The organism is Amycolatopsis sp. NPDC045836 (genome assembly GCF_056431745.1).
The window spans coordinates 1-46093 of record NZ_JBWKKF010000037.1 but is presented as its reverse complement, the minus strand read 5'-3'; the positions used below and the strand labels follow the sequence as shown (position 1 = coordinate 46093).

Annotated in this window: 49 protein-coding genes and 1 pseudogene; 27 read left to right on the top strand and 23 right to left on the bottom strand. The window is 71.9% G+C overall.

What is annotated here, in order from left to right; translation table 11 throughout:
* A pseudogene (locus tag AC07EG_RS38660) lies at positions 1-100 on the top strand (IS481 family transposase); the annotation flags it as partial.
* Here AC07EG_RS38660 and AC07EG_RS38655 read toward each other — a convergent pair.
* Entirely contained in the window at positions 97-459 is a 363-nt protein-coding gene (locus AC07EG_RS38655) for a hypothetical protein (RefSeq protein WP_478258252.1), read from the bottom strand. The pseudogene AC07EG_RS38660 and the gene AC07EG_RS38655 sit on opposite strands and share 4 nt — an antisense overlap.
* A gap of 103 nt (positions 460-562) precedes the next feature.
* Positions 563-1786 (bottom strand): MFS transporter, encoded by a 1224-nt coding sequence (locus tag AC07EG_RS38650; RefSeq protein WP_478258249.1) that lies wholly within the window; start codon positions 1784-1786, stop codon positions 563-565.
* 94 nt (positions 1787-1880) lie between these two features.
* Here AC07EG_RS38650 and AC07EG_RS38645 point away from each other — a divergent pair, with 94 nt between their 5' ends.
* Both AC07EG_RS38645 and AC07EG_RS38640 read left to right on the top strand, forming a co-directional pair.
* Positions 1881-2426 (top strand): TetR/AcrR family transcriptional regulator, encoded by a 546-nt coding sequence (locus tag AC07EG_RS38645; RefSeq protein ID WP_478258248.1) that lies wholly within the window; start codon positions 1881-1883, stop codon positions 2424-2426.
* Positions 2427-3185: 759 nt separating this feature from the next.
* Positions 3186-3368 (top strand): hypothetical protein, encoded by a 183-nt coding sequence (locus AC07EG_RS38640; RefSeq protein WP_478258247.1) that lies wholly within the window; start codon positions 3186-3188, stop codon positions 3366-3368.
* Between the two features lie 306 nt (positions 3369-3674).
* Here the strand turns inward: AC07EG_RS38640 and AC07EG_RS38635 are convergent, their stop codons facing one another.
* From AC07EG_RS38635 to AC07EG_RS38615, 5 genes are all read right to left on the bottom strand, one after another.
* Entirely contained in the window at positions 3675-4433 is a 759-nt protein-coding gene (locus AC07EG_RS38635; protein WP_478258246.1) for a hypothetical protein, read from the bottom strand.
* Complete coding sequence (locus AC07EG_RS38630) at positions 4364-5488, bottom strand: hypothetical protein (RefSeq protein ID WP_478258245.1); 1125 nt, start codon at positions 5486-5488, stop codon at positions 4364-4366. The genes AC07EG_RS38635 and AC07EG_RS38630 overlap by 70 nt, the downstream gene beginning before the upstream one ends.
* Positions 5488-5823, bottom strand: coding sequence for a hypothetical protein (locus AC07EG_RS38625; protein ID WP_478258244.1), 336 nt, complete (start codon positions 5821-5823; stop codon positions 5488-5490). Before AC07EG_RS38625 ends, AC07EG_RS38630 begins: the two co-directional genes overlap by 1 nt.
* Before the next feature lie 23 nt (positions 5824-5846).
* A complete protein-coding gene (locus tag AC07EG_RS38620; protein ID WP_478258243.1) occupies positions 5847-6320 on the bottom strand; it encodes a YbaB/EbfC family nucleoid-associated protein in 474 nt (157 codons plus the stop codon).
* An 882-nt stretch (positions 6321-7202) separates the two neighbouring features.
* On the bottom strand, positions 7203-7751 hold the full coding sequence (locus AC07EG_RS38615; RefSeq protein WP_478258242.1) for a TetR/AcrR family transcriptional regulator: 549 nt from the start codon (positions 7749-7751) through the stop codon (positions 7203-7205).
* Positions 7752-7830: 79 nt separating this feature from the next.
* Here AC07EG_RS38615 and AC07EG_RS38610 point away from each other — a divergent pair, with 79 nt between their 5' ends.
* Entirely contained in the window at positions 7831-8571 is a 741-nt protein-coding gene (locus tag AC07EG_RS38610; protein WP_478258241.1) for an SDR family oxidoreductase, read from the top strand.
* On the opposite strand, the gene AC07EG_RS38605 is transcribed toward AC07EG_RS38610, so the two are convergent.
* A complete protein-coding gene (locus AC07EG_RS38605) occupies positions 8543-8932 on the bottom strand; it encodes a TetR family transcriptional regulator C-terminal domain-containing protein (RefSeq protein WP_478258240.1) in 390 nt (129 codons plus the stop codon). The two genes, AC07EG_RS38610 and AC07EG_RS38605, sit on opposite strands and share 29 nt — an antisense overlap.
* 174 nt (positions 8933-9106) lie before the next feature.
* On the opposite strand from AC07EG_RS38605, the gene AC07EG_RS38600 reads away from it, so the two are divergent.
* The gene (locus AC07EG_RS38600) at positions 9107-9328 is read left to right on the top strand and encodes a hypothetical protein (RefSeq protein WP_478258239.1); all 222 of its coding nucleotides are present in this window, start codon (positions 9107-9109) and stop codon (positions 9326-9328) included.
* Between the two features lie 114 nt (positions 9329-9442).
* Here AC07EG_RS38600 and AC07EG_RS38595 read toward each other — a convergent pair whose 3' ends face one another.
* Together AC07EG_RS38595 and AC07EG_RS38590 are read right to left on the bottom strand one after the other, a co-directional pair.
* Complete coding sequence (locus AC07EG_RS38595) at positions 9443-10342, bottom strand: pyridoxamine 5'-phosphate oxidase family protein (protein WP_478258238.1); 900 nt, start codon at positions 10340-10342, stop codon at positions 9443-9445.
* A 4-nt stretch (positions 10343-10346) separates the two neighbouring features.
* Positions 10347-10799: a VOC family protein gene (locus tag AC07EG_RS38590; protein ID WP_478258237.1), complete on the bottom strand. Its 453-nt coding sequence runs from the start codon at positions 10797-10799 to the stop codon at positions 10347-10349.
* A 105-nt stretch (positions 10800-10904) separates the two neighbouring features.
* On the opposite strand from AC07EG_RS38590, the gene AC07EG_RS38585 reads away from it, so the two are divergent.
* Together AC07EG_RS38585 and AC07EG_RS38580 are read left to right on the top strand one after the other, a co-directional pair.
* The gene (locus tag AC07EG_RS38585; RefSeq protein ID WP_478258236.1) at positions 10905-11423 is read left to right on the top strand and encodes a CGNR zinc finger domain-containing protein; all 519 of its coding nucleotides are present in this window, start codon (positions 10905-10907) and stop codon (positions 11421-11423) included.
* A gap of 128 nt (positions 11424-11551) precedes the next feature.
* The gene (locus tag AC07EG_RS38580) at positions 11552-11905 is read left to right on the top strand and encodes a hypothetical protein (RefSeq protein WP_478258235.1); all 354 of its coding nucleotides are present in this window, start codon (positions 11552-11554) and stop codon (positions 11903-11905) included.
* A gap of 267 nt (positions 11906-12172) precedes the next feature.
* Here the strand turns inward: AC07EG_RS38580 and AC07EG_RS38575 are convergent, their stop codons facing one another.
* Together AC07EG_RS38575 and AC07EG_RS38570 are read right to left on the bottom strand one after the other, a co-directional pair.
* The gene (locus AC07EG_RS38575; RefSeq protein ID WP_478258234.1) at positions 12173-13030 is read right to left on the bottom strand and encodes a haloalkane dehalogenase; all 858 of its coding nucleotides are present in this window, start codon (positions 13028-13030) and stop codon (positions 12173-12175) included.
* Between the two features lie 11 nt (positions 13031-13041).
* A complete protein-coding gene (locus tag AC07EG_RS38570; RefSeq protein WP_478258233.1) occupies positions 13042-13485 on the bottom strand; it encodes a MarR family winged helix-turn-helix transcriptional regulator in 444 nt (147 codons plus the stop codon).
* A 155-nt stretch (positions 13486-13640) separates the two neighbouring features.
* Between AC07EG_RS38570 and AC07EG_RS38565 the strand changes: the two genes are divergently transcribed.
* Entirely contained in the window at positions 13641-14579 is a 939-nt protein-coding gene (locus tag AC07EG_RS38565; RefSeq protein WP_478258232.1) for an NADP-dependent oxidoreductase, read from the top strand.
* A 10-nt stretch (positions 14580-14589) separates the two neighbouring features.
* On the opposite strand, the gene AC07EG_RS38560 is transcribed toward AC07EG_RS38565, so the two are convergent.
* Positions 14590-15426, bottom strand: a complete 837-nt coding sequence (locus AC07EG_RS38560; protein ID WP_478258231.1) for a helix-turn-helix domain-containing protein — start codon at positions 15424-15426, stop codon at positions 14590-14592.
* A gap of 167 nt (positions 15427-15593) precedes the next feature.
* On the opposite strand from AC07EG_RS38560, the gene AC07EG_RS38555 reads away from it, so the two are divergent.
* From AC07EG_RS38555 to lanKC, 4 genes are all read left to right on the top strand, one after another.
* A complete protein-coding gene (locus AC07EG_RS38555) occupies positions 15594-16280 on the top strand; it encodes an SDR family oxidoreductase (protein ID WP_478258230.1) in 687 nt (228 codons plus the stop codon).
* On the top strand, positions 16277-17716 hold the full coding sequence (locus AC07EG_RS38550) for an MFS transporter (RefSeq protein ID WP_478258229.1): 1440 nt from the start codon (positions 16277-16279) through the stop codon (positions 17714-17716). The genes AC07EG_RS38555 and AC07EG_RS38550 overlap by 4 nt, the downstream gene beginning before the upstream one ends.
* Positions 17713-18516, top strand: a complete 804-nt coding sequence (locus AC07EG_RS38545) for an alpha/beta hydrolase (protein ID WP_478258228.1) — start codon at positions 17713-17715, stop codon at positions 18514-18516. Before AC07EG_RS38550 ends, AC07EG_RS38545 begins: the two co-directional genes overlap by 4 nt.
* A gap of 179 nt (positions 18517-18695) precedes the next feature.
* Positions 18696-21251, top strand: coding sequence for a class III lanthionine synthetase LanKC (lanKC, locus tag AC07EG_RS38540; RefSeq protein WP_478258227.1), 2556 nt, complete (start codon positions 18696-18698; stop codon positions 21249-21251).
* Between the two features lie 219 nt (positions 21252-21470).
* On the opposite strand, the gene AC07EG_RS38535 is transcribed toward lanKC, so the two are convergent.
* Genes AC07EG_RS38535 through AC07EG_RS38525 form a run of 3 tightly spaced genes read right to left on the bottom strand, consistent with a single transcriptional unit; the run spans position 21471 to position 23223 of the window.
* Positions 21471-22088 (bottom strand): DUF3618 domain-containing protein, encoded by a 618-nt coding sequence (locus AC07EG_RS38535; RefSeq protein ID WP_478258226.1) that lies wholly within the window; start codon positions 22086-22088, stop codon positions 21471-21473.
* The gene (locus AC07EG_RS38530; protein WP_478258225.1) at positions 22085-22495 is read right to left on the bottom strand and encodes a phage holin family protein; all 411 of its coding nucleotides are present in this window, start codon (positions 22493-22495) and stop codon (positions 22085-22087) included. Before AC07EG_RS38530 ends, AC07EG_RS38535 begins: the two co-directional genes overlap by 4 nt.
* Positions 22492-23223 carry a hypothetical protein gene (locus AC07EG_RS38525; protein ID WP_478258224.1) on the bottom strand — a complete coding sequence of 244 codons (732 nt, stop codon included), beginning with the start codon at positions 23221-23223 and terminating at the stop codon, positions 22492-22494. The genes AC07EG_RS38530 and AC07EG_RS38525 overlap by 4 nt, the downstream gene beginning before the upstream one ends.
* Positions 23224-23404: 181 nt before the next feature.
* Between AC07EG_RS38525 and AC07EG_RS38520 the strand changes: the two genes are divergently transcribed.
* Positions 23405-24550 (top strand): carboxylate-amine ligase, encoded by a 1146-nt coding sequence (locus AC07EG_RS38520; protein WP_478258223.1) that lies wholly within the window; start codon positions 23405-23407, stop codon positions 24548-24550.
* On the opposite strand, the gene AC07EG_RS38515 is transcribed toward AC07EG_RS38520, so the two are convergent.
* The 3 genes from AC07EG_RS38515 to AC07EG_RS38505 all read right to left on the bottom strand — a co-directional run bounded on the left by AC07EG_RS38515 (position 24486) and on the right by AC07EG_RS38505 (position 27602).
* Entirely contained in the window at positions 24486-25733 is a 1248-nt protein-coding gene (locus tag AC07EG_RS38515) for an MFS transporter (RefSeq protein WP_478258222.1), read from the bottom strand. The two genes, AC07EG_RS38520 and AC07EG_RS38515, sit on opposite strands and share 65 nt — an antisense overlap.
* Positions 25734-25920: 187 nt before the next feature.
* The gene (locus AC07EG_RS38510; RefSeq protein WP_478258221.1) at positions 25921-26202 is read right to left on the bottom strand and encodes a pentapeptide repeat-containing protein; all 282 of its coding nucleotides are present in this window, start codon (positions 26200-26202) and stop codon (positions 25921-25923) included.
* A complete protein-coding gene (locus AC07EG_RS38505) occupies positions 26202-27602 on the bottom strand; it encodes an NAD(P)/FAD-dependent oxidoreductase (protein WP_478258220.1) in 1401 nt (466 codons plus the stop codon). Before AC07EG_RS38505 ends, AC07EG_RS38510 begins: the two co-directional genes overlap by 1 nt.
* Positions 27603-27800: 198 nt before the next feature.
* On the opposite strand from AC07EG_RS38505, the gene AC07EG_RS38500 reads away from it, so the two are divergent.
* From AC07EG_RS38500 to AC07EG_RS38445, 12 genes are all read left to right on the top strand, one after another.
* Complete coding sequence (locus AC07EG_RS38500) at positions 27801-28739, top strand: GntR family transcriptional regulator (RefSeq protein ID WP_478258219.1); 939 nt, start codon at positions 27801-27803, stop codon at positions 28737-28739.
* Positions 28740-28852: 113 nt separating this feature from the next.
* Positions 28853-29602, top strand: coding sequence for a GlxA family transcriptional regulator (locus AC07EG_RS38495; protein ID WP_478258218.1), 750 nt, complete (start codon positions 28853-28855; stop codon positions 29600-29602).
* The gene (locus AC07EG_RS38490) at positions 29580-29801 is read left to right on the top strand and encodes a helix-turn-helix domain-containing protein (RefSeq protein WP_478258251.1); all 222 of its coding nucleotides are present in this window, start codon (positions 29580-29582) and stop codon (positions 29799-29801) included. Before AC07EG_RS38495 ends, AC07EG_RS38490 begins: the two co-directional genes overlap by 23 nt.
* Positions 29802-29809: 8 nt before the next feature.
* Positions 29810-30562, top strand: coding sequence for an HD domain-containing protein (locus tag AC07EG_RS38485; RefSeq protein ID WP_478258217.1), 753 nt, complete (start codon positions 29810-29812; stop codon positions 30560-30562).
* Positions 30563-30605: 43 nt separating this feature from the next.
* Positions 30606-31394 (top strand): alpha/beta fold hydrolase, encoded by a 789-nt coding sequence (locus AC07EG_RS38480; protein WP_478258216.1) that lies wholly within the window; start codon positions 30606-30608, stop codon positions 31392-31394.
* A 23-nt stretch (positions 31395-31417) separates the two neighbouring features.
* The gene (locus AC07EG_RS38475) at positions 31418-32221 is read left to right on the top strand and encodes a MerR family transcriptional regulator (protein ID WP_478258215.1); all 804 of its coding nucleotides are present in this window, start codon (positions 31418-31420) and stop codon (positions 32219-32221) included.
* Positions 32222-32568: 347 nt separating this feature from the next.
* Positions 32569-35271: a class IV lanthionine synthetase LanL gene (gene lanL / locus AC07EG_RS38470; protein ID WP_478258214.1), complete on the top strand. Its 2703-nt coding sequence runs from the start codon at positions 32569-32571 to the stop codon at positions 35269-35271.
* Positions 35268-37052 (top strand): alpha/beta hydrolase family protein, encoded by a 1785-nt coding sequence (locus AC07EG_RS38465; RefSeq protein WP_478258213.1) that lies wholly within the window; start codon positions 35268-35270, stop codon positions 37050-37052. Before lanL ends, AC07EG_RS38465 begins: the two co-directional genes overlap by 4 nt.
* Before the next feature lie 5 nt (positions 37053-37057).
* Positions 37058-37219 (top strand): hypothetical protein, encoded by a 162-nt coding sequence (locus AC07EG_RS38460; RefSeq protein WP_478258212.1) that lies wholly within the window; start codon positions 37058-37060, stop codon positions 37217-37219.
* Positions 37220-37320: 101 nt separating this feature from the next.
* Positions 37321-37563, top strand: coding sequence for a hypothetical protein (locus tag AC07EG_RS38455; RefSeq protein ID WP_478258211.1), 243 nt, complete (start codon positions 37321-37323; stop codon positions 37561-37563).
* A gap of 211 nt (positions 37564-37774) precedes the next feature.
* Entirely contained in the window at positions 37775-39460 is a 1686-nt protein-coding gene (locus AC07EG_RS38450; protein WP_478258210.1) for an ABC transporter ATP-binding protein, read from the top strand.
* 89 nt (positions 39461-39549) lie between these two features.
* Positions 39550-41166: an ABC transporter ATP-binding protein gene (locus AC07EG_RS38445; RefSeq protein WP_478258209.1), complete on the top strand. Its 1617-nt coding sequence runs from the start codon at positions 39550-39552 to the stop codon at positions 41164-41166.
* On the opposite strand, the gene AC07EG_RS38440 is transcribed toward AC07EG_RS38445, so the two are convergent.
* The 4 genes from AC07EG_RS38440 to AC07EG_RS38425 form a co-directional block, all read right to left on the bottom strand.
* On the bottom strand, positions 41107-42888 hold the full coding sequence (locus AC07EG_RS38440; protein WP_478258208.1) for an AfsR/SARP family transcriptional regulator: 1782 nt from the start codon (positions 42886-42888) through the stop codon (positions 41107-41109). The two genes, AC07EG_RS38445 and AC07EG_RS38440, sit on opposite strands and share 60 nt — an antisense overlap.
* 97 nt (positions 42889-42985) lie before the next feature.
* Complete coding sequence (locus AC07EG_RS38435) at positions 42986-43207, bottom strand: hypothetical protein (RefSeq protein WP_478258207.1); 222 nt, start codon at positions 43205-43207, stop codon at positions 42986-42988.
* A gap of 119 nt (positions 43208-43326) precedes the next feature.
* The gene (locus AC07EG_RS38430) at positions 43327-43989 is read right to left on the bottom strand and encodes a DUF1579 family protein (RefSeq protein WP_478258206.1); all 663 of its coding nucleotides are present in this window, start codon (positions 43987-43989) and stop codon (positions 43327-43329) included.
* Between the two features lie 39 nt (positions 43990-44028).
* Positions 44029-44982 (bottom strand): LysR family transcriptional regulator, encoded by a 954-nt coding sequence (locus AC07EG_RS38425; RefSeq protein WP_478258205.1) that lies wholly within the window; start codon positions 44980-44982, stop codon positions 44029-44031.
* A gap of 101 nt (positions 44983-45083) precedes the next feature.
* Here AC07EG_RS38425 and AC07EG_RS38420 point away from each other — a divergent pair, with 101 nt between their 5' ends.
* Together AC07EG_RS38420 and AC07EG_RS38415 are read left to right on the top strand one after the other, a co-directional pair.
* Positions 45084-45815 (top strand): TetR/AcrR family transcriptional regulator C-terminal domain-containing protein, encoded by a 732-nt coding sequence (locus AC07EG_RS38420; protein ID WP_478258204.1) that lies wholly within the window; start codon positions 45084-45086, stop codon positions 45813-45815.
* Between the two features lie 108 nt (positions 45816-45923).
* On the top strand, positions 45924-46093 hold a 170-nt coding region (locus AC07EG_RS38415), incomplete at its 3' end, for an ATP-binding cassette domain-containing protein (RefSeq protein WP_478258250.1).

Below are 46093 nucleotides of genomic sequence, written 5' to 3'. Positions count from 1 at the left end.
GCACTACAACTATCATCGTCCCCACACTGCTGCTGGAAATCAGCCACCAGCATCCCGGCTCGACACCGGTGTCACCAATGTCATGGCCTCATACACCTAGCGGCGACGGAAGCCCGCGGGGTACCGAACCGAACGAGGAGCCGTAGACGCGCCCAGGGGCAGACCTCCACGGGTGAGGTCACCACCGAGCACGGCTGCCACGCCTGACCACCCGGTACCGCGCACCTGGCCAGGCGCGCGGTCTCGCATTGGCAGCGTGAACGACGGGGCGAGCTGATCCGCCTGCGACTCGGGGAACCAGCGGGCCGGCATCCACAACGTGACCGATGCGGTGGCCGTGTCCGGGTGCTCGGCCGGCACGGCTTCCGTCATCTCGGTGGGGAACGGTCCCGGGGCGATCGCGTGCACCAGGATGCCCGGAGCCAGGGTGGCGGCCGTGTGCTTGGTCAGGTGGCGCAGACCGGCCTTGCCGCGCTGTAGGAGTAGTAGTTCTTGAACGTGGGCCCGGCGATGGGCTGCCCCTGTGGCAGGGTCGACCGCCGGGCGAGCCGGGTCGGTCGGATCAGGCCGGGGTTCGCCCGGTGGGGGCGGGCGTGGCCGCCGCGGCGGAAGAGCGGCGCGCGGTGAACCGGTGGCCGAGTTCGGACAGGGCCAGGGCCGCGACGGCGATCACGGCGGCGACCGGGCCGAGGTTGGTCGCGCCGACCACGTCGATGCCGATCCCGCCGAGGACGCCCGACAGCGAGATGGCCAGGTAGAGGATCGCGGCGTTGAGGGAGACCAGCACGGAAGCCGCGGCGGGCTCCAGGGTGACCAGCCGATGCTGCTGGGGCGTGGTGATGGCGAAGGCGGCGAACCCGTAGAGCACGATCATGCCGACGGCCGGCCCGAAGGACCGGGTGGTCAGCGGCATGACCAGCAGGCTGGCCGCCAGCCACAGCAGGGCGAGGCCCACCACCGCGCGGCCGCCGATCCTGTCGGCGAGTCCGCCGGCGACGATGTTGCCGACGGTGCCGATCACGCCGAGGGTGCACATCAGCACCGCCAGCTTCACCCCGTCGCCGCCGGTGGCGCCCGCGAACACCGCCGAGATGTAGGTGTAGGGGAGGTAGACGGCGGTGAAGGACAACAGGGTCGTGCTCAGCACCAGGAGCACACGCCGGTCGCGCAGCGGCGCCAACCGCTCTCGCAGGCCCGCGGGCGCCGGGGTGGGCACGCTCGCGGGCACGAGCGCGCGGACGCCGATCATGCCCAGCACCGCGAGCACGACGACGAACCACATCGTCGCCCGCCAGCCCAGGAGGCCGCCGAGCGCGGTGCCGATCGGCGCGCCGAGGGCGGTGGCGGCGGTGAAGCCGGTGGTGACGGCCGCGATCGCCCTGCCCTGCCGGTCCGGCGGCACCACGGCCGACGCGGTGACGGCCGCGGTGGGCACGAACAGTCCCGCGCCCGCGGCGGCGAGGACCTGGGTGAGCAGCACCGGGGTGAACGAGGGCGACACCGCCGTGCCGGTGTTGCCGGCCAGGTAGGCCAGGGTGGCCAACAGCAGCACCCGGCGGCGCGGCCAGGTGGCGCTGGCCGTGGCCAGGACCGGGGCCAGCACGGCGGCGGTCAGCGCGAACACCGTGACCACCTGGCCCGCCTGCGCCACCGAGACGCCGAGCGAGGCGCTCAACTGGGGCAGTACGCCCGCGAGCACGAACTCGCACGTGCCGATCGCGAAAACACCGAAACCGAGCACGGGGACGCCCCAGCGGGAGGCCCGCGTCACGTCGTGGGATGTCATCGGCTGACCCTCGCAAGATGGTATCGACTGGTTCCGTTTTCGGACGGTACCGATCGGTTCCGAATCGTGTCAACATCCGGGGTATCCTCTGGTCGTGCCGACCCAAGCCCGCGAACGCCTGCTCCAGGCAGCCGAGGAACTCTTCTACGCCGAGGGCATCCGCGCGGTCGGCGTCGAGCGCTTGCTGGCCGTCTCGGGGGTGGGCAGGGCGTCGTTCTACCGGCACTTCGCCAGCAAGGACGACCTGGTGGTCACCACGGTCCGCAACTACAGCCGCACCTGGCTCGCCTGGCTGGCCGAGACCGTCGCCGCCCGCGGCGGCGACCCGCTGGCGGTGTTCGACGCGCTGGGTGAGCGCTTCGCCGCCGCGGACTACCGCGGCTGCGTCTCGATCAACACGATGGTCGAGGCCGCGGACCCCGGCAGCCCGGCGCACCGGGCCGCCGCCGACCACAAGACCGCGCTGACCGCCTACCTCCGGGGCCTGCTCGACGCCAGGGGGCACAGCGGCACCGCGGTCCTCGCCGAGCAGTTCGTCCTGCTCGTCGACGGCGCCATCGTGACCGCGCTGCGCGAACGCACGGCCCGGCCCGCCCAGCGGGCCAAGGCGATCGCCGCGGGCCTGCTGGAACGGAACTGAGCCGGCCCCCGCCATTCCATCGACGGCCCGCTCGAAAGCAATACCGATTGCGTGTGCTCGAACTTGCGGCAAGGTCCAGTGCGTGCTATAGAAATAACAGAGGCGGTACATAACCTGGTATCGGGACAGCGACGTTGCCGGGGAGTGATCGACGATGGCGGAGACAACGCGATATACGACAACGCCCAGCGGATTCACCGAGTTGGTCTGCGCCGACACGGCCTGGCTCAACACGGAGTTCGACGCGATCGTGGCCGCGAACTTCGAACTCGTCCCCCCGGCTGCCGTCCGGCCGGTCTCCGTTGCCTGCCTGCCTCAGCGAGCGGATTCCCGGGTCCTGGTCACGACTTCCGGTGGCTCGCGGCCCGGCGTGGTGCTGCCGGCGCGCTGCCAGCACCGGCAGCGTTCTCCTCCGCCGATCGGCGTGACCCCGAATTCAGCAAAGGGTGCCCTCGAAAGGAAGGTGGTGCCGCGCGTGGTCGCACGCCCGGTTTCTCGCCGTCCGGATGTCGAGCGGGCCGCTGTTTCCCGCCGGCCGATGAGACCGTGCCATCGGTCCCGGTTCCGCGTCTCGTGACGCACATTCTTCGGCGCCCCGTTCCGACCGCGAGTTCCCGCTGGGACGAGCGATATCCGGCGTCGGCCACGCCTGCGTGACAATTGCGAATCCCTCCCTTCCAGACAACTGTTCCGGCCCCGCCGCTCTTTTCGCGGCGGGGCCGCGCTTCCTGCACCTACGACGATCCAGGAGGAGCTGCCGTGCTCGAGCAGGACGCCGCTGTCCACGACGTCGTCGACCAGCAGACCCCGGCCCGCCCCGAGCCCGCCGAGGACGAACAGCCCCTGCCCCGGGCGGGGGAGGTACTGGAAGCCGACCCGGCCGATGTCGCCGACCAGCATCGCGACGCGCCCCTGCTGGACGAAAGCGAGCCCTGGCCGTGAACCGGCCACCGTGAGCCGGGGCCTCAGGCCCTCGCCGGTCCAATTCGCCCACCTCCAGGCGTGGCCTGCCCGGCGCGTCCGTGCCGCGTACCCGTGGACGGGGTGAGCACCACATCGCCTCCGGCCTGCGCAGCACCGCCGCGCCCGCGGTGCCCGATCACACCCCCAGGTGCCGAAGACCAGCTCAGGCCGGTGACCAAAGCGTCCACAAGCAGGTGACTCGGGTGACCCGGGGTTCCAGGGTTGTCTCTCGCGTGAATACGGGTGGGCAGGAAGGCGCCGGAGTCGGACGGGGCGGCACCCCGATCACCTGCGGGAGAAGCCCTGCCAGTGGATGGTGGCCGGTGGCTCGAAGAACGTCCGCAGGTGCTGCTCCTCGGTCCGGCCGTGCAGCACGAACTTGAAGCTCGACCCGTCCGGCCAGGTCAGCGTGCGCTTGCCGAAGTCGAGCGCCGGAGCCTGCGGGTTCCGCGCGTGCCAGGCGATCCGGGGCTCCGGGGCGTCGGCGGGGTCGGTGGTGGTCGGCCCGGTGTCCACCACGGCGAGGTACGACGGTGAGCAGACCAGCCAGGCGCCCTTCACCGAACGCAGGCCGTCGGCCAACTCCAGTGCCATCGCGCCGGCCGGGCCGGTGACGCGGATTTCCCGCTTGAACAGGCTGCCCGCGCCACGGGGATCGGCGCCGTTGGCCAGCGAGAAGACGGCGGCCACCCCGCCGCCGACGCCACGCAGGACGTTCCCGAAGAACCGCCGGACCAGTTCCTGGCCTTCGACCGTGCCGTCCAGGCGCCGGCCGGGGACGTCGAACCCCGGTGCGTCGTCGCTCAGGCGCAGCGCGATGACCGGCTCGCGCCACCGGGCTCGCGCCAGTTCTTCGACGCGCTCCCGGAACCCCGGTTGGACCAGGAGCTCGTCCCGCTTGGCCGCCAGTTTCGCTTCGTGCGCGAAAATGTCTCGCGTTGCCCGGCGCCGGGCCTCGGTCGGCGCCTGGTCCGCTAGATGTCCAGGTTCCGCCGGGTCTCCTCCGGGCTGCGGTCCCCGCCGATCTCGCTCTTGTCGAACCACGGTTCCTCTCCCTCCGTGGAGACGGCGTCCTTGCCCTCGCCGTAGACGGCCTTCCCGGCCCCGATCCCGGCCTTGACACCGGCACCGGCGGCCAGCGGGCCGACGCCCGCCGAGGTGCCGAGCATGGTGGTGAGCACCCGGTTGCTCGGCTGGAAGCCCTGGGCCGCCGCACCGAGGCCGAACTTCGTCTCCCCGGGCAGCACACCGACCCGCAGTTTCCTGGCGAACACCTCGAGCTTGCCGGAGAACTTCACCAGGAACTGCATGAAGGTGTCCAGCAGCTCGCCGAACTTGCCGAGGTAGCGGGTGACCTTCTGCAGCACGCTGGCGGCCTTGGCGATGGACGCCGTCATCGCGGCGGCGACCGAACCCCCGAAGCTGATCACCGACGCGGCCAGCGCGGGCAGCCAGAGGGTGATCAGCCAGGAGACCAGCTCGGTGATGATCGCCTTGAGCACTTCTTCGATGACCACCATGACCATCGACCACATCTGCAGCACCTCGGCCACCGAGCCGGCCGCCGAACCGACGCCCCGGATGCCCGAGGAGAAATCGCCGAGCGCTTCCTTCGCCGCGTTGCCCGCGTCGTCCACCCACTGGGCCAGCGAGGTGTCGCCGGTGCTCTCGAAGTCCTCGGCCAGCGCGACGAAGCCCTGCGCGATGGTGACGAAGTTCTCCGAGGCGTGCCCGATCGCCGGGCCGTCGCCGGTGACCTGGTGCAGCGCGTCCTGCAGCGGCTGGACCAGCTCGAGCAGCATGTTCAGCCCGTGGCTGACCAGCCAGCCGATGGGGTCCATCGCGAAGGTGACCACGTCACCCGCCGCGGCGCCGACGAAGGCCGCCCCGTCGCCGACCAGCGCGGCTCCAGCGGAGGCCAGTTCACCCGGGCCGTCCGCCTCCGCCGCCTGCCGGGCGTGCGCGGCGACCGACTTGCCGGAGTCGTAGACCGTGCCCGCCACCGGCACGTGGCTCATCGCGCGGTCGAGGTTCGCGCCGGTGCTCTCGTCGTACGCCTGCACCTCGAGCGAGTCGGCGATGCTCTGCTTCTCGGTCATCAGCCCTGCTTCCCGGCTCCGTCGATCTCCGCCTGGTACCGGCCGAAGGTGATCTTCACGTCGTCCTCGGTGCCCTGGTAGGCCGCCGCGGCCTGGTCCAGCTTGGTCACGAACGCGTCCACGCCGTCCTTGAGGTCGCCGAGCAGCGAGCGCAGTTCGGCGAGGCGCTCGGTGTAGCCCTCCTTGGCGAAGATCCCGATCACGCCCCACGCCTCGTTGGTCACGTCGGCCGCGTCGATCTTGGCGGCGAACTTGTCCGCTTCCTGCTCGTAGAACGGCAGCTGCCGGGCGTACCCGGAGATCGCCTCGACATTGGTCCTGATTCCGTCTGGCATCGCGGGTCCCCCGGTCGGTTTCGTCAGCGTCGGAAGATCGACTGGTCGTCGAAGTAGTCGTCGTCGTCATCCCCGGCACGGGGACGCCGCCGCGGTTGAGACGCAGGCGGCCGCGCTTCGGTTTCCCCTTCTTCGGCGAAGGCCTCGGCCTGCGCCTGGCGCACCTGCTCCCCGGTCCCGAGGCCGAATGCGTCGTCCACGATCTCCGCCTGCTGCCGCACCGCTCCGGCGACGGCCTGCCGCAGGGTGTCCATGATGATCGCAGACAGCCGCCCGGCGTCGAGGCGGAGCGCGCCGGGCGAAACCCGCACGTCGGTGACGGTGCCCCCGGCACCCGCGACCACGGTCACCTCGCCGGACGGGGAGGTCACCGCGTGCTCGACCTGCGCGATCCGCTCCTGCATGTCACCGACGTCGGCGAAGCGGGTTTCGGCCTGCCGCACCTTGGTCCGGAAGTTCTCGAACTGGGCGATCAGCTGGTCCATGTGCGCGGACATCGCGTAGTCCCCTCTCGTGCTGCGTACTTGAACGAGACGCCATCCCGGACGCGCACGTTACACGCCGGGCTCAGGCGTCACTGCCGTTTGGTGTGGAGCACCTGGCGGTTCACCCAGCGCGCTGACCGGCGAGGAACGACACGACCTCGCCCGCTTTCGCGCTGCGGTGGCGCCCGCGGCGGTCCCGGCCTCTGGCCACGACCCACGGAGGAGATCGCCTGCCCGGCGGCCGCGGTCCGCGCCAGGTCCCGAGGACCAGGGCGCCGGTGCGCTGTACCTCCCGGCCGTCGTTCTGGTCGAGGCGGGCGAAGCCGCGGTGCTCCCGGTGGTGGCTGCGGTGGCCGGCGCGCTGCTGATGGTCACCGCCGTCATCGGGCTCGTCCCGCCCGGGTCGCGAGGCCGGGAGTGACGCGCCGGGCCGTGGGCGCAAAGCGTCGTTGCCCGGTGGGGGAGGCGGTTGGGCTGCGGAGGTGAACCGATCTCGGCGGGCCGCCGAGGCGGAGTTCCCCGGGCAGCTGCGGGTGATCGGCTCGCGCACGTTCTTCCCGCAGAACACCGGACCGGAGAACACCTTCGCGCTCACCGGTGATCCGGAGGCGGGCTCGCGGAAGCGGTCGCGGCGGCCAGGACGCAGGCTGATGACCTGCGCCCGGCCGGGTCGACCACAGCGCCGGGCAACTCCTGTTCGCCGAGCGGCAGGCCCCGCGCGGCACCGTCACCCGGCTCGAGCACGCTCTCGCGGTGACGGAACTCCGGGGCTCGTCCGCGAAGAGCCAGTTCTTGAGGGTTTGACGCAAATCGTGGAAGTGCGTGCCGGGCTTTCTGGGCAGTTCGCCGAATTCGGTGGTGGTGGAGCGGTTGCGCAGGTGGGAGTCCTGGCGGCTAGGGGTTCCGCAAGCCGTCGACGATCACCGCGACGAGGCGGTGTGCCCGTGTGTCCCATTCGGCACCGGGGATTCGGGACAGCGCGCCGAGCAGCAGGATGACGTCGGCCGCGTCGAGGCCGGCGCGGATTTCGCCGGTGGCCTGCCCGCGTTCGAGCAGGGTGCCGAGTGCCTCGTCGAGCCGGTGGTGCTGGCTGGCGTAGATCTCCTGCCAGGCCGGCACTTCGATCGCGGCCATGACCCCGCGTTTGACGCGGGCGTATTCGATCAGGCGCGCCAGCCAGTGGCACAGTGCGCCGAGCGGTGAGTGCTCGGCCAGCAGCGGTGCCACGGTGGCGACGAGCTGGTCCAGTTCCGCCCGGTACACCTCGGCCAGCAGGTGCTCGCGGGTCGGGAAGTGCCGGTAGAGGGTGCCTTGGCCGACGCCCGCGGCCTTGGCGACCCGGTGCAGTTTCAGCTCGCCCGCCGCGCCGTTGGACTCGCTCAGCTGCGCCCGCGCGGCCTCGATGATCCGGTCGCGGTTGGCGGCGGCATCGGAACGGGTCACCACGGCAGCCTCCTCGAGCGGACAATTGTCCGGTACGGTGGGAGTCAACCGGACAGTTGTCAGCTTAGCGGGAGGCGTCATGGCGAACGGACTGGACAAGGTCGTCGCGATCACGGGTGCGAGCAGTGGGATCGGCGAGGCGACCGCCGTGGAACTGGCCGGTCGCGGCGCCGCGGTCGTGCTCGGTGCGCGGCGCACCGACCGGCTGGAGGTGCTCGCGCGGCGGATCCGCGACGACGGCGGCCGCGTGGAGGTGCTGGACGTCGACGTCACCAGGCGTGCCGATCTCGAGCGGCTGGTGGCCCTCGCGGTCGACCGCTTCGGGCGCCTCGACGTCCTGGTCGGCAACGCCGGTGTCGCCCGGATCGCGCCGGTGGGCGACCTCGACGTCGACGCCTGGGACGCGATGATCGACGTCAACGTCCGCGGTGTCCTGCACGGCATCGCCGCCGCGCTGCCGGTGTTCCGCGCGCAGGGCCGCGGGCACTTCGTCACGACGTTGTCGACGTCGGGCCTGAAGATCGTGCCCACGCAGGCGGTCTACGCGGGGACGAAGAACGCCGTGCGCACGCTCCTGGAGGCGCTGCGGCAGGAGTCCACCGACGGCGTCCTGCGCACGACGTCGATTTCGCCGGGCTTCGTGCGCACCGAGCTGGTCGACCACGTCGAAGACCCCGTCCAGCGCGAGGAGGTCCAGCGGATGATGGCAGCGCTCGGCATCGCGCCCGAAGCCGTGGCACGCGCGATCGCGTTCGCCGTCGAACAGCCCGACGACGTCGAGATCGGCGACCTCACGATCCGGCCCACCCGGCAGGGCTGAGCCCTGGACGACCGTTCCCCAGCCGCGCCGGCGCGAAACCGGCCGGCACGGTGCGGAAGAAGACGAGGGCGGGGCCCAGGTGCCAGAGGGTGTCCAGGTAGGCGTCGCCGGTGAGTTCACCGCGGTGGCGGGCTCGGGTGAAGACCGACATCACCACTTCGCGGCGGGCGGCGATGAACCCGCCGCGCACGGCGAGGAGGTCCTCGCGCAGCGAGCCGGTGTCCGGTGGCTCCGGGGTGTTCTGCACCGCGCGGGTGAACGCGGCCACCACCAGCGCCGCCTTGTTCGGCCAGCGCCGGTGGACGATGGCCTTGCCGGCTCGCGCGCGGGCGACCACGGCGTCGAGGGTCGCGGCCGGCAACTCGTCCCGCCGAGCTCGCCCGCCCCGCAGCCGAGCCGTGGACGTGGCCCGCCATGTCGGCCTTCTTCCTGCGCGACGTTGATTCCCGGTCTACCAGGGCAAACCCTTCGTCGAAGGTACGGAGATCGGTTCCGCGGTGAGGTCACCGGTGTCGACCAAGGCTTGCGGTTCCCGATGACGGTCAGCCAGGAGAACCTGCACACGAACCTCGGAATACATTGGGACATCGAAAAGAGCCGGCTCGCCTCCTACACCACTTCGCTGACCGCGGACGCGTTCGCCAGAGCCGGTGCCATGGAAAGCCTCGGCTTCAGCGTCGATCCGGCACGGGCCCGGCGGGACCAGCAAGGCCGCATTCTCGGCCCCGTCTGGCAAGTACGCGCGAAGCGGCGCTGAACACGGAAGCAGAACAGTTGCTGGGATCGTCCGTCCCGTAGACGGGGGCGATGCCCCCGCCTCGTTGTTGTCCTCACGTGCGATCCCTCCACCGATTGCGCCCGGCCGGGCCCGTCAAGTGATGGCGGGGTTGAAGCGGGAGTAGGCCGGGGCGGTCCAGCGCCAGGTGTTCGCGCCCCGGATCTCCACCACGTCGGTGACGGCGAAGTCGACGACGCGCTGGGCTCCGGGGTACCGGGCGGCGCGGTCCGGTGACCAGTCCACCCGGGCGGTTCCGCTCAGGTGCAGGGTGGAACCGCCGGCGTAGCCGGGGAAGAGCAGTCCGGTGGCGGGCTGCTGCGCCAGGTTGCCCAGGGTCAGGAACATCGCGTTGCCCGGGTAGTCCGGCCAGCTCAGCCGGGTGGGGCCGGACACATCGACGAACCCCGGGTTCCCGCCCCGGTGGGACATGTCCGCGGAGCCGTCGCTCCCGGCCGTGGCGACGAAGAACGTGTCCGCCGCGCGGATCCGGCCGATCTGCGCCGCCCCGAGTTCACGGCCGCGGATCGCCGACGGGCGCGTGGCCGGTTCCCCGGCCGGAAGCGGGGTGCGCTGCTGGATGTACTTGGGACAGTTGGAGATCACCTGCTCGACCTCGATCTCCAGGTGGTCGCCGACCGGGCGGCTGCGGCCGTTGACCCGCATCCGGCGGCGCCTGCCCGGTTCGACGGCGATCACCCCGACCTCGGTGACGCCGTCGAGCGCCGCCGCGAGCGGGTCCGCCGCGGTGGGCCGGGCGGCGATGCGCACGGTGCGGTCACCGGTGGCCCGCGTGAATCCGGGTGACCCGGTGAGCATCGTGCCCCAGAGCCGGTCGCCGTCGCTCGCGCCGAGGTAGATCACCGGTTGCGCGGCCAGGAAGCTCTTCGCGACTTCGGGGAGGGTGGCGCGGATGGCCGGGCGGGCGTGCTCGGCGGCGGCCGCCAGCCCGGCTCGGTCCTGCACCGCCAGTTCCCCGAGGTGGTAGTCGGCCATCGGCTCAGAAGAAGCCGCAGGTCGGCGCGCCGGTCGTGGGTGCTTCGGCGGCTCTGGCGCCGCTGGGCGCGTAGATCTCCAGCCGGATGCCGTCGGGATCGGTGAAGAAGATGCCGCCGGAGTCCGCGCCCTCGCCGTGCGGCACGACGCCGTCGTGGTGGAACGTCACCGCCAGCTCACGCAGCACCCGCTCGGCTTCACGCACCTCGTCGATCGATTCCACCTGGAAGGACAGGTGGTGCAGGCCGGGCTGCCCGGTGGCGAACCGGCCTTCGCTCTGCTGCCACAGCGTCACCAGCAGCTTGCCGTCGCGGCCGAGGAAGGCGAACTCGCGCCCGGGTTCCTTGCCTTCGCCGAGCACCTCGAAGCCGAAGACCTCTTGGTAGAAGCCACGTGAGCGGCCGAGGTCGGTCACGTTCAGGCCGATGTGGCCGGTCTGCAGGGCGGTGATCGTCACGGGGAACCTCCGAAGTCGTCTAACCGTTGATATCAACTTAGACGGTTAGAACTAGAATGGTCAACCATTGATCTTTGGTTAGCCGGTTAGGAGGGAGGTGGGACGATGACCGATCCGCGCCCGCTGGTCGGCGAGCCGCTGGCGCTCGACCTGCTCAACACCTGGTGGGACACCACCGGAAAACTGGAAGACCTGCTCACCGACGTGGCCGGGCTGAAGGTCTGGCTCGACAGCGCCGGACTGCGCGTCCCGGCCGACGACGCCACGCTCGAAGCCACCCGCGGCGCACGAGCCGCACTGGCCGCGGCCCGCGCCGCCGAGCCGGACTGGGGCTCGCTGAACGACGTCCTCGACCGCGGGCGGCTGAAGTTGTCGGTGACCGGGGCGCAGCCGCGGGAAGCAGCCGAGGTGCCCGACACCGCGTGGCTGCCGGGCTGGCTCGCGGCCCGCAACTACCTGGACCTGCTGAAGCAGGAGCCCACCCGGATCCGGCGCTGCGCCAATCCGCAGTGCGTGCTCCACTTCTTCGACACCTCGAAGAACGGCAAGCGCGCTTGGTGCTCGATGGCGCTGTGCGGGAACCGCGCGAAAGCGGCGCGGCACTATTCCCGCCACCGCGGATAGGCGCTCGACGGTGACCCGGTGGGGGCATCGGTTATCGTGCGGTCCGGCTTCAGCAAGGCTTGAAACCGCCACGGCAACGCCGTTCGCTGTCCTAAAGTCGCTGCGTCAGCAACGATCCTGGAGCTTTGATGCGCAAGATCCTTTCCCGTGGCGCGGTCGCGACCGCGGTGGTGGGCGCCGGCCTGGTGCTGGCCCCGCCGATGGCGATGGCCGGGCCGGAGAGCGTGACCTGCTGGGCGAGCGACTGCGATCTCTTCGACGTCCCCGGTTTCCCGGGTGGCACCATCTCGGTGGACGCCGACGTGCACGGCGTCGGGATCGGCCGCTGGTACGTGTGGGGGCCGAACGGTTACGGCTGCAGCAACACCTTCCACGCCTCGGCGGGTCCCGCCTCGTGGGTCTGCCACAACGCACCCGCGGGCACCTACAGCGCGCGAGTCGAAGGCCCGCAGGGGCCGTCGAACATCGGCCTGCGCTGGTAGCACGAGGAGAACGCCGAGCCGGGCCCGGACGGCCGTTCGAGGGCTGGCGAGAGAATGCCTCGGCGGGCAGAAGGTTCCGGCTGCCGTGCTCGGAACGGCCTGAAGGGCTGTCTCCGGTGTGGAGACGGCGGCTGTACCCGTGAGCGGACTCGAGGCAGTTCGCCGGTCATCGCTTCGGCCCGGCCGAGGCCCTCGCTGGCCCACGCCTCGCCGAACCGGGTGCCTGCCGGTGCGGGCCACGGCCTTCGCGAACCCGGGCGAGCCGGTTCACCTGCTCTGCCGGAGGCCGTGCCGGTCCACCCAGGCGCAGATGGCGGCGCCGATCTCCCCGGGCCGGTCTTCCTGCGCGTGGTGCCCGGCTCGGCCACCGTGGACGACCTCGAGCGCGGCGATGTTGTCCCGGCACCACTCGGTGATCGCCGGGGTGGTGAGCAGGGTTGGTGAGCCCTCGAAGGTGATCAGCAGCTTGGGGATCGCCGCGCTGCTCGAAAGCCACGCGTCGTACGCCTCGATGCGGGCGATCAGTTCCGCCGGCTCCCCGCCGACCGGCATCTGGCGTGCCCACGCCAGGACCGGCCGGCGGCTCTCGCGCGTCGGGAACGGCGCGAGGTAGGGCTCGAGGTCGGCCACCGGGGTCAGCACGCCGCCGGTGAACGCCTGGCGGACGAACAGGTCCTGGTCGAGCACCAGCTCCTCGCCGGCCGGTGTGCGGAAGGTTTCGACGCGCTTGCGCGCCGGTGGCGAAAGCTCGTCCCACGCCATGGGTTTGACGATGCTTTCGAAGAACGCGAGGCCACGCACGCGTTCGGGGTGCCGGGCCGCCCAGTCGAAGGCGAGCGCGCCGCCCCAGTCGTGCCCGACCAGGACCACCCGGTCCAGTTCGAGCGCGTCGAACCAGGCGTCGAGGTAACGGGCGTGGTCGGCGAAGGCGTACGGGATGCCGGGCTTGCCGGACCGGCCCATGCCGATGAGGTCGGGCGCCAGCAACCGGCCGGGGCCGACGTGCCGGGTGACGTTCCGCCAGCCGTGCGAGGAACCGGGATTGCCGTGCAGGAACACAAAAGTCGTGCCGCTGCCGGAGTCGGTGTAGTGGACGGCCGAGTCGGCCACGTTGATTTCGGGCACGCCGAGCCCCTTCAGTCGAGTGGGGTGCCGAGCAGGGCCGTCAGGTCGTGGACGAACGCCGCCGTGCGCTCGCCGTCCCGGCCACCCAGCGGTGCCAGGAGCCGGTCCAGCAACACCTGGACCTCGGCGAGGGCGGGCACGGCCACCTCGTGGCCCCGGCCGGTGAGGGTGAGCCGCACGGTGCGGGTGTCCACCGGGTCCCTGGTGCGCTCGACCAGGCCGTCGGCCTCCAGGGCGCGCGCCAGCTTGGACACGTACAGCGCTTCGAGACCGGTGTGGTCGGCCAGTTCACGCTGGCTCGGCCGCTGCCCGGCGCGGGCCATGCCGTACAGCGAGGACAGCAGCACGTACTGGGCGTGCGTCAGGCCGAGCGGCCCCAGGGCGCGGTCGACGGCCACGCGCCACTTCATCGACAGTCGCCAGACCAGTGCGCCCGGCGTGGATTCCCTGCTCACAGCGGATACCGTACATGGATACTAAATACATGGCTAGCATCTTCGGCTGAACCTTCAAGGTACTTCGAACTCGAAGCGCTTGCTTCCAGTTCGAAGCAGTGCTAACTTGCTCTCAGTTGCTTCGAACTCGAAGCAAACGGTGAAGGGAAGAAGTCATGAAGGCGGTACGGTTCCACGAAACGGGTGGCCCCGAGGTTCTGCGCTACGAGGAGGTCGACCGGCCGGTCCCCGGCGCGGGTGAGGTGCGCGTCCGGGTCGCCGGGTCGGCGTTCAACCCGGCCGACGGCGGCATGCGCGGCGGCTTCCTGCCGATCCCGGTGACGCTGCCGCACATTCCGGGCTACGACGTCTCCGGCACGATCGACGCCCTCGGCGACGGGGTGGACGGCCTCACCGTGGGCGAGAGCGTCGTCGGGTTCATCCCCATGACCGCTGACGGCTCGGCAGCGCAGTACGTCGTCGCCCCGGCGAGCGCGCTGGTGAAGGCTCCGGTGCGCATCCCGCTCGCCGACGCCGCCGCGTTGCCCTCCGTCGGGCTCACCGCCTCACAGGCGCTGTTCGAGGCCGGTGAGCTCAAGGCCGGTCAGCGCGTGCTGATCAACGGGGCCGGCGGCCCCGTTGGCGGGTACGCCGTGCAACTGGCCAAGCGCGCGGGCGCCCACGTCATCGCCACCGCGAGCCCGCGCAGCAACGCGATCGTCAAGGCGGCCGGTGCGGACGAGCTCATCGACCACACCACCACCCCGGTCCTCGACGCGGTGACCGAGCCCGTCGACGTGCTGCTCAACCTGGCCCCGATCAGCCCGGACGGGTTCACCGCCCTGGCCACCCGGGTCCGTGATGGCGGGGTGGTCGTGTCCACGACACCGACCGTGCCCACGCCCGGCGACGAGGAGCGCAACGTGCGTGCGGCCACGATCTTCGTCCACCCCGACGCGGAGGTGCTCTCCCACCTGGTCGGCCTCGTCGACAGCGGTGACCTCCACGTCGAGATCGCCCGGCGCGTGCCGCTGAGCGAGCTGCCCGCGATCCACCGGCAGGCCGAGGCGGGGGAGAGCCACGGCAAGGTCGTCGTCGTCCCGCCCGCCCTCTGACGATCCCGCTTCAGGCCCGGACGGGATCGGTGAGCCCGCTCAGCAGGCGGAGCGCGGCGTGCGAGGACGAGCCGGGTTCGGCCGTGGCCAGGAACAGTTGCTGCCCGTCGTCCTCCGGCAGCTCCATCACCTCGTGCCGGAGCGTCAGCGCCCCGACCAGGGGGTGCCGGTAGCGCACGGTGGAGAACGCGCACTGGTGGACCGGGTGCGCCGCCCACAGCGCGGCGAACTCGGGGCTTCCCATGCTCAGCTCGCCGATCAGGGCGGCCAGCCGGGGATCCCCGGGGTGGCGGCCCGCGGTCAGGCGCAGGCACGCCACAGACGTGCGCGCCCGGCTCTCCCAGTCCGCGTACAGCTCACGCGTGTGGGGATCCAGGAAGAGCAACCGCTGCAGGTTCGGGCGGCCGGTGTCGAGGTGGCCTGCCAGCAGTGCGTGCGCGAGGGGGTTCCAGGCGAGGACGTCGGCGTACCTGCCGACGACGTACGCCGGCACGTCGCTGATCGAATCGACCATCGCACGCAGGGCGGGCCGGAGGTGTTCCGGTCGCGGCGGCTGCCGCGTCACCCGCGCGGGCCGGGCGAGGTCGTGCAGGTGTGCCGTCTCGGCCGGGTCGAGCCGCAGTGCCCGCGCTATGGCGCCGAGTATCGCGTCGGATGCGTTGCGGCTCTGGCCCTGCTCCAGGCGCGTGTAGTACGCCATGCTGACGCCGGCCAGCTGGGCGAGCTCCTCCCGCCGCAGTCCGGGAACGCGTCGCCGGGTGCCGGATGACGGCACGGCCACGTCCTCCGGCCGGAGTGCCGCTCGCCGTGAGCGGAGGAACGATCCCAGTTCGGCGCCCTGATCCACGTGACCACGATGCCACGACCGGGGCCCGCTGAGCCTGACCCCCGCGGTGGTAGGCACCGGTGGCCTACGTCCGGTGGGGAGCTGGTCACCGCGGGCGGACCGGTCCACCGTCGACCCCGTCCGAAGTTCCACGTCCGACGAAACGACGGAGACACATGAGTTCCGCGATGGCACCGCTTCCGCTGGCAGGCACCCGGGTACTGGTGGTGGGCACCGGGAAGCTGGGGGTGGCGACCGCCGCGCACGCGCGGGCCGCCGGCGCCGAGGTCGCCCTGTCCAGCCGGTCCGGGCAACGGCTGGCCGTGGCCACGCGATCCTTGCCGGGGGTCACCCCGGTGGTGGCCGACCCGGAGCGCCCCGAGCAGGCGGTGGAGCTGCTCGAGCGGCTCCAGCCGCTGGACCACGTCGCCGTGCTCGCGGGCGGTGCCACGACCAGCCGCGCCTACGGGATCGCGACCACCCCACCCGCCGAGGCGCAGCGGTCGTTCGCCCGCTTCTGGCTCAGCTACCACCTGCTGCACGCCGCACCGGGACGGATCCGCCCCGGCGGCTCGGTCACGCTGCTGTCGGGGTCGAGCAGCAGGCGCCCCTCCGGCGGCCGGGGCTTCTGGGGCAGCCTGCACGGGGCGATCGAGGCGCTCGGCCGCAACGCCGCGTTCGAGCTCGGGCCGCTGCGGGTCAACACGGTCAGCCCGGGCGGGATCGGGGTCAGCCCGATGAACCGCCAGCTCGTCCACCACCCCGGGCAGCCCGCCGACGTCGCGGCCGTGGTGGTCTCGCTGATGGCCGTCCCGGCCGTGACGGGCACCCTCGTCGACGTCGACGGCGGCGAGTTCCTCGGGGAGTTCGAGTGAGCGGCGGGACGGGTGCCGAGGTGGCCGCCCCGGCGCCGCGTGCCCGGCGTGCGCCGGCGCTGGCGGTGCTCGCCGGCGCACTCGGGCTCGACCTCAGCGGACTCGGTGCCCTGAACGCGGCGCTACCGTCGATCGGCGCCCGGTTCGGCCTCGCCGAGGCCACCTTGCAGCTGACGATGACCGCCTATGCCGTCACCTTCGCGGGTTTCCTCCTGCTCGCGGGCAGGATGGGTGACGCGCTCGGCCACCGGAGGGTCTTCGCCACGGGGATCGCGGTCTTCACCGTCGCCGCGCTCGCCGGCGCGCTGGCGCCGACCGCGGAGGTGCTGATCGCGGCCCGGGCGGTGCAGGGGGTCGGCGCGGCACTGTCCGGGCCGCCCGCGCTGGCTCTGCTGGCGGCGGTTTTCCCGGCCGGTCCGCCGCGCGATCGGGCGATGAGCGTCTACGCCTCGGTCGGCGCGGCGGGTTTCAGCGCCGGGGTCGTTGCCGGTGGCGTGCTGACCGGGTGGTTCGGCTGGCGATCGGTGCCGGCGCTCTCCGTGGCGGCCGGTGTGGTGGTGCTGGCCGGGGCCCGCGCGGCGCTCCCACCCGCGCGGCGCCGCCGCCGGCCGGCGGACCTGCCCGGCGCGGTGCTGGTGACCGCGGGCCTGCTCCTCGCGGTGTTCGGGGTGGGCAACGGCGGTTCGGCGGGCTGGGGCGCCACCGCCACCGTCTGGCCCCTCGCCGCCGCCGCAGTGCTGCTGGTGGCGTTCGTGTGGTGGGAACGCCGGGCCACCGAGCCGTTGCTGCCCTCGGTGGTCTTCCGGTCCACCCCGGTCCGGGCCAGCCTGCTCGCGGCGTTCCTGAACCACACCGCCGGTGTCGGCCTGCTCTTCTTCGCGCCGCTCTACCTGCAGGGCGTGCTCGGCTACCCGGCCGCCCTGTCGGGGCTCGCGGTGGTGCCGTCGTCGCTGGTCCTGTTCCTCACCGCCAACTTCCTGACCGGCAGGCTGCTCGCCAGGTGGGGACCACGGCCACTGGTCGTCGTCGGCCTGGTCCTGATCGGGGCCGCGATGGCGGCGTGGGTGTGCACCCCGGTCGACGGTGCGTACTGGGTGCACCTGCTGCCCGGCTTGCTGCTGACCGGGGCCGGCCAGGGCCTGGTGTTCCCGGCCGTGACCGTGGGCTCGCTGACGGGGGTGGCGGAGCACCGCCACGGCGTGGCCGGGGCGATCAACGTGGCCGCCCAGCAACTCGGGTCCAGCGTCGGGGTCGCGGCGCTGGTGGCGGTCTCGGCGGCGGTCGCCTCGCCCGGTGCGCGGGGCACGCTCGCCGGCTACCACGCGGCGTACGCGGTCGCCGCCGTCCTCTGCCTGGCGGGAGCGCTGGTGATCGCGTTCACCCGGTGGCCGCACCCTTCGGCGGACGGCGCGGCCTTGAAGGGCGGACAACGGTGAGCGAGCCGGAACTGGTCACCCTCGACGGGGTGCGGCTCGACGCCGTGGTCCACCACCCGGCTCCGGGGCCACGCCGGGGCACCGTGCTCTACGCCCACGGCATCACCGCCGACCTGGACGAGTTCGGCACGGCCGTCCGGGTCGCCGCCGAACTCGCGCGGTCGGGTCACGCGGTGCTGAGGTTCTCCTTCCGGGGCCACGGCAACAGCGGCGGCACGCAGCGCGGGGTGACCATCGCCGGTGAGATGCTGGACCTGGAAGCCGCGGTGGCGCACGCGGTGAACGAGCTGCCGCCGCCACTGTCCATCGTGGCTTCGAGCTTCGGCGCGGTCAGCACGCTGTTGTCCCTGCCGTGGCTGGACGACCGGCTGCACCGGCTGGTGCTGCTGCGCCCCGTGCTCGACCTGCACCGGACGTTCGTCGAACCGGAGACGCCGTGGGGTGAGCGGCACTTCTCACCGGAGCGGTGGAAACTGGCGCAGGAGCAGGGTTTTGCCCTCGTCAACGGCACGTTCGAGCTCGGCCGGGTGCTCTTCGAGGAACTGCGCCACCACGACCTGGCCCGCCCGTTCCAGCGCAGCACCGTGCCGGTGCTGATCGTGCAGGGCGACCAGGACACCGTGGTGCCCTGCGACGCCGCCCGCCAGGCCGCGGCCGGACGGCACCGCTGCCACCTGCACACCCTCATCGGCGCCGGCCACGGTTTCGACGGCCACGAGGACGAGGCCGCCGGCGTGGTGGCCGCCTGGCTGGGCGGTGACCCCGGCGACCCGGTGGGTGCCGGGGTCGTGCCCCGCTGAGCCGGGCGCCATCGTTCCCGTCCGGGTGGCCGGTGTTTCGATCGCCGGGCTCACCAATTCCGGTGGCTCGCCCTGCACGCGGTCCGGCGGTGCGGTAGACCTACTCCACGGCCAACCGAGTTGCCGCCGAATGCATTCGGAGTCGAGCAGGCAAAGCCAATCCCAGGGGAATTCCGTTGATGGACCAAACCGAGGTGTACCAGCGCTTCGCGGTGGCCGACGCCGACTTCTACGAGCCGCTGCACCGCTGGGACGACCGGGCCGACCGGTACCGCCCGGCGGATGCGGAACCGCCTCCGGGCTGGCGGCGGGCCGAACAGGACGTCTGGATCTCCTGGTTGCCCGATGGGCGCGGGCTCCCGGCTCAGGGCTGGAAAGTGCACGTGTCCGCGAATCCGGCCGATTCCGCCCACGTGCTCGACATTGTTCTCGAACACTGCGTGCGCCGCGAGATCGCGGTCAAATTCCTGCGCAGCAGCAAAGTGCTGTGGTTCCTGAACTCCAAGTACGCCGACCGCGGTGCCAGCGGCAAGTTCTGCACGCTCTACCCCGCCGACGAGGGCGAATGGGAACGCCTCCTGCGGGAACTCGACCCGCTGCTGGCGGGCTTCGGCGGACCCTACGTGCTCAGCGACCGCCGGTGGCGCTCGGGGCCGCTGTACACCCGTTACGGGGCGTTCGGCCCCCAGTCCTTCGTGGACGAACTGGGGGAGCGGGTGCCGGCGTTGCGGACCCCGGACGGGGACCTGGTCCCGGACCGCCGGGAGCCGGTCTTCCGGCCGCCGCCCTGGCTGCCGGTTCCCGGCTTCCTCCGGCAGGAACGCGACTCGGCGGAACTGCCCTACCGGGTGGAACGGGCGCTGCACTTCTCGAACGGTGGCGGGGTGTACCTGGCCGCGGACCGCTCCGGCCGCCGGGTGGTGCTGAAGGAGGCGCGGCCGTCGGCCGGACTGGACCAACGCGGCCAGGACGCCGTCGCCCGCCTGGCGCACGAGCACGACATGCTGCGGGAACTGGCCGGAGCGCCGGGCGTCCCGGCGGTGTTCGACCTGTTCACCTTCTGGGAACACCACTTCCTCGTCGAGGAGCACGTGGCGGGCACCCCGCTGGCCGAGGCGATTTCCGGCAGGCACCCGCTCACCGTCCCCGACGCGACACCGGCGGAACTGGCCGAGTACACCGATTGGGTGCTCGACGTCCGTGCGCGGGTCGGGCAGGTGCTCGACGGCCTGCACCGCCGGGGCATCGCGTTCAACGACCTGCACCCGCGCAACATCATCCTCCGGCCGGACGGGTCGGTCACCTTCGTCGACTTCGAACTCGCCGCACCCGCCGACCGGCCTCGTCACTCGGGCCTGGGCGTGCCCGGGTTCGCCCTGCCCGCCGGGAGCACCGGGATCGAGGCGGACCGGCACGCGCTGGCGTGCCTGACGCTGTGGATGTTCCTGCCGCTGAGCACCTCGGTGCTGGCCAGGGACCCCCGCAAGGTGACGTTCTTCGCGCGGTTCCTCACCGATCGGTTCGCGGTGCCCGCCCCGGTGGCCGCCGAGCTGGTCCGGGAGGTCGAAGCGGCTCACCCGGTGGGTTCCCGGCGTCCCGCTCCGCTGCGCGAGGACGTGCTGGAGGACGGGTACCGGGACTGGCCGTCCCTGCGGAAGAGGATCGCGGACGCGATCACCGCCGCCGCGGATCCCCGGCGGCCGGATCGGCTGTTCCCCGGCGACGTGCAGCAGGCCCGGTACGGGGGGTTCACCCTGGCCCACGGCGCCGCGGGGGTGCTCTACGCGTTGTGGAAGACCGGTGCCCAGGTCGTTCCCGAACACGTGCGGTGGCTGACCGAGGCCGCCCGCACCGCCGTGGCTCCCTTTCCCGGGCTCTGCAACGGACTCCACGGCACGGCCTGGGTGCTCGAATCGCTGGGGCACCGCGCCGACGCGCTGACGGTCCTGGACCGAGCCGTCCACTCGAAGGTGCCGGTTCGCACGAAGGGCCTGTTCGGCGGGCTGTCGGGCATCGGCTTGAGCCTGCTGCACTTCGCCGGGGCGACCGAGGACAGCGCCCTGCGCGCCGGGGCCGACGCGATCGCCGAACGCCTCGGCCGTCACCTCCGTGCCGGGAGCGCCGAGCCGGACCAGCCCGCGGCGGCCGGGCTCTTGCACGGGCTGTCCGGAGCCGCCCTGTTCCTCCTGCGCCACCACGCAGCCACCGGTGAGGCGGACACGCTGGAGCTGGCATCCCTGGCGTTGCACCGGGAACTGGACCACTGCGTGCCGGGGGAACGCGGAACGCTCGAAGTGCACCGGAACGGCAAGGCGCTGCCCTACCTGGGCACCGGAACCGCGGGCGTCGGGCTGGTGCTGCGGGAGTTCCTCCGCTTCGGCGACGACGAGCGGTTCCGGGACGCCGGAGCACGCATCCGGGACACCTGCCGCCGGGAATGCGGGATCTTCCCGGGGCTGTTCTCCGGGCACGCCGGCTTGCTCGCCTATCTAGCGGGGGACGACCTGCCCGACGACGGGGCCATCCGCTTCCACCTGAACCGGATGTCGTGGACGGCGGAACGGCGTGGCGGGGGTATCGCCTTCGCCGGGGACCAGCTCATGCGCCTGTCCGCCGACCTCGCCACCGGTTCGGCCGGGGTGCTGCTGGCCCTGCACACCGTTTTCCGGGATCCCGCCGGCTTCCTGCCCCTGTTCCCGGCACCCGCGGAGAAACCCGTGGCGGTCGGTGCCTGAAGACCGTGAAGCGGATCGATTCACCCGGGAGGAGGTGATTTTCCATGGATTCCGTGCTGGAACTCCAGGCGATGGACGCTGCCGAGCGCAGCCAGCAGTCGCCGCAGGACAGCATTCTGCTCAGCCTGCTCACCGTGTCCTGCTACGAGGACTGAGCGGGGCCGATCCCCGCCCGTGCCGCCGTCGTCCGGCGGCACGGGCAGGGGGGCGCTCAGCCGTTCACCGATCGCTCTGCGACTGCACCCTCTCCTTGGCTTCCTTGGCTTGACCGGTCACCTCTTCGGTGGCCGAACGGGCCTCGCCGGAGACGTTGGACGCCGCCTCGCTCGCCGCGGACCTGACCGACTCCGCGGCTTCCTTCGCCGGTTCGCTCAGCTTGTCCCTGGCCTCCTCGGCCACCTGCTGGGCCACCGGCTGGAGGTGCTCGCGGGCGAGGTCCACCGTCTGCCCGGCGACCTCGGCTTCGCGCTTCGACGCGGGCAGCAGGGAAGCGACCAGCCAACCGGCACCGAAGGCGATCAGCCCGGCGGCGAGCGGATTGCCCTGGGTCTCCCGCCGCACGGCGTCCGGTGCCTGGCTCACCGCGGACGCCGCGGCGGAGGCCACCTCACCCGTCTTGTCCCCGGCGGCTCCGAGCTTCTCGCCCACCGTCCTGGTCCCGCTCCCGGCTGTGCCCATCACCTTGTCCTTCGTCGCCGTCGCCGTCCTGCGCAGGCGTCCCAGCCGCCGCTCCACGATCCGGCCGGGGGTCACCTTCTCGGTGAGCGCGTTCACGTCCGCGCTCAGGTTCTGCTGGGTGTGCTCGATCTCGCGGCGGATCCGCTCCGGTTCGGTCATGCTCGCTCGCCCTTCAGTGCGCCGGGGACCTGCTGGAGCGTCTCCACGGTCCGCTCGGGTTGGGGTTTGACTCGGCGGAGTTCACGACGGCCGGTGGCCAGCAGCACCCCGCCGATCACCGCCCACAGGCCCGCCACGATCAGGGCCGCCCAGCCCTGGTCCATCACGTTCGCCAGCGCCCACCACAACGCCAGCGACAGGAAGAGGACCACCATGTAACCGGCGAACCCGGCACCGCTGAGCAGGCCGGCGCCCTTGCCGGCCTTGGTCACCTCGGTCTTGATCTCCGCCTTCGCCAGCGTCATCTCCTGGCGCACCAGCGTGGTCAGGTCGCGCATGACGTTGGACATCAGCTCGCCGACGGAGACGTCGGAGACATCGGGCTCCGGCGGCGGCGTCCCGGTCACCGCGGCACCTGGCCGGGGGACTGCGGGTCCGCCGGCTCGGCGGGCTGCGGGGTGGTGAACCCCCCGGGACCCGCCGGAGTGGGATGGGCGGGCGGCGGTGGCACGGTGCCCCCGGACGAAGGCGCCACGGGCGGCGGGGTCGCGGCCACCGGCGGGGTCGTGGCCGCCGGGGGAGGGGTGGCCGCGGGCGGCGCCGGTGGGGTGCTCCCGGCGTCGGCGGACTGCTCCTGCCGGTCGGCCACCACACCGCGGGTGAGCCTGCCGACCAGCGCTCCGGCGACCGCCGCACCGGCCAGGAACACGCCGGGCTTGCGACGGGCGAAATCACGCACCTCGCCGAGCAGGTCCCCCGGCTGCCGGGCCTCCAGCCAGCCCGCCACCGAGTGGGCCCGCTCGGAAACCTGGCGGGTGACTTCGGCGGCGGTCCCGGAAACCTCCGCCTTCTCCGCCATCCGGGCCAGTTGGTCGGCCAGGTCGTGCAATCCGCGGGCCGCTTTCTGCTGGCCCTCTCTCGCCTGCGTTTCCAGGTGTTCCCGGCTTTCCTTCAGCAGGTCCTGTCCTTCGCTCCTGGCTTGTGCCGCGACGTTCTTCGCTTCTTCCGCGGCCGTCCGGGCGACCGCGGTCCCGCGTTCGGCAGCGGTCGATCCCAGTTGCGCGGCTTCGTCTTTCGCGACCGCGGGTGTGCTCTGGTGCTGCGGTGGGGACTGGCCACCGGCTCCCTGTGTCATGGGACCTCCTCGGTCACGGTTCCGGTGCTGACACGGCGCGGCTACCCCGGCGATATGGGTGCAAACAACGTCGGTGGAAAAAGAAGGAACTGATCTCCAGCAGGTGGAAAGACGTTGTTCGTGATTCTTTTTCACCCGGACACCGCGTGCCCGCCACGCGGTTTCCGGGGAAGATCGATCCATGACACACCGCTGCCCGCCGACTGTCGGGGTGGAGGAGGAGTACCTCCTCGTCGACCCGGCGAGCCGGCAGCTGCAACCGGCGGCTCCCGCGGTGGTAGCCGGTGCCGCGAGCGAACTCGGGGAGCGCGTCGGCACGGAGCTGACCCGGTTCCAGCTGGAGGCCAGGACCGAGCCGCACACCGGCATCGACGACCTCGGCGAGCAGCTCCGGCACACCCGGGTGGTCATCGCGCGCACCGCGGCCGAGCACGGGTCGCGCGTGGTCTCGTCCGGCAGCCCGGTGCTGGGCGATCCGGTTCCGCCGCCGATCACCGACGGCCCCCGCTACGCGGCCAGCGCCTGCCACTTCCGGGCCCTGGACGACGAGCAGGTGGCCTGTGCCTGTCACGTCCACATCGGCTTGGCCGACCGGGCGGTGGCGCTGCGGGTCAGCAACCACCTGCGGCCCTGGCTGCCCACCCTGGTCGCGCTCTCGGCCAACTCGCCGTACTGGGCCGGCCGCGACACCGGCTACGCGAGCTGGCGCACCATGGCCTGGGCCCGGTGGCCCGCCGCCGGACCACCCCCGTACTTCCGCTCGCCCGGCCACTTCGACGACCTGGTCGGCCGGCTGCTGGAGGCGGGCGCGCTGATGGACCGAGCCGGCGTCTACTGGGACGTGCGCCCTTCCAGCCACCTGCCGACCGTGGAGATCCGGGTCACCGACGCGGCTACCACCGTGGGTGAAACCCAGCTGTTCGCCGCGTTGGTCCGCGCCCTGGTGGACACCGCCCTGGCCGACATCGCCGCCGGAGCCCCCGACCCCGACCCCGACCCGCACACCTTGCGTGCCGCCCACTGGCGCGCCGCCCGTGACGGTCTCGGTGGCCACGCCGTGCACCCGCGCACCGGGCGCCTCCTGCCCGCGGCGACGCGGGCCGACGAACTGCTGGCCCACGTCACGGCGGCCGTCCACCGCAACGGAGATCGCCGGCTCGTGGAAACCGAGTGGCAGCGGCTGCGGCGCGGTGGCACCGGAGCCGACCGCCAACGCGCCGCCCACCGCGGCCACGGCCGGCTCAGCGACGTCGTCGACCACCTCACCCTTGCCTATCGTGGGAAGCCAGGATCAGCTGCCGGTGCCGGCCGACCAGCCGCTGGATGAGGACCACGACGACGAGCTGGGCGAGGCCGGAGACCAGGAACGCGGCCGGCACACCGGTCCAGCCGGCCACCGCGCCGCCGAGCAACGCACCCAGCGGGATGCCGCCCCACAGCACCACGCGGTGGGCGCCGAGCACCCGGCCGAGCAGCTCGACCGGGATCATCGCCTGGCGCAGCGACATCGACAGCACGTTCCACATGGTGACGCCCACCGCGATCCCGAAGAACCAGAGGCCGGCGGCCCAGGCGTTGGTGACCGTGCCGAGCAGGACGCACATGACGGGCGCGATCGCCACGGCGACGCCGATCGCCCGCGGCCGGCCGATCGCCGCGGTCAGCGGCCTGACCGCGGCGGACCCGGCCAGGCCGCCGATCCCCATCGCGACGAAGAGGATCCCGTACCCCGCCGGGCTGAGGTGCAGGGTTTCCAGCGCGTACAGGACGTGGAGGGAGGTGGCCATGGACGACAAGCCGGCGATCAGTCCGCTGAGGATCGTCAGGCCGCGCAGCAGGGGGTGCCGCCACAGCCAGCGCACGCCCTCGGCGATGTCCGCGCGCAGGGTGGTGGGCGCGGAGCGTTCGGCGCGGAACCGGCCGGGCACGGCGGCGACGAGGACGGCGGCCAGCGCGAAACCCAGCGCGGAGCCGACGAACGGGGCGGCCCGGAGCCAGCCGAACAGCGCCGCGCCCACCGGCGGGCCGACGAAGCTCTGTCCGGCGGTCTCTTCGGCGGTCAGCCAGCTGTTGGCGGAATCGAGCCGCCGGCGGTCGACGACCTGAGGCAGGATGGCGCGGGCCGCCGAGTCGTAGACGACCTGGCAGGCGCCGAGCGCGAACGCGGCGGCATACAGCACCCAGATCTCCGCCACCCCGGCGGCGGTGAGCACCACGAGGACGCCGAGCAGCGCAGCTCGGATCAGGTTGACGGTCAGCATGGCCCGTCGCCGGTCCAGGCGGTCGACCAGGGCTCCGCCCGGCAGGCCGAACACCAGCCACGGCAGGAACGCGAACGCGGTGAGACCGGAAACGAGGATCGGGCTGCTGGTCAACGACGCGGCGAACAGCGGCAGGGAAACCCTGCTGACCCCGTCGGCGCAGGTCGCCGTGGCCGACGCGGCGAAGAACTTCCAGAACGAGCGGTCAAAAGCGGGCGCCGAAAAGCCGGACGTGAAACGTCGGAACAAGGTAATTCCACCTTCGGAAACGAAGCTTCGCTTCCGCTCAGGTGGTGATGGTCCTCCCGGAGATGCGGAAGCGCAGGACGATGTGAATGGTCACTGGTACCGCCTCCTGACATTTCCTCGTGCGGACAACGCAAGGATCATAGCAGGGGTGATCCGAGATCGAGCGCGGTCGGCCAGCCGGACCGGCTCAGAGCTGCCCTGCCGCGCTTCCCGGTGGTTCGGTGGCAGCTATGTCGGCGTTGCTCGTGCCGAAGCCTTCAGGCCACCGGGTTCGGGCGTCAGCGATGACCTCCGTGAGGTCGGCGTACTCCAGGTTCCGGGCTCGCACGTCCGCACCTTTGAGGTCGGCGCCTCGGAGGTTGGCCCCGTGAAGGAACGCCAAGCCCTCGCGCAGGACGGCCGGCCGGGCGAGCACCCGGGGAGGGCGGTTCCGGCGCCGCTTCGCCGTTCCGTGGAGCGGGAGCTGCATCAGTGCGCCTCGTGGGCGTTGAGCAGTTCTTCGAGCTTGGCGTTCTGCGCCCGCGCCAGGTCCAGGGCCCGCTGCTGGTAAGCCGCCCGTTCCGCTGGGTCGTCCGGCATCGGCGGGGCGATGTTCGGCTGCAACCGCGAGGTGTGCAGCCAGCCGCCGATGTCGGCGTTGCCCGCCCACCGCAGCTGCTCCGAATTCGCGGAAATGGTGAACCGGAGCCAGTCCACGTCGGTCTTCGGGTTCGGGGTGACGGGGCAGAGTTCGTTCTTCACGGTGTCATCGGACTGGCTCGCCTCCACGTGCGCGACGAGGGCGGCGCTGAACACCGGCTGGCACACCCGGACCGACTGCAGGGTGATCAGCCCGTCCTGGAAGATCGGGACGACGGGGAGCCGCTTGGCGGCGTCGGCGGTGCAGTCCACGTGCAGCACCCGGGGACCGGTCGGCACCGTGCCGCCGTCGAGCTCGATGTCCGCTTCGTTGATCCGCTTCACCCGGCCGAGCCGGACGACGTCCCGGATCCGGCGCAGTTGCTCGAGTTCCGCCTTCGAGACGGTCGCGCAACGGAACGAAGTCGGCCGCTCGTCCGGGGAGATCCGGAGCAGGGCTCCGATGGCTTCGAGCCGCTCGAAGAGGTCGGGCACGGATTCGGCACCCATGATGGCTTCGTGTTTGGCGGCGTACTCCTTCCCGATGTCCTCGGCCCGGCGGAGGGGGAGTGGCTGCACCGCGGCCCGGTCGACGAGCCAGGGATCGCGGGGCATGATCCAGGTCAGGCCGGCGGGCTCGACACCCTGCTCCAGAAGCCAGAGGCAGGTGTCGATACCGGTTTTGCCGGCCCCGACGACGACGTACCGGTCGTGGGGCTCGCGGATGGCGGGCAGTTCGTTCGGCGGCACGACGGGAACGCCGGGAGCGACCGGGAACTCCGGTGGTCGCATGGCGGGCACCGTCACGCTCTGGTAGGTGGTGTCCACGACCTTCCGCCGCGCGGTCACCTCGAACTCCTTGCCGGAGGTCGTCAGGTGGAACCGCCCGGCACCCCGGTACTCGGCCATGGGGTGGTACGCGACCCGCCCGGACGGCAGGAAGGTCTGCCGCATGACCTGGTCGTAGTAACCGCAGATCTCGGCCGCGCTCGCCAGTTCGCCGAACCCGGCGTTCCAGCCGGACCGGTCGACCCGGTCCTCACCGAGCGGGCGGGAGTTCACGCCGTACATGGCGGAGGGCTGGTGCAACCGCACGTAGGGGTAGGCGACGGTCCAGTGCCCGCCCGGCCGGTGGTAGCGGTCGACCACGGTCACCGTCGCCCGCGTTTCGGCCAGCAGTGTGTCCACGAAGGCCATCGCGGTCGCCCCCGCTCCGATCACGAGGTAATCGGTTTCGATTTGGGTCACCATCACGTATTTCCTGTCCGTTCTCGGGTTCCGGAACGCCTGAGCAGGTGCGTACAGCGTATTGATCAACTGGGCCCAGTGTATTGACACGGATGGTCCGGTCAACGATTTTGGTTTGTGTCAACGAAACAAGTGCACCAGCCTCGCCGAATTGAACTAGTACACTTCGGCGGGGGCCGAGGAATGGATCAGGAGTCGCGCATGCCGTCCGGAGTCCCGCTCTACCTGCGCATCGCCGGGGAGATCGGCGCCAGGATCCGGTCCGGCGACCTCCCGCCGGGGGAGCGGCTGCCGTCCACCCGCCAGATCGCGGACCGCTGGGGGGTCGCGATCGCGACCGCGACCAGGGTGCTCGCCACCCTGCGTGAAGAGGGGCTGGTCGAAGCGAAGGTCGGGTCGGGCACGGTGGTCGCCGCGTCTCCCGGCCGGGCGAAGGGACCCGCCGCCCGGCTGTCCCCGCGTCCGGTGGGCGCCAAGCAGGCGCTCAGCCGCGAGCACCTGCTGCGGACCGCCATCGCGATCGCCGACGTCGAAGGGGCCGACGCCGTGACCATGCGCCGGATCGCCGCCGAACTGGGGGTGGGCGCGATGTCGCTCTACCGCCACATCGCGAACAAGGAGGACCTGGTGACGCAGATGGCCGACCTGGTCTTCGGGGAAGCGGAACTGCCCGAGCCGGGGCCCGCGGGGTGGCGGGCCAAGCTCGAACTGGTCGCGCGACGGCAGTGGGCGCTGTGCTGGCAGCACCTCTGGCTGCCCCGGGCGATTTCGTTCACCCGGCCCTCGTTCTCGCCCAACCTGATGGGGCACACCGAGTGGGTCCTGCGCGCCCTCGACGGTCTCGGTCTCTCGCTGCGGACGCGGATGCAGGAAGCGGTGGCGCTGCACTCGCTGGTGCTCACCGTCGCACTGTCCACAGCGGACGAAGTGGAGGCCGAGCAGGAGACCGGGGTGACGCTCGCCAGGTGGTTGCAGGCGCAGCGGGCGCGGGCCGGGGAACTCTTCGCGAGCGGGCGGTTCCCGCTGCTGGCCGAGGCGCACGAGGAAACGGCACCCGACCTCGACGAGCTGTTCGAGTACAGCCTCGCCCGCCACCTCGACGGCTTCGCGATCCTGGTGGCTGAGCGGGAGGCGACCTAGGACGTGCTTCCACCGGCGGTGGGAGGACGATGCCGGCGAGGGTGACGCACGTGTCCGGATCTGTGGGCTGGTCGTCCTTGCGGACCCCCGGGCTTCCGCGTGAGACTTCCGTTGTGGACCAAGCGGAACGGGACGTCGTCGTCATCGTGTGTGAAGGAGTGGTGCTCCTCGACCTCACGGGGCCGGTGCAGGTGTTCACCGGGGCGGGCGGCTACCGGACACGTCTGGCCTCGCTCGACGGCGGGCCGGTGCGCACGGACACCGGGATCGTGCTCGGCGTCGACCGTGCACTGTCCGAAGTGGACCACTCGGTGGACACGGTGCTCGTTCCCGGTCCGCAACCCGGCTTGCTCGACGGCTTCCCACCGGCGCTGATCGCCGACGTCCGGCGGCTCGGCGAAAACGCCCGCCGGGTGGCCTCGGTCTGCACCGGCGCGTTCCTGCTGGCGGAGGCGGGGCTGCTGACGGGCAGGCGGGCGACCACGCACTGGGCGATGTGCACCGAGCTGGCCACGCGGTTCCCCGGCGTGGCGGTCCAGCCAGACGCCATCTACGTGCGCGATGACCACGTGCTGACCTCGGCCGGGGTGAGCGCGGGCATCGATCTGGCCCTCGCGCTCGTCGAGGAGGACCACGGTGCGGACGCGGCCCGGACGGTGGCCAGGAACCTGGTGGTGTTCCTGCGCCGGCCCGGCGGCCAGTCCCAGTTCAGCGTCTGGGGCGAGGTTCCCCCGCCCCGGGCTCCCGCCCTGCGCGCGGTGCTCGACGCGGTGGTCGCCGACCCGGCCGCCGACCACACCCTGGCCGGGATGGCCGCGCGCGAGGGTCAGCGAACGCCACCTGACCCGCCTGTTCCAGCGTGACCTCGGCATCACCGCCGGCCAGTACGTGACGCGGGTCCGGGTGCAGGCGGCCCGCACCCTGCTCGAATCCGGCGACGCCGGTGTGGAGACCGTGGCCCGCCGCTGCGGTTTCGGCTCCGACGAGACCCTGCGCCGGGTGTTCCTCCAGGTGCTCGGCACCACCCCCACCGCAGACCGGCAACGCTTCGCTCACTCGTAGGAGACTCCGTGTCGCATTCCGTTCCCCGTCGCACCGTGCTGGGCGGCGTCGTCACCGGCGCCGTCATGGCCGGGCTCCCGGCCGGCGCCTTCGCCGCGAGTCCGCCCGGGCTGTCCTTTCCCGCCACCGGGTTGGCCAGGCAGGCGCATGCGCTGGTCACCGGAACCCAGCGACCGTTCCTGCGCAACCACAGCCTGCGCAGCTTCCTGTTCGCCCGCGCGGCGGCCGAGCGGCAGGGCAGGCGAGCAGGTGAGGACTACGACACCGAACTGGTGTTCCTCATCTGCGTGCTGCACGACATGGGGCTGACAAACGCGGGGAACACCGACCAGCGGTTCGAGGTGGCCGGCGCCGATTTCGCCGCCCGGTTCCTCGAAGAGCGCGGCGTGACCGACAGCCGGGTGGACACCGTGTGGGACGCCATCGCGCTGCACACCACGCAGCACATACACCGGTCGCCGGTGTTCCAGCGCCGTCGCCCCGCCGAGATCGGCATCGCGCAGACCGGCATCGGCATCGATCTCACCGGCCCCGACGACCCCGGCCAGGTCCCGCCCGGATTCGCCGAGCGCGTCCACGCCCGCTACCCCCGCCTCGGCGGCTGCCGCGCCCTCACCGACGCCATGGTGGCGCAGACCGTCGCCAACCCCCTCAAGGCTCCCCCGATGACCCTCCCCGGCGAGATCCACCACCAGCGCCACCCCGAACTGCCCTACCTGACCTGGGACACGATCCTCGACGCGAACAGCTGGGGAGACTGAGGGGTTGACCCTGACGCAGGGTCAACCCCTCAGCCTGGTCGCCATGACCAGCCACTTCGCGGTCCACCACGACGGTGTGACGATCCGGGGCTCCCGCGGTGGCCGGGGACGGCCGCTGGTCCTGTGTCCCGGCCTCCTCACGACGCGGGCCCACCTGCACGAGCTGATCGGACTGCTGCGCCGCGACCACGACGTGGTGAGCTTCGACCTCCGGGGCCACGGCCTCTCCTCGCCCGCCGGCCGGTACACCTTCGAGGCGTTCCTCGGTGACTTCGACGCCGTGATGACGGAGTTGCAGTTCCGCGATCCGCCCCTGCTGGTGGGCCATTCGCTGGGTGCGGACCTGGTCGTGCACCACGCCGCCGAGCACCCGGGGGCCGTGGCCGGGCTCGTGCTCATCGACGGCGCGAACCCGGTGCCCGAACCGTTCCTCACCGAGGCCGACCTGCCGGAATTCCGTGCCATGGCGGAAGAATTGCGGCACGAGTCCGAGCGGGCCAAGGGCACCGCGCGTCAGGTGCTGCTGGCTCCCGGGGATTTCCTCGGCCTGAACCTGGAGATCGAGGTGGTCCGGTCCGCAATCCTCGGCCGGTACCGGGAAATCGACCGTCCGATCCGCATGATCACGTCCACTTCGATGGCGGGGGACAGCGGTGACGGGCGTGCGCGGTGGCGCAACCGGAACTGGCGGGCCGGCGTCGAGCGGCTGGTCCGCGCACGGCCGCACGTCTCCACCTCGTGGCTCGACGCCGGCCACCGGCTCGTGCTCACCCACGCGCCGGAGATCGCCCGGCTGATCCGCGGCACCCCCACGCCGGTCGGCCGGGCTTGACCCGCCGCGGGGACACTGGACCGGTGCTGACCATCGGCGAGCTGGCTTCGTACGCGGGGGTGACGGTGCGCGCGGTGCGGCACTACCACGCCAAGGGGCTGCTGCCGGAACCCGAGCGCGACCGCTCCGGTTACCGCAGGTACGACGCCGGTGCCGTGGTCGAGCTGATCAGGATCAGGACGCTCGCCGGGGCCGGGGTCCCGCTGTCGCGGGTGCGGGAACTGCTGGGGGCGGGCGAGGCGGAGTTCGCCGCGGCGGTCACCGGCATCGACGAGCGGCTGCGGGCGGAGATCCGGCAGCGGCAACGGCACCGCGAGCGGATCGCCCGCCTCACCGCCGGGGACGGGCTGGTGCTGCCCCCGGAGGTGGTCGGCATCCTCGACCGGCTGCGGGCGCTCGGCGTCGACGAGCGGATCGTCCAGGTCGAGCGGGACGGCTGGATCCTGCTGGCCGCGCGGTCCGCCGGGCCGGTCACCGAGCAGGCGGCGCGCAAGCGGGCGCAGCTCGCCGACCCACCGCTCATCGCCTTCTACCGCACCCTGAGCCAGGCCCTCGACCACGCCGGCGAAACGGACCTGACCGGACTGGCCGACGAGCTGGCCGCCTACCTCACGCGGCTGGCCGACGAGCAGGACGAGGACCACGTCGGCGGCACCGGGGTCGAGCCGCCGCTCGCCGAACTGATGGACACACTGGCCTTCGACACCGCCCCGCCCGCACGTCGGCTGATCGAGCTGCTGCGGGAACGGGGCTGGACCGGCTGGACGAAGCTCGAACGCGTTGGCGCCCGGCACGTCAGCCGAGTTCCTCCACCAGCGCGAGGATGACACCTCCGGGGCCGCGCAGGGGGCAGAGGCGGTGGCCGTCCGGACCACGGCCAGCTCGCACCGGACACCGTACGAGGTCGTGGCCCACGATGCCGATGTCGTCCAGGCGCTGGATCGCCATGGTTGCCTCCGGGGTCGCGCGGCCCCGGTGATCGCGGTTGCTCCTGGGACGGAACGGCCGCGGCGTTCTCGACACCGCGCTCGGCGTGGCCTGCCGCGCCGGCCTCGTTGACCCCCGCTGACGCGATCGCCGGTGCGAGTCAGCGTTCCTTCAGCGCCGGCCCGCAGGGTGTTCCTCATCCGGGGTGGCTACAGGCCATCGAGGACGAGAACCTGAAGGAGCTACCGTGGCCGAGCACTCCTATGTGGACGACTTCGTCCGCGTTCGCGATGAAGTCGTTCCGCTGCACGGCTGGGTGCACAGCGCCGAGCAGATGTGGTGCTACGTTCGCCCGCCGGGGAAGATCACCCAGGCGCAGGGGTGGAAGATCCACGTTTCGGCGACGCTGCGTTCCGCGCCCGAGGTGCTGGCCGCGGTTTCCCGCGTGCTGCTGGAGCGCCAGGTCTCCTACAAGTTCGCCGTCGGCGAGCAGCAGCTGCGGATGCTGCTGTCGGTTCGCTGTGACCGCGGCTCGGGCGGGAAGTTCGTCACCGTATACCCCACCGGGGACGCGGAGTTCGGCGAGCTGCTCGAGGAGCTGCACCGCGCGACCGAGGGCATGGAAGGCCCCGCGATCCTGTCGGACCGCCGGTACCGCGCGGACAGCCTGGTGCACTACCGCTACGGCGGGTTCTCCGGCAGCCAGCAGATCCTGGATTCGGACGGTTCGTACGTGCCCATGCTGGTTGCCCCCAGCGGCGGCTGGACCCCGGACAACCGCCTCGCCTGGTACGCGCCGCCCGCCTGGGCGCCCGCCCCGATGCCCGAGGCGGTGAACGAGCGCAAGGATTCCGAACGCGGCAAGTCGCAGGTCAAACTGGCTGACCGGTTCGTCGTCTACGAAGCCATCCGGCATTCGAACCGCGGTGGTGTCTACCGGGCCATCGACGAGGAGACCGGCGCCAAGGTGGTGGTCAAGGAAGCCCGCCCGTTCGTGGCCGGCGAGCTGGACGGCAGCGACGCGCGTGACTTCCTGCGCAACGAGTACGAGGTGCTGCGCCTGCTCGAACCCCTGCGGGTGGCGGTGCGCCCGGTGGCGTTGTTCGACTACCAGGGACACGTCTTCCTCGCCGAGGAACAGGTCGAAGGCAACACCCTGCGGGCCTGGGTGGAGCGCCGGATGCGTGAGCTTCCCGGCCGGGTGCTGCCGCTGGAGGTGGTGCTGCCGGTGGCCGCGCAGCTGGTCGACCTGGTCGCCGCGGTGCACGACAAGGGTTTTGTCTTCCGGGACTTCACCCCCAACAACGTGATGGTCACCCCGGACGAGCGGCTGGTCATCATCGACACCGAGTTCGTCGCGGAGCCGGGTCAGGAAGTGACCCGCGTGATGACGATGTCCTACGTCGCGCCGGAGGAACTGACGGGTCCGTCGCGCTACCCGGCACCACCGCCGACCGCGGACCTCTACAGCCTGGGTGCCTCCCTGTTCTACCTGGCCTGCGGCGCGCACGCGGTGCTCCCGCCCGACGAGCCCGGTGAGGACGGCGAGGCCCGGCCGCACAACGAGCGCATCGACGCCCTGGTGCGGATGGTGTCCTCGCACAGCCCGACGCTGGCCGCGCTCGCCCCGGTCATTCTCGGCCTGACCAGGCAGGACCCGGCCGAACGGCTGTCCCTGCCGGAGGTCAGGGAACGGCTGGCGATGATCGAGCCGGTCCCGCCGCGCCCCCCCGAACGCCTCGGCGACCGGGACGGGCAGCGCCTGCTGGAGGACGGGGTCGCCTACCTCGTCAGCCAGATGACCCCGGGGCACGGCAACCAGCTCTGGCCCGATCACCCGCTGGAGGGACGCCTGTTCGACCCGCTGAGCCTGCAGGCGGGTGCGGCCGGGCCGATCGAGCTGCTGCGGCGCCGGCTGGCGGCGACCGGCGACGACGAAGTGCGCGACGCACTGCGCACCGCGGTCCGCTGGCTCGGCAAGCGGCTCAAGAACGACGCGCGGGTGCTGCCCGGCCTGTACTTCGGGCGGGGCGGAACCTACTGGTCGTTGTTCGAAGCGGCCAAGGCCGTCGGCGAGGACGAACTGGCGGAGCAGGCGCTCGGACTGGCCAAGACCATGCCGGTGAAGTGGGGCAACCCCGACATCACCCACGGCGTCGCCGGCGGTGGGCTGGCCCAGCTGCACCTGTGGCAGCAGACCGGTGACGACGAGTTCGCCGGCCGGGTGCTGCTCTCGGTGGACTCGGTGCTGGCGGCGAAGGCACCGGACGGCGTCCTCTGGCCGATGCCGGACAGCGGCCAGGCCAAGACGGCGGGCCTGACCCACTACGGCTTCGCGCACGGCGTCGCGGGCGTGAGCACCTTCCTGCTGACCGTGGCCAGGGAACTCGACCGGCCGGACCTGCTCGACGTCGCGGTCGAAGCCGGGAACTTCCTGGTGTCCATCGCCCAGCCGCTCGGTGACGGGTTCAGCTGGCCGACCGCGCAGAAGGAAGCCGAGGGCTCCGCCCGGTTCGACGGGGTGTGCTGGTGGTGCAGTGGCGCCCCCGGGATCGGCACCTTCCTGCTCCGGTTGTGGCGCGCCACCGGTGAAGAGCGCTACCTCGATGCCGCGCACCGGGCGGCCGTGGCGACCAGGGTGGAGAAGTGGCTGCTCACCCCGAGCCACTGCCACGGACTGGCCGGCAACGGCGAGTTCCTGCTCGACCTCGCGGCCGCCACCGGCGAGCAGCGGTACCGGGACTGGGCCGCCGAGTACGCGATGGCGCTCTCGCGCTTCACCAGCGAGCGCGACGGCAAGCTGGTGCTGCTCGACGACAGCGTCAGCTCGGTCAGCTACAGCTACAACGTCGGGATGAGCGGGCCGCTGGGCTTCCTGCACCGCCTGCGTCACGGGGGCCCCGCCTGGTTCATGGTCGACGACTTCGAGTTGCCGGGAGAGCAGGCGTGACCAGCACGCTCGCCTCCGGGCTGTGGCCGCTGCTGACCTCGCTGCGCTCGCGGTTCGGCCTGCACTTCTCCGCCTCCGGCCGCTCGGCCGCCGGGCTGTACACCGACGGCCGGGGCACGCTGCTCGCCGAGTACTGGGACCTGGCCGACCGGCACTGCCGCCCGGTGCCCGGTTTCTCGCTGAGCACGGCGGAAGCGGACGAGCAGGGCATGCCTGCAACCGTGGTCCCGTTCGACGACGGCTCGATCCTCGTCGTGTCGCCGTCCGCGCTGACCCACCTCGACGGGACCGGCCACCGGACGGTCACCGGCCCGCTCCCGTTCCGCGCCGAGCTCGCCACCCCGGCACCGGACGGCAGCCACCGGGTGCTGTTCCTCGGCCGCACCGGCGACCGGGACGGCGAGTGCGTGGCGGCGGCCTGGGCGAACGGCTCGGTCACGGTGCTGGGTACCCTGCCGCCGCTGCTGCTGCGCGGTGGCGGCTGGTTCGACCGCGCGGGCACCCGGTTCGTGGTCAACCGCCGTTCCGGCGGCCCGGCGATCTGGCACCTCGGCGACGGCGGGCTGACCGGGTTCACCGAGGGGCAGCTGACCTGGCTGACCGCCCCCGGGACCGGGCAGGTCCTGCTCAGCGCGGAGGTCACCGGTACCCACCACCTGCAGTGGTACCGGCAAGGCACCACCACCACGCTGCACGCGCCGCGGCAGCTCACCGGCTCGGTCACCCCGCTGGCCATGCGCCCCCGCGGTGGCGCGGTGGCCCTGCACGTCAGCGATGGGCTCCAGGACGAAATCGCCGTGCTGGACCTCGGTACCGACACGGTGCGAAGGCTGGCCGGGCCACCCCGGCGAGCGCTGGGCGCCACCGCCTGGGGAGCCGACGGCATCCACACCCTGGCTGTGGGAGCCGCCCGCCCGGCCCGGTTGGTGGTGTTCGAGCCCGACGGCTGGGCGGAGATCACCGACGGGACCGAAGCGGGCAGCCACGACGGCTGGGCGAAAAGCGAGCTGCTCTCCTTCCCCGGCGCGGACGGTGCGATCGAAGCCGTGGTGTGCGGGCACGAGGACTGGCGGACCGCCCGCGAGGTGGTCATCGCCCTGCACGGCGGGCCGAAGGACCGGTGGTCGCTGAAGTTCTCCCAGTTGTTCCAGTTGTTCGCCGAAGCGGGGATCACCGTGATCGCGCCGAACCCCCGTGGCAGTACCGGGTACGGCGAGGACTTCCACCGCTTGATCGTCGGTGCCTGGGGCGGCCCCGACCTCGAAGACGTGCTCGTGCTGGGCGCGCACGTGCAACGGGAACGCGGTGGGCGGCCGTCGGTGCTGCACGGCTCCAGCTACGGCGCCTACCTCGCGCTGCTGTCGGCGACGGCCACGCCCGAACCCTGGTCCAGGGTGGTGGCGATCGCGCCGATGCTGTCGGCTTCACGCCTCTACCCCGAAGCCTCCCCGGAGATCCAGGCGATGATCGACCGCCTCGGCGGCAGGCGCGAAATCCGGGACCACCGGGGCTCCCGCGACCTGCTGGACCGCGTTCCCGCACTGCACGCGCCACTTCTGCTGGTGCACGGCGAACGGGACGACCGGATACCGGTCGCCCAGTCCCGCCTGCTCGCCGGCCGGCTGCGCGACCGGGAGGACTTCCGCTACCTCGAAGTCCCCGGCGCGGGGCACACCCCGCTGGACGGGTCCGCCGCGCTCCACCAGATCGTGGTCAGCTTCGCCGCCACCGGCGAACTGCCCACCCCCGAGTTCGACCCCGACCCCCACAGAAGGAGGTGAAAAACATGTCGATCAACGTGGATTTCCTGCAGGAGCTGGAGTCCCGGGAGGAAATCGGCTTGGAGGACTGCCCGGTCCTGGGTAGCTGCTGCGTGCCGTTCCCGACCGTGACCACCTGGACGATCCCGACCGTCGCGACCTGCTTCGGCTGCACGTTCTCCAGCTGAGGCCCGGAACACCGGAAGGGCACCAACATGTCGATCTCCGTCGAGCTGCTGCAGGAACTGAACGTTTCCGCGGAAGCTCTCCCCCCGGCCGCCGTGGTGACGTGCTGCACGTGGACGGTCCCGTCCACCTGCGTCGGCGCGACCTTCGGTATCTGACGGCGTCCGATTCGCAGAAAGGCAAGACGATGTCGATAGCGATCGAGCACCTGCAGGAATTCGAGTCCAGCGAAGCGATGGCGATGCTGGCCGACGACTGCTGCTGGAACTCGGCGACCGGTGGAAACTGCCCGATCTTCGGCACCACCGGGTTCACCACCTGTCACAGCTGCACCAACACCAACTAGGAGGTGGAAATGGCTTCTCGGATCGAGCTGCTGCAGGAACTGTCCGCTCAGGACAGTCCGGTCCAGGAGGGTTGCTGCGCCTGGGCGAGCATCATCACCTGCCCGGGGAACACGTTCGACTGATGAAGGCCGAGCGGTCGCTCCCGGACGCCGGACGGCCCGGGAGCGACCGCTCTTCGACTCTTCGACCGGAGGGGGAGCGGTGTCGTCGGTGAACCGGCTGCTGGGCCAGGTCCTGCGCGCGAACACCAGTTCGGGCGTGGCCTACTTCGCGGTGTCCGTCGCCGAAACCGCGACGGGTCTGCTCATCCCGGCGGCGCTGGCGTCGGCGGTCGACGCGGCACTGGGGACCGGGCCGTCCAGGACGCCGGTGGTGCTGCTGATCGCCCTGCTCGTGCTGGCCACCGCCACGGAGGCCGCGCGGGAACTGATCGGCGCGGCCACTTCGGCACGGGCCGGTGCCCGCCTGCGGTACCGGGTCCTCGGCCGGTTGCTGTGGCTCGACGGCCGGGAACGACGCCGGTTCCCCAGCGGAGACCTGCTGGCCCGCCTGCTCGAAGGCACCAGCGGCACCGCCCGGCTGGTCCCGGTCTCGGTCGGCGCGCTCACCTCGCTGCTGAGCTCGGCCGGTGGCACGGTCGCGCTGTTCCTGACCGACTACCGGGCCGGGCTCCTCGTGGTGCTCGGCGCGCCACCGATCTGGTGGCTGGCCACCGGATTCCTCCGCCGCACCGGCCGGCTGACCACCGACTACCAGCAGGTGCACGGCCGCCTGGCCACCCGGCTGGTCGACGCGCTGACCGGCAGCCGCACCATCCGCGCACTGGGCACCACCGACCGGGAAGTCCGCCGGGTGCTCGAACCACTGCCCGAACTGCGGGCGCACGGCCTGCGGTTCTGGCTGGCCCAGCGCGACATGGGCTGGCGGCTGGGGTTGGTCGCCCCGGTGATGCAGGTCGGAGCACTGGCGGTGGCCGGGTACGGCGTCAGCGCCGGGGACCTCAGTCCCGGCGGGCTGATCGCGGTGAGCGGCTACCTCGGCTACGCCATGGGCATCTTCCGCCAAGCCGGGTTGATGGGGCAGCTCGGCGCGGTCCGCGGGTCCGCGGAACGGCTGACCGAACTCTTCGACCTCCCGAGCCCCGCTCCGGGCACGGCGGTGTTCCCGCCCGGCGGCGGGGAACTGCGGCTCACCGGAATCCGGGTCAGCGAGCGCGACCGGCCGGTGCTCGACGGTGTCGACCTCACCATCCCCGCCGGGCAGTTCGTCGCCGTGGTCGGGCCGTCCGGTACCGGGAAGTCCGTCTTCGCCGAAGTCGCCGGTGGGTTGCGGCGGCCCGACCACGGCTCGGTCTCCCTCGACGGCGTTGAGCTGACGGCAGCGCATCCCGACGAATTGCCGGGGGCGGTCGCGTTCGCCTTCGAGCGGCCGGTGCTGCTCGGTGACACCGTCGATGACGCCCTCGCCCGCCGTGACCGGCCCGCCGCCCCGCCGGCGGTGCGCGATGCCCTGGCCGCCAGCGCCTCCAGCGACTTCGTCAACCGGCTGCCCGAACGCGCGGCCACACCGTTGACCGGCCTCCAGCTCTCCGGTGGCGAGGTGCAGCGGCTCGGCCTCGCCAGGGCCTTCTCGGCGAACGCCCGCCTCCTGGTCCTCGACGACGCGTTGTCCAGTGTGGACATGATCACCGAAGCCCGGATCTGGCGGGCGCTCGATGGCCGTGACGGCACCCTGATCGTGGTGGCGCACCGGTTGTCCACCGCGGCGCGGGCCGACCGGGTGCTGTGGTTGCAGGACGGCCGCGTCCGAGCCGACGGCGAGCACACCGAGCTGATGGAGCTGCCCGGCTACCGCGCCCTGTTCGAACTGACCCCGCAGCCGGAGGCCGTTCCGTGAAACCATCACCCGGCTGGGCCTCACTCCGCCCCGCCTTGCGCCGTGAACGGCGGGCACTGACGAGACTGGCCGCCTGGTCGGTCCTGGAAATGGTGCCGGTGCTGGCGTCCGGGCACCTGGTCGCCCTCGCCGTCGACCGCGGCTTCCTCGCCGGCCAGGCCGGCGTGGGGATGTGGTGGCTCGGCGCGTACTTCCTCACCCTCCTGGCCGGCGCCCTCGGTGCCCGGCAGGCGTTCGGACCGCTTTCGGTGGTGGTCGAATCGATCCGCGACGACCTGGTGCGCGCCACCGTCACCGGTGCCCTGCGCGAAGCGGCGCGTGCCGAGGTCGGCACGGCCGCGGTGACCAGCCTGACCCGCCAGACCGAGACGGTGCGCCAGATGGTCTCGGCGCTGCTCCTGGTCGTGCGGTCGGTGGTGTTCTCCGTGGGCGCGGTGGTCTTCGGACTGGCGACCCTGGTGCCGGTGCTGGCGTGGCTGACCACCGGCACGCTGGCTGTCGCCCTGCTGCTGCTGGCACTGCTGTCACCGGTGCTGAAGCGCCGCTACCTGCGCTCGACCCTCGCCGAGGAGGAGCTGGCCGCGGAGTCGGGCCAGGTGCTGGCGGCCCTGCGCGACGTGGCCGCCACCGGTGCGCGCGGGGTGGCCCGTGAGCGGGTGGCCGGCGCGATCGACGGGCAGGTGGCGGCGACGCTGTCGGCGGCGAGGGCGGGTGCCGGGCGCATCGGCGTCATCGCCTTCGGCGCCCGGCTGCCGCTGGTGCTCACCCTGCTGCTGGCCCCGTGGCTGGTCTCCTCCGGCGCGGTCACCCCCGGCCAGCTGCTCGGCGCGGCGACCTACCTGGTCACCGGGCTGGAACCGGCCCTCCGCGCGATCGTCGGCACCGTCGGCAACCTGGCCCTCCAGCTCGGTGTCGTGCTGGACCGGCTGGCACGGCAGGCCGACGTGCCACCGGTGGCCGACCGCGACGGCATCACCACCGACCGGTTCGAGGTCGCCCTCGACGGCGTCACCTTCGCCTACGGCCCGCATTCCGCCCCGGTGCTCGACGACTGCACGCTCCGGCTGCCCCACGGTTCGCACTGGGCCGTGGTGGGACCGAGCGGGATCGGCAAGTCCACCCTGGCCACCCTGATCGCCGGGCTGACCCCACCGGTGCGCGGCAGCATCCGCATCGGCGGCGTGCCGATCGACCGGCTGCCCACCCGGTGGTTGCGGGAGAAGGTGGTGCTCGTGCCCCAGGAAGCCTACGTGTTCTCCGGCACGCTGGGCGACAACCTCCGCTACCTCGCCCCGGAGGCCACAGTGGAGCGGCTCGACGCGGTCTGCGCCGAACTCGGGCTGGCCGAGTTGGTCGCCCGGCTCGGGGGGTACGCCGCCGAGCTGGACGCCGGCACCCTGTCCCAGGGAGAACGGCAGCTGATCACCCTGTGCCGGGTGTACCTCTCGCGCGCGGAGGTGGTGGTGCTCGACGAGGCGACCTGCCACCTCGACCCGGTCGCCGAGGCCACCGTGGAGCGGGCCTTCGCCGCCCGCCGGGGCACGCTGGTGGTGATCGCCCACCGGATCAGCTCGGCGGCCCGAGCCGAGCTGATCCTGGTGATGGACGGTGCCGGGATCGAGTGGGGCACCCACGACTCACTGGTGTCAAGTTCCCCGCTGTACGCCGACCTCAGTGGCCGGTGGCGCAGCGGCGCGGTGAGCTGACGAACGCAGCTCCTCGAGCACAAAAGCGCGGACGAGCCACGGCAGGCGGTGCTCACCGGTGCTGGTGCGCTCGAGCAGGCCGTGGGAAGCCAGCCGGTACAGCGCCGCGGTGGCTTCACCGGCGGGGATCGCGGCGGCCGCGGCCGTGAACGGCTCGTCGGGCAGCGAGCTGAGCCGGACCAGGATCCGCTGGTCGGCCGTGCTCAGCTTCCACCAGGACGGGGCGATGGCCTCCCGCGCCACCGGAATCCGATCCCGGCCGAGGCAGAGTTCGCCGAGCGCGTCCTCACGCAGTCGGGCCACGGTGTCGCTGACCGGGAGGTGGGGATCGGCCGCGATGTTCGTCGCCGCCACCCGCAACGCCAGCGGCAGGTGGTCGCACAGCCGAGCCACCTCCCGGATCGCCGAGCGCTCAGCGCGGACCCGCTCGTGGCCGACGAACTGGCCGATCAACGCGATGGCGGCCCGCTCGTCCAGCGCCCGGAGCTGCTGCTGACGGGCACCGTGGAAGGCGGTGAGCTCCGGCAGGGGCCCGCGGCTGGTGATGAGCACACCCGCCGGACTGCCGCCGGGCAGCAGCGCCTCCACCTGTTCCGCGCTGACAACGTTGTCAAACAGCAGCAGCATCCGCCTTCCGCTCAACAGCGCCCGGACGAGTGCGATCTGCTCCTTACCGTGGCGGGGTTGGTCCTCGGGGGCGACGCCGAGGGCGCGGAGCAACCGGGCGGCCACCTGTTCCGGTTCGGCGGGCGGCTGGTCAGCGTACCCGGCGACGTCGACGAAGAACACGCCATCGGGGTACCGGCCTCGGATCCGGTGGGCGAACTGCGCGGCTAGCGCGGTCTTCCCCACCCCGGGCAGTCCCCAAAGCACCGTGGTCGGCACAGATTCGGTGCGCAGGTGCGCGGCCAGCTCGATGCGGTCCCAGTCGCGGCCGAGCAGCTCCGGTGTGGCGGGTGGCAAGTGGGTCACGCGCGGTCCCGCTCCGGGCTCGGCCCGGATGAGGCGCTGGTGGGCGTCACGGAGTTCCGCGTTCGGTTCCGTGCCCAGTTCGTCGCGGAGGATTTCGGCGAGTTCGTGATACCTGGCGAGTGCTTCCGCTCTTCTCCGGCATCTTTCCAGGGTGCGGATCAGGAGCAGCCACAGTTCTTCGCGCAGCGGATAGGTGGTGGTCAGGCGGTGCAGGGTGCCGAGGTGCTCTTCGGCCCGGCCGAGCCGCAGTTCGGCGGACAACAGCCTTTCCCAGGCGACGAGCCGCCGTTCTTCCAGTGACGGCACCAGTTCGCGCTGCAGGGTGGGGGCGGGCACGTCGGCCAGGGCCGGTCCGCGCCAGAGCGAAAGCCCCGCCTTGAACAGCGAGGAAGCCAACTCGGCGTGCCCGGCCGCCAGCGCGGCCCGGCCCCGGGTGATCAGGTCGTCGAACCGGTCCACGTCCAGCCGGTAGCTCCCGGCGCGCACGGAATAGCCATGTGCGTTCGTTTCGATCAGTTCGGGAGCCTTCAGGACCCTGCGCAGTCGGGCGACGTAGGCCTGCAGTGTGTTCCGGCTGGTCGGTGGCGGGTGCTCGCCCCACACCAGATCGGTCAACTCCGCGGTGGTGACCACCCGGCCGGGCTGGGTGAGCAGCGCGGTGAGCACGGTGCGCTGCTTGGCCGCGGTGACCGGCAGCAGCACACCGGCCCGGTGTGCCTCGAAGTTTCCCAGAATACCGAAATCGAACATCGAAGCCCCCAGCTCCGTAGGCGACTTCGCCTACTTTACCGACGCGCCGGGGGACGACAGGGTATTCAGGAATGGATGAACCGAATCCGACCGGTCACTAAGCGTAGAGGTCCCAGATGCGGAAGGAGGTTCCGTTGTCGATGCAGCGGAACATCGGCCACTTGTGTTCGACCACGCCTGCCCAGCCCGCTTCCTGGCACTCCTCCAGCCAAACGTAGGAACCACGCAGCTCTGGGCCTTCTTCCGCCGCGGCGGGCTGTGCCGCCACGGCCAGCGCGGCACCGGCCCCGGCGAGCGATAGGAGTAGTCTGCGGCGCATTTTTCGGCTCCCTGTCTTTGACGATAGTTCAAGGATCGAGATTACCGCAGTCGCTTTCCCGTGACGGTGTTTTCAATGTCGACTGAAATCCGGTCGCGGCCGGGCGGCGCGCCGGAACGCTAGATCCGCGTGTAGACCTTGCGGTCGAACAACCGTTCCGCTTCGCCGGGTGGGGTGAAGTAGAGTTCGAACACGTTGCGGTCCGGTGTTTCGAAGCGGATTTCCGTGCGCATCGCGATGGTCCGCCCGGCGGAGGCGTCGCCGAGCACGCCCTGGTCGGTGAACGTCCCGGTCATGGAGATCCGGTGCTGGTCGCCGGGGCCGCGGTAGGCCATCACGCCGGCGTTGAGCCGGTCGAAGGTGCTGAACTCGAACACCCCGTCCATGTTGGCGTAGCCGAGCACGCCGAGCCGGTAGTAGGGCAGGTCCAGCATGGTGCCCTCGATCTCCTCCTGCAGGTAACGGCGGCCGGTCTGGTCCAGCCAGCGCCGGTGCGCCACCACGTTCTGGCCCACGTGCGGCTTTTCCGGGGTGCCGCCGGCGGCGAACAGCGACATCTCCACGTTCCAGTCACCGGCCAGCGCGTCGAGCCAGCGGTGCTGTTCGCCCGGCAGGCCGTTGCGGATCATCAGCGGCACGTCACCGGCCGGTGGGGGAGCGGGCGCGGGAAGCGGCTCGGCGTTGCCGGGAGCGCACGCGACGGTGCCCGCCAGTGCCAGGCCGAGCACCAGGTGCACCAGCGTGCCACGACGTTCCGAAGTGGACTGAAAGGTTCTCTTCATGCTGGCAGTCTGTCCACCGCCCGGCCGGGCGATCAACGGTCAACGGCTCAACGAGCGGTTACCCTCGCTAAACGACCGCGCCGCCGCCAGGAAGGCCGCGAGCACCGGCTTCTCCGCACCGTCGCGCCACACCGGCACGACCACCATGGGCGGCAGGTCGTGGATCGGCACCACCTCCAGGTCGGGCCGGGACAGGCGGTCCAGCACCGTCGCCACGGTCACGTGCAGCCCCCGCCCCCGGGAGACCAGGGTGAGGAAGTCGTCGACGATCAGTTCCCGGCGCCCGGTCATGGCCGGCACGTCCTCGGCCAGCCGGTGCAGTGGGCGCCCGGACGGGGTGACCGCCGGTGTCCAGGCGTCGAGCAGTTCCGGGCGCCAGTGCCCGCACGGGTTCAGCAGCACGTGCCCGGCGAGTTCTTCCACGCTGATCGCGGCGCGGCCGGCCAGCGGGTGCCCGGCGGGCACGACCACGCCCCGCGGGGCCCGGCGCAGCACCGGGCCGACCGTGCGACCGGGAGCCGCCAGTGCGTGCCCGTCGCCCCCGGGGCACCAGGCGAGCGAGAGGTCGGAATCCTCGGGCAGTTCGAAGCCGTGCGGTACCAGGTCGAAGTGGACCAGCGCGCCCAGCCGGACCAGGCAGCCGGGGTGCTCCCGCTCGAACCGCTCGGTGAGCTGCGTCATCCACGGCCCGATCGAGGGCAGGAAGCTGATCCGCAGTTCGGCCGGGGTGCCCAGGGCGGCGCGCCGGCATTCCCGCAGGGTGTCGTGCAGTTGGTCGTAACCGCGCTGGGCCCCTTCACGGAACCGCGCGCCGAGTGGCGTCAACCGCACGGTCCGGCTCGTGCGCTCGAACAACGCGCCGCCGACCTCGCGTTCGAGCGCGCGGATCGTCTGGCTCACCCGGCCGGGGGTCAGGTGCAGCCGTGCCGCGGTCCGGCCGAAGTGCAGCTCCTCGGCCAGGACGAGGAAGGTGCTCACTTCGCGCAGTTCCACGGGACCCCCTCGGTTCGCCCGCTCCCGATGCTACCGATCTGCGTTGGCCATGAATAGTTCTTGTTGTGCACAATCCATTCAGGTGTCAGTAGGGTGAGGGAATGGAAAACCGGGGCGGGGGAGCGACGCTGGGACGAGGGCTGCGGCAGGCGTGGGGGTACGACTCCGCGGCGAGCAGGCCGGGGCCGAAGGCGATGCTCACCCTGGCGGGCATCGCCGCCTCGGCGGTGGCGCTGGCCGACGCCGAAGGGGTGAAGGCGCTGTCGCTGGGGCGGATCGCCCAGCGGCTGGGCGTCACCCCCAACGCGCTGTACCGCTACGTGGACTCCCGTGACGACCTCGATGTCATCGTGCACGACCACGCCCTCGGAGCGCCCACCGGCATCGAAGCCGGAGCGGACTGGACAGCGGCCGCCGCGGCGTGGTGCCGCGCCCTGCGGCGCCGGTACGAACGTCACCCCTGGCTCAGCGACATGCGCCTGCGGGTGCCGCTCGCGCCGAACTCGCTGTCCTGGCTGGAGGACCTGCTGGACCGCCTGGCGCCGAGCGGGCTGGGTGAGCAGCAGCTGCTCCAGGCCGCCGGCCTGCTCGACGGGTTCGTGCGCACCCGAGCCGGTGCGATGCGTGAGCTGACCCGCTCCGACGGGGTGTTCCCCGAGCCCGCGGCCCTGGCCGAACTGCTCGGCTCCGACCGGTTCGCCACCCGGCTGCCGCGGGTGGCTTCGCTGTTCTCGGCGGGGCTGTACCGGCGGCCCCAGGCCGACGAGGACTTCGAGTTCGGGCTGCGGGGCATCCTGGCCGGCCTCGAACAGCTGGCCGGTCTCGACGGCTGACCCGTCCACTCGGGACCATCCCGGGCTTGGCCATCCCTGACGTCTGTGTACAGTATGAACTGTTCATGCCATGAACAGATGGGGGATTGGCCCGTGGAAACGACAACAATGCGCACCACCGCGCCGGTGGTGCTGGAACAGGTGCGCAAGACCTACGGAACCGGCCCCGGCGCGGTCACCGCACTGGCCGGGGTCAGCCTGGAACTGCCGAAGGGGTCCTTCACCGCGGTGATGGGCCCGTCCGGCTCGGGCAAGAGCACGCTGCTGCACTGCGCGGC

What these genes read in the sequence shown, in the direction of transcription:
- AC07EG_RS38650 (WP_478258249.1), bottom strand. Translation starts at nt 1,786, where the DNA reads ATGACATCCCACGACGTGACGCGGGCCTCCCGCTGGGGCGTCCCCGTG.
- AC07EG_RS38630 (WP_478258245.1), bottom strand. Translation starts at nt 5,488, where the DNA reads ATGACCGAGAAGCAGAGCATCGCCGACTCGCTCGAGGTGCAGGCGTAC.
- AC07EG_RS38625 (WP_478258244.1), bottom strand. Translation starts at nt 5,823, where the DNA reads ATGCCAGACGGAATCAGGACCAATGTCGAGGCGATCTCCGGGTACGCC.
- AC07EG_RS38620 (WP_478258243.1), bottom strand. Translation starts at nt 6,320, where the DNA reads ATGTCCGCGCACATGGACCAGCTGATCGCCCAGTTCGAGAACTTCCGG.
- AC07EG_RS38610 (WP_478258241.1), top strand. Translation starts at nt 7,831, where the DNA reads ATGGCGAACGGACTGGACAAGGTCGTCGCGATCACGGGTGCGAGCAGT.
- AC07EG_RS38600 (WP_478258239.1), top strand. Translation starts at nt 9,107, where the DNA reads ATGACGGTCAGCCAGGAGAACCTGCACACGAACCTCGGAATACATTGG.
- AC07EG_RS38595 (WP_478258238.1), bottom strand. Translation starts at nt 10,342, where the DNA reads ATGGCCGACTACCACCTCGGGGAACTGGCGGTGCAGGACCGAGCCGGG.
- AC07EG_RS38585 (WP_478258236.1), top strand. Translation starts at nt 10,905, where the DNA reads ATGACCGATCCGCGCCCGCTGGTCGGCGAGCCGCTGGCGCTCGACCTG.
- AC07EG_RS38580 (WP_478258235.1), top strand. Translation starts at nt 11,552, where the DNA reads ATGCGCAAGATCCTTTCCCGTGGCGCGGTCGCGACCGCGGTGGTGGGC.
- AC07EG_RS38565 (WP_478258232.1), top strand. Translation starts at nt 13,641, where the DNA reads ATGAAGGCGGTACGGTTCCACGAAACGGGTGGCCCCGAGGTTCTGCGC.
- AC07EG_RS38555 (WP_478258230.1), top strand. Translation starts at nt 15,594, where the DNA reads ATGGCACCGCTTCCGCTGGCAGGCACCCGGGTACTGGTGGTGGGCACC.
- lanKC (WP_478258227.1), top strand. Translation starts at nt 18,696, where the DNA reads ATGGACCAAACCGAGGTGTACCAGCGCTTCGCGGTGGCCGACGCCGAC.
- AC07EG_RS38535 (WP_478258226.1), bottom strand. Translation starts at nt 22,088, where the DNA reads ATGACCGAACCGGAGCGGATCCGCCGCGAGATCGAGCACACCCAGCAG.
- AC07EG_RS38525 (WP_478258224.1), bottom strand. Translation starts at nt 23,223, where the DNA reads ATGACACAGGGAGCCGGTGGCCAGTCCCCACCGCAGCACCAGAGCACA.
- AC07EG_RS38520 (WP_478258223.1), top strand. Translation starts at nt 23,405, where the DNA reads ATGACACACCGCTGCCCGCCGACTGTCGGGGTGGAGGAGGAGTACCTC.
- AC07EG_RS38510 (WP_478258221.1), bottom strand. Translation starts at nt 26,202, where the DNA reads ATGCAGCTCCCGCTCCACGGAACGGCGAAGCGGCGCCGGAACCGCCCT.
- AC07EG_RS38505 (WP_478258220.1), bottom strand. Translation starts at nt 27,602, where the DNA reads ATGGTGACCCAAATCGAAACCGATTACCTCGTGATCGGAGCGGGGGCG.
- AC07EG_RS38500 (WP_478258219.1), top strand. Translation starts at nt 27,801, where the DNA reads ATGCCGTCCGGAGTCCCGCTCTACCTGCGCATCGCCGGGGAGATCGGC.
- AC07EG_RS38480 (WP_478258216.1), top strand. Translation starts at nt 30,606, where the DNA reads ATGACCAGCCACTTCGCGGTCCACCACGACGGTGTGACGATCCGGGGC.
- AC07EG_RS38460 (WP_478258212.1), top strand. Translation starts at nt 37,058, where the DNA reads ATGTCGATCAACGTGGATTTCCTGCAGGAGCTGGAGTCCCGGGAGGAA.
- AC07EG_RS38445 (WP_478258209.1), top strand. Translation starts at nt 39,550, where the DNA reads ATGGTGCCGGTGCTGGCGTCCGGGCACCTGGTCGCCCTCGCCGTCGAC.
- AC07EG_RS38440 (WP_478258208.1), bottom strand. Translation starts at nt 42,888, where the DNA reads ATGTTCGATTTCGGTATTCTGGGAAACTTCGAGGCACACCGGGCCGGT.
- AC07EG_RS38435 (WP_478258207.1), bottom strand. Translation starts at nt 43,207, where the DNA reads ATGCGCCGCAGACTACTCCTATCGCTCGCCGGGGCCGGTGCCGCGCTG.
- AC07EG_RS38430 (WP_478258206.1), bottom strand. Translation starts at nt 43,989, where the DNA reads ATGAAGAGAACCTTTCAGTCCACTTCGGAACGTCGTGGCACGCTGGTG.
- AC07EG_RS38420 (WP_478258204.1), top strand. Translation starts at nt 45,084, where the DNA reads ATGGAAAACCGGGGCGGGGGAGCGACGCTGGGACGAGGGCTGCGGCAG.